The sequence below is a fragment of the Tenacibaculum sp. MAR_2009_124 genome (genome assembly GCF_900105455.1).
GTDB lineage: Bacteria > Bacteroidota > Bacteroidia > Flavobacteriales > Flavobacteriaceae > Polaribacter.
The window spans coordinates 694,216-751,886 of record NZ_FNSF01000002.1; the positions used below are offsets into that span (position 1 = coordinate 694,216).

Genomic DNA, 57,671 nt, shown 5'->3' on the forward strand with positions numbered 1-57,671 from the left:
CCGAAATTTCTGTAGTGTAATAATTAAGAACCTTCGATTTATCAATGTTATTATCTGATAAAATGTCGTTGATTTTAGTAATAGATGTTTTTGATATACCTGCGACTGATTGAGCTTTTGCCTTTCTGCTGGTAAAAGAAGACTTAGCAAGTTGTTTTGATGCAGGAAAAATCCTACTGTCCTTAAATACTACGATGTACTGATAAGGAATAATGTTTTTGTCATCAACAGCAGTTGCTGTATCAGGTTGTAGGTTGTCATTTGAAGGGTTTTCATTTTGACACGACGTACATAATAGGGCTATTAACGAAGCGCCTAAAATAATTTCTTTTAAATTTTTCATTGATTTAAAAATATAGTTATTTAATTGTTTGAGGCAAAGCTTCGATTACAGTTGGTTTTTCACATTGGTAAAATTAGGAGTTTCCATCACAAAAAAAATAATTAGTTTTTTTGTAAGTGCTTAATGTTTAATGTTTTTTGATGTTTCGAAGTGGTTAAATAGAAGGTAAAAGCAACTTTGTTGCATTGTTGTTTTTCAGTTAGTTAGCCTTAAAATATAATTGTTTTTTATAATCATAGAGAACGATGAATGGAAGTAGTTTTAGACTTGTGATTTTTGCATAAACTATCTTGTTTTACATCTAAAAAGCATCGTTGTTTCTTGTGAATTTGCAAAAAGCGCAGCTGTTTTTTTATTGATTTTATACTCTGTAGAGCTATTAGAAGCTATTTGTGGTAAATTAAAACATAGTAAGTTAAGCTCAATTATGTCATTTATTGATCTTATTTTTGACTAGTGATATTCGGGTTGTAATTGAAATAGTTTCCTAAGAAAATGATATCATTTCAAATTTAAAAAATCTGATTTGGATGTTAATAAATCCTTATGATTATAATACCTTTGAATCAAAACTATTATTATGATTACTACTTCTAAAAAAATACCAGTAACTATTATTACTGGGTTTCTTGGGTCTGGTAAAACAACCTTAATTCATCAGCTTGCTAAAAACGCTAATGGTAGACGATTAGCTATTATTGTAAATGAGTTCGGAGAACTAGGAATGGATGGAGAAATATTAAAAGGAAATGATTGTGGATGCGATGAAGAGAATATTTTGGAGTTGAGTAATGGATGTCTGTGCTGCACGGTTCAAGAAGAATTTTTACCAACAATGCTTCAATTAATGGAGCGTAAAGATCAAATTGATCATATAATTATTGAAACTTCAGGCTTGGCTTTACCAAAACCATTAGTAAGAGCTTTTAATTGGCCAGATTTGAAGCCTCAGATTACTGTAGACGCGGTTGTAACAGCAGTGGATTGTGTAGGGCAAGCGACTGGCGAAATATGCGATAGAGAGAAAGTTCAAGCACAGCGATTAGCGGATGATAGTTTAGATCATGAGTCGTCGATAGAAGAATTGTTCGAAGACCAATTATCATGTGCCGACCTTATTATCATGACAAAATCAGACTTAGTTGATAAAGTTAAATATGAGGAAGTTAGTGGTGTTATTCAGAAAAAGGTTGGATCAAATATTAAATTAATTTCAGCAGTAAAAGGTGATATTCCAGTTGATGTATTGTTAGGTTTAGATTCGAAATCAGAAGATTTTATCGAAAAAAAACACTCACATCATGAAGCCCACCATCACCACCATGACCATGACCACGACCATGATCACCACGATCACGATCATGACGAGACGATAAACTCATTAGTAATAGAGGTGAAAGTTCCGCATGAACCAAAACAATTGGTAAAGGTATTAGAAGAATTGGTAGGCGAGTTTGAAATCTATAGAATTAAAGGAATTATTAATGTACCAAATAAGCCTATGCGTATGATTGTGCAAGGCGTGGCTTCTCGATTTGAGAATTATTTTGATAGACCCTGGAAAGAAGGAGAGTTTAGAGCGACCCGTTTGGTGATTATAGGGGAAGAACTAGAAGAGAAATCAATATTAGAGGCAATAGAAAGTAGATTGTCAGTTACAGCTTAACCAAGGGGTTTTAACCCCTCGTAATAGGAGGAGGGTTAAATAGTCAACATAATCTTCGTAAAAGACACAACGAACAAATGAAAATATATACAAGAAAAGGAGACACTGGAAAAACAGGAGTTTTCGGAGGAAAGCGTGAGTATAAGAATTCAGCCCGAATTGAGTGTATTGGAACTTTAGATGAAGTAAATTCTACAATTGGTTTGTTAAGAGCCAAACTTGGTCCTGATCACGAGTGGCAAACAAACTTGCATCGCATTCAAAAAGATATGATGGATATGATGTCGCATTTAGCACGACCTTCTGATTCGAAAAAAATAAACCCCAATCCCAAACCAATTGACGGAGCCTCTTTTTGTGAAGAATGGTTAGATGAATTAGAGGCAGGCATAAGCTCACCTTCTGATTATTTTATATTACCAGGTGGAAATGAAATTTCGGCTTTATGTCACGTTTGTCGAACTCAAATAAGAAGAGGAGAACGTAGTTTAGTTACTTTGATGTTAGAAGATTTAGAAAGTGTCGATGAATATATAATGGCCTATGTAAATAGATTGTCTGATTTGTTTTTTACTATGTCAAGAGCCGAAATGGATAAAGAAGGAGTAGCAGAAGAAAAGTGGCAGTTGTTTTTATACAAACGTAAAAAGAAGAAGGCAGAATAGTATGGTATATGGAGTGGCTTTAGGTCCTGGAGATCCTGAATTACTAACTATAAAAGCATTGAGAGTTTTACAAGAAAGTGACGTCATTTTTTATCCTGGATCATCTTTTCAAGGAAAAAAAAAGAGTTATTTGTTCCCATTGTTATCATATCATAATCTAGAAAATAAAGACCTGAGAGGGTTTTATCTAGATATGTCTGACGACAGAACTCGAGCAAAAGAAGTTTACCATATAGTAGCTACAGAAATTAAAGAACTTGTAAATGCAGGTAAAAAAGTTAGTGTGGTTTGTGAAGGAGACATAAGCTTATATGCTTCATTTTCTTATATTCTTAATCATTTAAAAAAAATAGATGTATCTGTTGAGCTAATTCCAGGCATAAATTCGTTCAGCTTAGGAGCGGCGAAACACCAAATACCTTTAAGCTTATTAAATGATAAAATATTAATTGTACCGAGAATAAAATCAATGGAAGAAATTACAAAGTATTTTCGTCAGGTTGATACTTTGGTGTTAATGAAAGTGAAGACTAGCTGGAAATACTTTTACAAGGAATTATCAGAACAAAATTGGAACTTTTATTATTGTGAACGTTTAGGGACGAATGAAGAATATATCACTACTGATTTAGAAAAAATATCATCTAGAGAAATTCCTTATTTCTCTTTATTAATAATAAAAAAGAATCATATACATGATTAAAGTTGTGGGGTTAGGACCCGGACATGAAAAATATATTATTCCGATGGCATCGGAAGCAGTATCAAAAGCAACTGTGATTATTGGGTATCACTATTACTTTCAATTCATTGAACATTTAATAGATCCGAATGCTGTTTGCATTGGAAAAGAGTTAAGTGAAGAGGAAAAGAGAGCTGATATTGCTATTGAATATGCCTTAAAAGGAGAAAATGTAGTAGTTATTGGTTCTGGAGATGCCAGTATTTATGCTATGGCGTCAATTGTTTACCAAAAAGTGGCAGAACAAGAGTTATCTATTGAAGTCGAAACAGCTCCAGGGATTTCAGCTTTTATAACTGCTGGAAGTAAATTGGGAGCAATTTTAGGACATGATTTTTGCTGCATTTCCTTATCCGATTTAATGACTCCATGGACAACTATTGAGAAAAGGATTATTGCCGCAGCGAAAGGAGATTTCGTTACAGGGCTTTACAACCCAAAAAGTAAAAAGCGCTATTGGCAGTTGCAAGCACTAAAGAACATATATTTAGAATATCGTCCAGAGAATACACCGGTAGCTATTTGCAAGCAGCTAGGTAGAAAAGAGGAGGCTATTACCTTAACAACATTGTCTGAATTAGATGTTGAAGAAGTAGATATGTTTAGTGTTGTATTGATTGGAAACAGTCAAACCTTTAGATATAGAAATCACTTGATTACACCAAGAGGTTATTTAAATAGAAAGCCCGAAACTGGACAAGAAATTCAGGATGCTAGCTTTAAGGAAATAGTTGAAAACCTTCCTGAAAACAGCTTTGAAAAAGATCATTTGTGGGCAGCGATTCGTTGTATTCATACGTCTGGAGATTTTGAATATTTAAACTATTTAGAAACTTCTGACTTCGCAATTGCTAAATGGAGTGATTACTTAAAAAATGGAGGTGTTATTGTTACTGATGTTACTATGGTAAAGGCAGGTATTACTCGTGCTTTTACGGGAAAATATAATAATGAGGTTGTTTGCATGTTAAATGACAAGGAAACATTAGAATTAGCAGCAAAAGAAGGGTTGACTCGTTCTCAAGCGGGAATTAAGCTCGCCGCGCAAAAATATCCAGAAGCCTTGTTTGTAATTGGAAATGCTCCAACAGCTTTAATTGAGATTGTAGATCAAATCCATGCAGGAAAAATTAGTCCAGCTGGCGTAGTAGGTGCGCCTGTAGGATTTATTAATGTAATTGAATCTAAAGAGCGTTTAAAAATGGTTAAAAACACACCTTATGCGCTAATTACCGAACGTAGGGGAGGAAGTAATTTTGCTGCAGCAATTGTGAATGCGGCTTTTACATTTGATGAACTTTCAAAATTAGAATTAGCGTAAGATGGCGCAAGAATCACAACGTTTCTTTAATGAAAATGAGCAGGATGTTTTAGAAGAAATTTTACTGCACAGAAGGGACGTCCGAGGGAATCATTTTAAGAAAGATAGTATTTCAAAAGAAGATATTGATCGAATTTTACAAGCGGGTTTGTCCGCTCCTTCAGTTGGTTTTTCTCAACCATGGGAGTTTGTGTTAATTCATGATCAAAAAACAAAGCAAGCTGTAAAGGCTTCTTTTCAACAGGAAAATGAAAAGGCTGTACATGAATTTACAGATGTAAAAAAGCAGGAATATATAAAGTTGAAGTTAGAAGGAGTTACAGAAGCTCCTTTGAATATGGCAGTTTTTTACAAACCTAAAAACGAACCAGTTTTAGGACAAACGAGTATGCCGAATATGGGGAAGTACAGTGTTGTTTGTGCTATTCAAAACATGTGGTTGATGGCACGAAGCCTAAATATAGGTATGGGCTGGGTGAGTATTTTAGATCCTGAACAAGTGAAAAAAATATTAAATGCTCCAAGTGAAAACCAGCTTATTGGCTATCTGTGCTTTGGATACACTAATATGTTTTATAACAAGCCAGAATTGGAAATAAAAAAATGGGATTATAAAAAACTTCAAGAAGAAGTTGTAATTCAAGAAAAATATTCATGATTTTTAGAGTACTAGGCATAGGAAATAAAAGACCTGTTTTTACAAAGGAACAATTAGAGGTAATTAAAAACACTACTGTTTTTAGTGGAGGCAAGCGTCATTTAGAATTGGTTAAAGAGTTTCTTCCTGAAAATTATCAATGGATTTTTATAAAAAGCCCTATGGAAGATCTTTTCAATCAGTATGAAAAAGTGCATAGTGAAATTATTGTATTTGCTTCAGGAAATCCATTGTTTTATGGTTTTTCAAATACTCTCAGAAATAAGTACCCCAAAGCTGAAATTTATACAGAACCGTATTTTAGTTCCATTCAATTACTAGCAAATAAAACAAATACAAATAGTAATAAGTTAGTTGCAGTAAGTGTGCATGGGAGAAGTTGGAAGGAATTGGATATAGCCATAATGAATCAGAAGTCCTTAATTGGAGTGTTGACTGATAACTCTAAGAATCCAAAATCTATTGCTGAACGATTGCTAGACTTCGGATATGATAATTATGAAGTAAGTATTGGTGAGGATTTAGAAGGAAATCAGGAAAGGGTTCAAACTCTTAGTTTACATGAAGTATTGCAGAATGAATATCATCCTTTAAATTGTTTGTTGCTACATAGAAAAGAAAAGAGAACTGATCATTTTGGAATTAAAGATACTGAGTTTATAGGATTGCCAGGCCGACCCAAAATGATAACAAAAATGCCTATTCGTTTAACGAGTCTGCACTTTCTAGATATTATGAATGCAACGGTTTTTTGGGACATTGGTTTTTGCACAGGATCTGTTTCCATAGAGGCAAAACTTAAAAATCCGAATTTGGAGGTTATTGCTTTTGAAAAGCGTTTGGAATGTGAAGAAATCATGTTGAAAAATCAACAAAAATATGGAGTACCAGGTATTGAAGTAGTAATGGGGGATTTCTTTGAACAAGATTTAGAAAAATATAAAACCCCGGATATTGTGTTTGTAGGCGGACATGGAGGCAAACTCTTTGATTTATTGGATAAACTGGATTCTGTAATTTCGTTAGGAACGAAAATAGTAATGAATACAGTGCAAGAATCAAGTCTGGTAACATTTAAAGAATCTTGTAAAAAAGTAAATTGGGAATTGCTTGAAGAAATGAATATAATCTTGGATTCGAACAATCCGATTACGTTGTTAAAAGCAATTAAAAAGTAAAAAAAAATTGAATAAGTACTTATATTGATAGAATAAATTAGTGCTTCAATTTATACAAAGGAGATTCATTTGCTTGAATCAAAAAAAATAGTAATATATAGAATCGAGCTTAGCAGGCAGATAAAAAATATACCTGATGAAGGAACAAATACTGAACATAGCAATTGTAAGTTTTACAGATAGTGGATTGAACATAGCAAGAGTATTACAAAATGAATTTTATAGAAGTAAGGTTTTTACAAGTAGAGAGGTCGAAGAGACAAAAGACATAAAGAAAATTAGTTCTGTAACGGATCTAATGACTTCTTCTTTTGAAAAATATGATGCTTGGATTTTTATCGGAGCTCTAGGAATTTGTGTTAGGAGCATTGCTCCTCATATTATCGATAAGAAAACCGATCCAGCCGTTGTTAATATTGATGATCAAGGAAATCATGTGCAATCTGTATTAAGTGGGCATATCGGTAAAGCAAATGAATTAACTACTCAAATAAGCAGAATATTGCGTGCTACTCCAGTAATATCAACCTCGAGTGATTTACAAAACTTATGGAGCTTAGATACGTTAGCCGAACAATATGGTTGGAAAGCCAAAAGTTCAACAGAACTTAATGATATTATCTCATTATTTGTAAATAAAAAGTCGACCGCATTAGTATTAAAAATAAAAGATCAAGGTACCGAGTATTTCGAAAAAACATGTCCAGATTTTGTAACCATTTATTATGCTGTTGAAGATGTAGATCTATCAAAGTATGAATTATTATTGTACGTTGGTTATGAGACTCAAGAGATTGAAATTCCTAATTTGGCCTTTTATCCTAAATGTATCTCTTTTGGAAGTGGATGTTCTAAAGATATAGAACCAGAATTGTTTGAAAGTGTTTTATTACAAGAATTGAAAAAGCAGCGAATAGCTATCGAAAGTATATATGCTTTGGGATCTGCTGATATTAAAGCAAGAGAGCAAGCGTATTTAGATTTTGTATCAAAATATGACATTCCTTTCGTTACCTATAACGGAGACGAATTAAACTCAGTAGAAGTCGCAAATCCTTCTGAAGTAGTGATGAAAAAAGTAGGAGTTTATGGAGTTTCAGAAGCTTCAGCTAGTTTAATTGCTAATTCAAATGAGTGGTTGGTTGAAAAAACCAAGGTAACTACTGAATCTGGTAAAAAGTTTACCTATGCACTTTCTTTGGTATCTAATTTTGAGAGAAAACCGAGTATCGCTATCGTTGGAGCAGGTTCTGGTGATCCAGAGTTATTGACTTTAAAGGGAAGAGCTATTTTAGAAGATGCTGATTGTATTTTATATGCAGGAAGTTTGGTGCCTGAAGAACTTACTCATATGGCAAAAGATGGTGCTTTAGTGAGAAACTCAGCTTCAATGACACTCGAAGAACAAATAAAAATTATAGATGATTATTATTCTCAAGGTAAGAAAATTGTTCGTTTACACTCTGGAGACCCATCTATCTATGGAGCCATTCAAGAACAAATGACAATTTTCGATGCAAAGGGGTACGATTATTATATTGTTCCTGGAATATCTTCATTTCAAGCCGCCGCCGCATATTTAAAATCGGAATTTACAATTCCAGAAGTAGCACAAACAATCATTTTAACAAGAGGTGAAGGAAATACTCCAACACCGGAACACGAAAGGATTGTAGATATGGCAAAACTTAGAGCTACCATGTGCATTTTTCTAAGTGCTGGTATTGCCAAGAAAATACAGGGTGAATTGTTAGAACATTATCCAGAAGATACACCTTTAGCAGTTCTATATAGAGTGAGTTGGAAGGATGAACAAGTATGGACAGGGAAGTTAAATGAGTTAACTTCTATCATTAAAGAAAATAAGTTAACACGTACGGTACTTATTGTAGTGGGAGAAGCGGTTGGTGCTCGCAAGAATCGTTCTTGGTTATATGATGATAAATGGTATCACATTTTTAGAAAGAAAGGGAAAGTATTAAGCGAAGGAAAATCATAACATGTCATTACGAATGTAGTGAAACGAAATGAGGTAATCTCTTTGGAAATAAAGAGATTATTTCGTCCTGTCGTTCTTGCAATGACGAATAGTTAATGAGTTTGATTTTTTTATTTTGAATTCAATAAACCTACGAGAATTCATTTGCTTGTTATTAAATGAATAAAAAATGATATTAGTATTTGGAGGGACAACAGAAGGGAAAAATGTAGCGGCTGTTTTAGAGGAGTTAAATATTACTTATTACTACTCTACGAAAACGGAAGTGCCATTTTCAGGAAAAGGAATCCCTATTTATGGTGCATTGACAAAAAATAAAATAGAAGAATTTTGTCAAGAGAATAAGGTGAAAATAATAATAAATGCCTCACATCCTTTTGCCGAACAACTTCATGAAACAATAGCAAGTATTGATACTCAAATTCCTTTAATTCGATTTGAGCGTGAGTTTACTAAAAGAAAGGATCATAAACTCGTGCATTATGTGAACTCATTTAATGAAGCTATTTCATTTTTTAAAGAACATAAACTACAATCATTGTTAGCGCTTTCAGGTGTTCAAACGATTCAAAGACTTACTAATTATTGGAAAAGATATACTACTTGGTTTCGAATTTTGGATAGAGATTCTTCCCGTGAAATAGCGAAACAAGTGGGTTTTCAACTTTCAAATATTATTTATGGATATCCTCAAAATACAGAGGAAGAAGTAGCATTGTTCATTCGGTTAAATCCTTCAGTAATTTTTACTAAAGAAAGTGGTGTTAATGGTAAATTAGAACAAAAAATCCAAGCAGCTATTCGGGTAAAAAGACCGATAGTTATCTTGAAGAAACCTTTGTTGTCAAATAGGTATCTTTGCGTAAACTCTAAGGAGGAACTGATTGCAATTTTGAAGAATACTATTGAGTGAATTACAAAAAATACCTGATAAACCATTAAGAAAAGGATATACTACAGGAGCCTGTGCAACAGCTTGTGTAAAATCCGCGATGCTGGGTTTAGTTACCCAGAAAGAACAATGTAAAGTAACGATTGTACTTCCGATTGGAGAGGAAGCAACTTTTTATTTGAAGAACATTCAGATCACAAAAAATAGTAGCTCAAGCACTACCATAAAAGATGCAGGAGATGACCCTGATGTAACTCATTTAGCTGAAATTACGGCAACGGTGGAGTTGAATAAAAGTAAAGAGGTAAAGTTTATTAGAGGAGAAGGTGTTGGTCTTGTAACCTTACCAGGTTTAGAAATTGAAGTAGGAGAACCTGCGATTAACCCCGTTCCTAGAAAGATGATGAAAACTGTAATTCATAAAGTTTTGGCAGATCATAATCTCGAAGAATGCGGTGTAGCAATTACCATTTCAGTAAAAGATGGGGAAAAACTTGCAAAAAGAACTTTAAATAGTCGCCTTGGGATTTTACATGGAATTTCCATTTTAGGAACCTCAGGAATTGTAACGCCATTTTCGGCTGCCTCTTATATTGCAAGTATTCGGCAAGGGGTTGATGTGGCTATAGCAAACAATCAAGAGGAATTGTTGATTAACTCTGGAGCGAGAAGTGAAAAAATGCTGAGAAACCTTTTTCCAGAAATAAAAGAAACCGCATGTATTCATTATGGTAATTGGATTCGGGAAACTTTTGAAAGAATTGCAGAATCTCCTGAAATACACACCGTGAATATGGGGATTATGTTAGGGAAGGCGGCAAAACTAGCGGAAGGAAATTTAAACACTCATAGTGGAAAGACAACTTGGAATAAAGAATTTATAGCACAATTGGCTAAAGAATCAGGATATTCAGATGAAGTTTCGGATAAGATTTTATCGTTAAATATGGCAGGACGTTTACGTGAAATATTTATTTTTGCTCAGCAAGAAAAGTTCTATCAAACCTTGTTAAAATATTGCTATAAACATTGTCACAGAATTGCTCCGAAAATAGAACTCAATTTGTATTTGATTAATAATGATCAAACCCATATAAAGTATAATAAATGAACTTAATGAACTTAACCAGACCTTTAATAGCTGGTGTATTACATTCCTTTGAACCAGACCATATGTCTGCAGTATCTGTATTAGCATCTGAAAATGCAATAAACAAGAAAAAAGTAAGTTTTAAAACAGTTTTTAAAGCTTCGCAATGGGCCTTAGGACATTCTGTAACGTTGTTGTTATTTGGAGGAATTGCTTTGTTATTTAGAACCGCATTATCTGCTTTTGTTCATAATATTTCTTTTTGGGCTGAAATGAGTATAGGACCGATAATGATTTGGTTAGGTATTGTTGCCATTAAAAGAAATCATAAGATTAATGAAATGATGGCGGATCATAAAAAAATTGAAGAGCATGAGCATGCAGGTAATAATCCCATTCATTTACATGGAAAAATGGGAGAGGAAATTGCGATGAATCCTATAAATAAATCTTTTTGGATTGGAATGTTGCATGGGCTCGCTGGAACAGGTGGAGCATTAACTTCAGCGTTAATAATTAGTGCAACTACAATGTCAGAAGCTATTTTAATTTTAGTAGTGGAATCTATAGGTGTTATTTTATCGATGGCAGTATATAGTTATGTGTTAATATATGCTATGAGTCGATTTATAGAAAGAAACATGTCTATTTTTAAATGGATGAATGGAATCGTAGGAATCATTTCTATTATTGTAGGAATCTACATGATTTATAAAACAGCTTTCGCTTAATTTTAAACTACTTATGAATATCAATCATAGCTTTTCTTTTAGTGCTATTTTGGCTCAAGATGATTTTAAACTTTGTTTATTATTAAACTTAATTGATCCCACGATTGGAGGTGTTTTAGCAACTGGTGATAAAGGAACAGGAAAAACAACCACGGTGCGTGCATTAAGTGAATTGATGGGGAAAGATTTCCCTTTTGTTAATTTACCAATTGGAGCCACAGAAGATAGAGTGCTGGGGAGTGTAAATATAGAAGCATTGATTAATCAAAAGAAAACGGTTGTAGACATTGGTTTATTAGCGAAGTCCAATAACGGATTTTTATATATAGATGAGATCAATTTACTAAATGATTATTTGATGGATGTGTTATTAGATGCATCCTCATCGGGAGGATATCATTTAGAAAGAGAAGGGATTTCAAAATGGTTGGAAAGTAGATTTTGTTTAGTTGGAACAATGAACCCTGAAGAAGGAGAGTTACGTCCTCAATTGAAAGATAGGTTCGGATTAAGTGTTAAAATTACCACACCGCAAGAAATTGATACCCGAAAAAAAATTGCTTCTCGCCGTTTAGATTTCGACACAAATCCGAAAGGGTTTAATGTGAATTTTCAAAAAGAAAATGAAAAAACAAAGGCAAACATTACTAAGGCTAGAGCATTTATAGTTAGTGTCGAAATACCTGAGGAAGTGAAGCAAGCGGCTGCAAAACTAACACTGGAATCAAATGTTGAAGGAATGCGTGCGGATATTCTTTTATTAAAAACAGCTCGGGCATATGCTGCTTTATTAGGAGAGAAAGAGGTGTCTAAAGTAATGTTGTATAAAATTTCACCTTTTGTTTTGGATCATAGAACTGATGATTTTACGCCTCCTTCAGAATCAGATAATGACGAAAACCAAGAAAATAATAAGGAAGAAGAAAATAATAAAGAACAAGAACTACAAGGAAATTCTTCATTTCAACTTCCAGAAGAGGTTCGCAAAGGATTAAAGTTTTCAATAAATGAGCAAAATAAAAAATCTGAACTTCGATTTCAATTGACTGAAGACTTGATAAAGGTTCCTTATTTGTCTATACAAGATTCGAAAATTGATTTGTTAAAAACAGTAAAGAATTATATGATTACCGAAAAGTTTAAAACATTTTTGAATCGGGTACATCAAAAATCAAGTTTGAATGTTGTGTTTTTAATAGATACCAGTGCTTCTATGGCAATAGATAAACAGTTAGGTTTTGCTAAGGGAATCATTAAAAAGACTATGGAGTCCTACCCTTCAAAAAGAATAAAATATGCTATTGTTGCATTAGAAAATTCTTCAGCAAGAATTATTCAATGTTTTACGAATAATAAAAACGCTTTAAGCAACATAAGTAAAGAACTTAGGGCGGGCGGAAAGACGAATTTGGCAAATGCATTTTTTAAAGTTTTTGAGTTATTGAAATCCGTTAACGAAAAAACAGTACAGTTATTTATAATGACAGATGGGAAGATAAATTCGGGAGGAGAGAAACCATTTGAATATGCAGTTAAAAGTTATAAAACATACCTTTCCAAGTTAAAAAACACAACCGTGGTTGATACGGAAAGTGGGTTCGTGAAGTTAGGAAAAGCAAAACTTTTAGCCGATACCTTGAGAACGTCTTATGTACCAATGGCGTTTAATTCTTAATATGACGAAAGCATTTTTAATAGCGGCTCCTTGGAGTAATTCAGGAAAAACAACCATAACATTAGGATTGACCCGTTATCTTTATAACAAAGGTTTAGATGTTCAAACTTTTAAATGCGGACCTGATTATATCGATACGATACATCATAGCACGGCAGCGGGTAAACCAAGTGTAAACTTAGATAGTGTTATGATGACCGATGATCATATTAAAAATATTTTCAGCGAGTATACCGCAACTGCAGATATAAGTATTGTTGAAGGTGTAATGGGGCTTTTTGACGGAGCAGTAAAGGATAAAGGAAGTTCTGCCGAATTGGCGAAAAAATTAAATATTCCCGTAATTTTAGTCGTTAATGCAAAAGCAATGGCATATACTATTGCACCGATTTTATATGGACTAAAAACCTTTGATCCAGAAGTGAAAATTGCTGGAGTTTTGTTCAATTTTGTAAGGACTGAATCGCATTACGCTTTTTTAAAAGAGGCTTGTGAAACTGTCGGAATCCATTCTTTGGGTTATATCCCTCCAAATGATGATATAGCCATTCCATCAAGGCATTTAGGACTACATATTGAAGATTCTTTTGAGAATTTAATTGAAACGGCAGCAGATCATATTGGAAAGTCGCTCAATGTGGTCAAGGGGTTGAAACCCCTTGGGTTTGATTTGGAACAAATGATAGAAAACAAATCAACCCACTTAATCAAGGGGGTTCAAGCCCTTGAATTAAACCTTCGTGAAGAAGATGATCTAACCAAGGGGTTTCAACCTCTTGTTACAATAGCAGTAGCCAAAGATGAAGCTTTTCGATTCACTTATATCGAAAATTTGAAGTATCTGGAGAAGCTCGGTAATGTGGTGTTTTTTAGCCCAATTCATGATGATAAGATTCCTGATGCAGATATGATTTATCTGGCGGGAGGCTACCCTGAGTTGTATTTGGAGTCGTTGTCAAGCAACTCTAAAATGAAAGAAGCAATTAGAACTGCAGCGAATAAAGGAATTAAAATATTGGCAGAATGTGGCGGGATGATGTATTTGGGAAATCAGATTATTAATGAAAAAGGAGTTTCTTATTCAATGGTTGGAATATTTGATTTTTCGACGTCTATGGAAAATAAAAAACTTCACTTAGGTTACAGAAGAGTGGTAATTGAAAAAGAAGAAATTTGGGGGCATGAATTCCACTACTCAACTATTCATAACGATCATTATGACTCAATTGCTGAAGTTTATACAGCTAGGAAAAAAGAAATCAAAACAAAAGTATATTCATATAAAAACGTTTGGGCAAGTTACATTCACCTCTATTGGGGAGCAGGGAACTTTAGTTGGATAAATAAATTATTAACTAAGGAACTTAAATCTTTTGAAATAAAAGAATCAAGAAATACCCAATCCCTTGAACACTTAGAAATGAATTTTTCGAGTGATAACAATGAATCATTAAACAAGGGGTTGAAACCCCTTGGAGAATTGAGAGAAAAAGAATATTATTTTGTCACTTTTGCTACTGCTAAATCAAGAATTTCGGATAGAATGGTGAAGTATAATTCGTCAAATTTTATAAGGAATTTGGATGGTTTAATTTTTTCAAAAGAAGATTTAAGAGTTTTAAAAGTCTTATTTGATGAAGCAGTTGAGCTATATCAATTGGATGTTTCTTGTTTTAATATATTACCAGATCATGTTCATTTTTTATTAAAGGTAGAAGATGAAAAAGAATTGAATGAACAGATAAGAAAGTTAAAGGGATATACTTCTTTTAAATTTCAAAGACATAAAGAATGGGAAAGAGGAGAACAAAAAGTTTGGGTTCAGAAGTTTCATAGAAAAAAATTGTCAAAATTGGATAATTCGATAGAAAAGGTTACCAATTATATCAAAAACAACCATTATAAACACAAAGAACGTTGGGGAGAAGAAATGACTTTATTTATTGAATCTCTCCATAATTCAGAAAATTAACCAAGGGGGGGGCAACCCCTTGTATTAGAGTAAAGAATTGAATCAGAATGGAGTTTTCGACCATATTAACCAAAGGGTTTTAACCCTTTGAAAAAAGAATAAAATATTATGCACTTAATAGCAACAATACCAGGAGGATGGAATCCCGATGATGACGGAGTTTTTTATATAGAACAAAAACCAGGAGATATTGTTTTTTTAAGTGCTGGTGATACTGAAATACACACCATGAATGAGGCGTATAAATCGCTTCATAAAAATGAAAAGGAACTTCCGAGTTTACGAATGACTAACTTGATGTATTTGAAGCAGGAGTTAACTATTGATAATTACATCGAAGATGTTCTTGAAAAGGCAAAAGTGATTGTCTGTAGCTTATTAGGAGGTATTAGTTATTATAAATATTTGGTAGAATCATTAGTAGAACTTCAAGAAAATACGGAGTGTGTATTACTATTCATCCCAGCGCATGAACCAGATTATGAGTTGATGAATTTATCCTCAGTAGATATTCAAATTGTTCATCAATGTAGACAATATTTACAGCAAGGAGGAAATAAGAATGCGATTTCTTTTTTAAACTTTCTCCGACAGCGTTTTTTTAATCATACAGTCGGTATCACTGCTTTGGAAGAAGTGAGTGATTTATTTTTGTATTCGTTTGAAAAAGGAATGATTTCACAGGAAAGTCTAGATGATACTTTAGATACTACAAAAGGAAACGCGGTGCTTCTTTCCTATAGAACTCACTATCTAGCAAATAATTTAGAGCCTTTGGAGGTAATGAGTAAAGAGTTAAAAAAGCAAGGATTGAATTCTTTCGTGGTTTTTGCTCATAATTTACGCGATACGAACATACTTTCGAACTTAGAAAAACTAATCACCAATTCAGGAAATAGAAAAATACATTGTATCGTAAACACTACTGGTTTTACCATTAAACCTTCCAATAATTCTGAGTTTATTTTTGATAGATTAGGAATTCCTGTTTTACAAGCGATTTTTTCAACAACTAATAAAAATGTATGGAAAGAAGGGCTTTTCGGTCTACCACCAACTGATATTGCAATGAATATAGCATTACCAGAAATTGATGGACGAATTATTGGTAGGGCCGTATCCTTCAAAAAAGAAATAAAGAAAGACTCGTTAACAGATAGTACTATTGTAAAATATGAGGCGCATCAACCTGCTTGCGAGTTCATGGCACGGTTGACTAAAAATTGGATTGGTTTACAACAAAAAAATAACGAAGATAAAAGAGTCGCGGTAATCCTACCAAACTATCCAAATAAAGATAGTCGTTTAGCAAATGGAGTGGGACTTGATACTCCTGAAAGCTGTATTGTATTGTTAGACGCTTTGAAAAAGTCGGGTTATACTTTAGGAAAACAGTTACCCACCTCAGGGACTGAGTTAATGCATTGGGTTACTCAGGTGACGACAAATGATGTAAGTACAACTCAAACCAGACCACATGCCATTATTTATAGACTTGAAGATTTTCAAAAACGGTTTGATTCCATTTCGTCAGAATTAAAAGAAAAGATTACGGAGCAGTGGGGAAACCAAGAAAATGATCCCTATTTTACTAAAGAAGGTTTTATTGTTTCAGGGTTTTTATTAGGGAATGTTTTTATAAGTATTCAACCTTCAAGAGGATATAATCAAGATCCTCAAGCTATTTATCATTCTCCTGATTTAGCACCAACATATCAATACCTGGCATATTACTTTTGGCTTCAGGATACATATCAAGCGGATGCTGTAATTCATTTAGGGAAGCATGGGAATCTGGAATGGCTTCCAGGGAAAAGTGTTTCATTAGATCCAGAATCATGTTTTCCAGCCTTACTGTTTGATGCATTACCTCATTTTTATCCTTTTATTATTAATGATCCAGGGGAAGGGACGCAAGCTAAAAGAAGAAATCAGGCAGTGATTATTGATCATTTAATACCACCAATGACACGTGCTGAAACTTATGGAAGTTTGATGAAGTTAGAACATTTAGTAGATGAGTATTATGAAGCTTCTAATTTAGATCCAAAACGTTCCAAAGTATTAGAGCAAGAGATTGCAAATTTGGTTAAAGAAACCCAATTAAATGTAGATTTAGGGATTACATCGGAAGATGTTGATGAGCTTTTAGTCAAACTTGATGGTTATTTATGTGAGTTAAAGGAAGCGCAAATTCGCGATGGACTTCATATTTTTGGAAAGGCTCCTAAAAATGAACAACTAATTGACTTACTAATTGCTTTACATAGGATGCCAAGTTATAATCAGAAAGGAATTACGCAAATATTAGCAGAAGATTTAAATATTGAAACCAATGTTTTAAGTCAGGAATATGCTGAAAAAGTAGATATAACAATTTTAGAAAAAGACTGTAAAACTATCGGTCAAGTAGTTGAACAACTCGAACTGATTGCTAAAGAAGAACTCATAAAATATTTAGAAGAAGGAGGTTCATCAATAGAGGAGTATCCTAAGTTAAATGCTTTATTATCTACAATTCAAAAAGAAACATTAATAGCCGTTGAAAAAACTTCAGAAGAAATATCAAATCTTTTGGAAGGATTGAATGGGAGCTATGTTCCTTCTGGTCCTTCCGGAGCACCGACACGCGGAAGACTTGACTTATTGCCTACTGGAAGAAATTTTTTCTCAGTAGATGTGCGCACCATTCCGACAGAAACGGCCTATCGATTAGGAGAAAAAAGTGCGCAGCTTATCATTGATCGTTATATTCAGGAACACGGTGAGTATCCTAAAACGATTGGAATTTCTGTTTGGGGTACATCCACAATGAGAACAGGGGGTGATGATATTGCACAAGCATTTGCTTTAATGGGAGTAAAACCAATTTGGAAAAATGCCAACAGAAGAGTGAGCGATTTCGAAGTGATTCCCTTATTGAAATTAAAACGTCCTAGAGTAGATGTCACTATACGTATCTCTGGATTTTTTAGAGATGCTTTCCCAGATGTTATTAATCTGTTTAATACAGCGGTAACCCGAGTAGCTCAGTTAGAAGAATCGTTGGAAGAGAATCCAATTCGAAAACGATATTTAGAAGAAAGCAATCAATGGAAATCAAAAGGACTATCAAATGAAGAAGCAGAACAACGAGCTTTATATCGAGTATTTGGGTCAAAGCCTGGAGCTTATGGTGCAGGACTTCAAGCAGTAATCGATGAGAAAAATTGGAATACTCAAGAAGATTTAGCAAAAGTGTATATTAATTGGAGTGGCTATGCTTATGGCAACTCTAAAAAAGGTGTTTCGGCCCATGAATCCTTTACAAATCGATTAGAAGCAATGCAAATTGTAATGCACAATCAAGATAATCGAGAGCATGATATTTTAGATAGCGATGATTACTATCAGTTTCAAGGAGGTTTGGCCAATGCCGTAAAAACAGTTAAAGGTGAAGATGCTGCCATTTATTTCGGCGATCATTCTCGACCTGAAACCCCAAGAATAAAAACATTAAAAGAAGAACTTCTAAAAGTTTATCGTTCAAGAGTTGTGAACCCAAAATGGATTGCAGGTGTGCAACGCCATGGGTATAAAGGAGCTTTTGAAATGGCAGCTACATTAGATTATTTATTTGCCTATGACGCTACTACGAATTTGATAGATGATTTTATGTATGAAGGAATTACAGAAAGTTATCTGTTAAATAAAGAAAATAAGACCTTTATTAAAGAAAACAATCCTTGGGCATTGAAAGATATGAGTGAACGTTTATTAGAAGCTATTCAAAGAGGTATGTGGCAAAACCCTTCAGAAGAGATGAAGCAACAACTAGAAGATCTATACATGGAGGGAGAAGGAATTGTTGAGTGATAACATAAAAAAATCGACGCTTTTACGCCGATTTTTTATAACATATTCTCTGGTGATTATCTTTCTATATATGCAACCCCAAAAGGGTTAATACCTGAATCTAACGTGCTGTTGAGTGATAGGTTATTATTAGAAATATCAAATAATTGAATTTTATTTTGTGTCATACCAGAATAGGTAACGATAAGTTTGTTACCGTCTGTGTTAATAGCTAAATTATGTGTGGCATCAAATTCGGTTTCAAAAGTAGAAATGACGGTATCTTGATTGTCTAAAACACCAATCTTTCCACCAGGTAAGTCAGCAACAAATAATTTATTATTTGTACTTGTTACGCCATGAGCTCCAGAAAAAAGAGTATTGTTTAAAATAGCCAAATTGGATGGGTTGTGCTTTTTGACTTCTCCATTGTTTTGAGATAAAGAATATAAATTATTATCTCTGTATCCTACATGACCATCTCCACCTATTTCAAGTGTGTTTTCTATAGAGAAATCGGTTGTATTATATTGAATTAGATAGCTTTTGTCGCTTCCATCTAGGATGGTTACATAGGCAAACGTACCTTCTGGATTTATAATGACGTCGTGTTGTACCGCTGCATCGCTCAAATTGAGATCCATAGGTAAATTGATAGTTTTTTTGACAGTGAAAGCATTTAAATCTACGACAGTTGTTGTTTTAACGTTACCATTGATATTGTTTACCCACAATTGATTGGTTGAATCATTTAGCCACAAATGAAAAGCCCCTAATCCGACTTCTAGTGTACGTTCTACTTCGAAAGTACCTGGATTTATTTCATACAACATTCCATTTTCGAGTCCGCCTGTGTAAATTTTATCCTTTTCGGATGAATAGGCAACATATGTTGGCTGCGTACCGTCTGGTAAATTGGTTGTTCCCATCAGAGATAAATCATTAACATTATGATATGTTATTGTATTATTTCCTCTATTGGCAACAGCGAATAGCATGCTTTTGGGAGTGGGTTCATTTGAATCATCTTTACAAGAAAATACAAATACCATTAAAAATACCCAAGAGAGTATTTTTACATTCTTCTTAAATTTCATAAATGTTTAGTTTTTGATTAGTTTTTCGAATACCTGAATAAATTATGTAGGTAGTCTTAATTTTTTTAGTCGAAATATAGATTCTAAAAAAATAAAAAATAGTTTAACAACCGACAATAATTATCATCAATTACAGCTATCTATAATTGTTCTTTGTATTGTCGTTAGTCGATTTAAATCAAAAACCTTACAAAGTAGCTGATTATTAGTTGTTTGAAAGGGTGTGTTTGGTGTTTTACCAATAAACATACTCTCTTTTTGAAATACTTTCTAACTTCGAATCTTCGGTAAAATATTCTTGATATAAAAAGTTCCCATATCGATCTAGCTTTTCATTTTTAATCAATAATGTCTTCGTTGTTTTCTCTTTTCCATTATTAACAATAACCTTTGAAACTCTATTGTTATTATATACGAATTTTTTTGAAGTTTGATAGTTTATTTCGTTGGTTTCAGTATTCGTGTTTGTATTGATCCACTCTAAAATTCTTTGCTTCTTATCCAGTTTTTTTGTTGACGTAATCAATAATGGAAAGTTATTAGTTTTGTATTCAGAGTGAATCGTATTCTCAATGAATGTATCATTACCAATAGCTGAAAGGTTTTCATAATAGCCGTCGTAAGAGGTCAATTTAAAAGCACTATTGTCAACTCTTTTATAAAATGTAAGTGATCCAAGCTCATATTCGTCGTTATCAATAGACATATAAGTCTCACTTTTCTGAATATATCCGTTTTTGTCAAAATAGTAAACGTATTTATAACTATAGCTTTCAGGAAGTTTTACTTCGATGAATTCTGTCATTTTTTTAGGTTTTCCATTAATCCCTTCAAGTTTCGAATGTTGGGGGAATTTCTTTTGCGAATATGAATTCGTTAAAAAAATGAGAGTTATTATGGTTATAAGTTTTTTCATGATAAAAGGTCAAAATGTGGTAAGTAGGTTTGTTATAATGAATTTTTTGAGCGAATGTAGTAATTATTTCAGTTTAAACATCTAAAATTAGATTCCAAGAATAAGTTTATGAGGGAATTTGATAATAATTAAGATTATACCTAAAATCAGAATAATACCAGAGACAAAGCCCAAAACTTTTATTAATCGATTTGGTTTGTAGGGAATGTTCTTTTGTTTCTTTTTAGTCAACAAACCAATAACTACCCCACCTAATAATCCGCCGAAATGAGCTGCATTATCAATAATATCAAAAGCAAAAACACCAACCATACCAACTAAGGCAATTGTGGTTAACATGGATTTGATGATATTTCTTGGTATGTCATTTTTGAATTTAAGAGCAATTATTAAAACAAAACCTATTAGCCCCATAATTCCCCCTGATGACCCTACCGAGGTTTCATCAAGTAAAATTAGACTAAATAGACTTCCTATAATGCCAGAGGCGAGGAACACAATTAGAAAGTAGGAAACGCCTGAAATTCTAATAACCATTTTTCCAATAGAATACATAGCACTAGCGTTAAACATTATGTGAAGGAACCCTCCATGCACTAGTATGCAGGTTAACAATCGCCAGTATTCTCCACTCTTAGTGATCTCTTTAACGAGTCCCATAGATTCAATTGAATTGTTTAGTCCAACGATGAATTGAAATATAGAAATCAATATTATAATTCCTGAGAAAAAATAAATGGAAATTATTGTTTTTTGTTGAACCCAAAATTCGAACTTTATTTCAGCGGATTCTTTTATGCAATTGACTTTGTTAATTTTTTTCAGAATACTTAGTTCGTATATTGAACTTAATAATGGTATTATTCCAAAGATTATAAAATATAAATAGATAGTATTACTTGAATGAAAACTTTCTTCAGAAAATAGGCTCGATAGGACAAAAAAACCAAAGAGTATAGTCCAAAATATAGTGAACTTTAAATTTGCTTTTATATTTGTTCTTCTTTTTATTAGAATGGGTTCAAGTGTTATGAAATCAGATCCAGGAATAATGAAAGTATCATGTTCCGGAGTCGCTACGTACATGATATTGTCGAAATTTTTAAGTGTATTATACAGTTCTTCTTCACTGCATTCTGTTGGTGATGTTTTTGTATCTAACCAATAAGCATACTCTATCCAAGGGGCTTTTTTAGGCAGTATGATTTCGTCTTCCCAATTTTTCATAGCATTCTTTATTTACGTCAAATATATTATTATTTTAATATCTAAATTTTGTTAAAACTCGTATTTTTATCTTCATTGAAAAACAACCAAATGTCATGAACAATACAAACTATTTTAAAGCAATTGTTTTTACTTTTCTACTATCCGTACTATTTATTTCATGTAATGAAAAAGAAGACAATTTCTTAAAAGAAATGGAGCGTGATTGGTTCGCTAAGGGAAACGCCGATTGGAATTTTTCAAATGATGTTCTTGCAGGTGTCATTAAGGAAGGTGATGGCTTTATACACTCAAAAAAGAGTTATAAAAATTTCATTTTAGAACTAGAGTTTAAACCGGGTAACACTATTAACTCAGGTGTTTTTATTCGTTGCAAGAACGATAGTATTAATCCGATAAATTGTTATGAATTCAATATTTGGGATAACCACCCTAATCAAAAATATAGAACGGGAGCAGTTGTGTTGAAGTCGTCACCTTTAGCCAAAGTAACTACAATTGGAAAATGGAATACTTATAAAATTAGATGCCATCAAAATAGCTTGCAAGCTTGGATTAATGGCATATTAGTAACTGATATTATTGATAGGAACCATATTGAAGGTCTTATCGGGGTACAAGCTTCCGGGAGTGGTACTGTTCAATTTAGAAAATTTGATTTAATTTTAAGGTAGCCGATTTTGCAATACTCTTTTTAATAAAATAAAGTTAATCGTTATAAATAGTAGAGGAATTAGGAAGAAAAGGAATATGATCAGTAAGCTAACGTCATCTCCATATTTGAAATTTAAATTATGATAAAATGCAATACAAGCTAAAGTCAAAGTGACTATAAGACTTAATAATAAAAAAATATTATTGATTACTCTGATTATTCTAACGTTAATATTTTTCTTATTAACGAGAACAGAAATAATGGCGGTTATAGCTGAAATATAACCAATTTTTGTATTTAGGTTAAAATGAAATCCATGGCCAGATGCACTCATCAATAATAAAAAGAAGAGCATAAAGAAAACCAAGAGAAATATATAAATTTCGGCAGTATACTTTAAGGTGAATTCTACTATGGATTTAAAAGAGTTTTTTAAATAGTGCATGCAAAACATTTAGTCGATTAATACATAGATATGTTATAAAGAAAATTTATTAAATCCCTAAAATCTTTTTGATTGTATTTCCAATACCACTCTTTTGCTCACCAGGCTTTTCATCTTCTTCAAACAAAATTCCCTTTACATTTAAATGATGACCAATTTGCTCTTGTCCTAAATATTCTTCAAAACCAACCACTTGTTTACGGTATTTACACATCTGACAATTCATGTTAGCAATACCATTTTTGGCTTCTTCCAAACGTTCGTCGAAAGCTTTTAAAATTAATTCATCTGTTCCAAAAGGATCGGTGAATACATAATTGTTAATTGAAGACTCGTCCATAATTTTTACAGCATCATAAATTCTTTCTAACAATACGCCTGTAAAAAAGAAAAAAGGAATTACAATCGTTCTTTTAAAACCTAATTTATCAACCATTGCAAGGCTCTCTTTTATGCTAGGATAAGCTGTACCACTATATCCAACTGTGGCGAATCCAAAACCAAGACCTTCCCACAGCATATTGGTTAGCTTGGCAACATCACTATTCGCATCTGGATCGGTAGTACCTCTTCCTACAACCACTAAGCATGTTTCCTTTCTATCAATAGAAGGGAGTTTAGCCTCTGTTTCTTCAATACGCTTTACTGCTAAGTCTAACAAAAAAGAACTAACACCAATGTGTTTTGCCATAGAAATGGTTAAGTCATTATGATAGGTCTGAAGAGTATTGAGTTCAAATGGTATATCATTCTTAGCATGAGATCCTGCGAATAAGATCACTGGAAGCGCGTAGATTTTGCGAATACCGTTTAGGTACATACGTTCTACCGCGGCCTCGTATGTAGGATGATTAAACTCTAAAAAGCCATAATCGACTTCATAATCTTTTTCATAACGTTCTTTTAAGATAGTTACTAATCTCTTAAACGATGCTACCGCCGCCGGTCTTCTTGATCCGTGTCCACACAATAAAATTCCTTCTTTCATTTGTTAGTTTTTATAAGTTGTATTATGAGTGTCGTTCGACAAATATTTGGTCTTTATTTAATTCATTTGACTGAATAGGAGTAGCCCCAATAATAAAAACAACTGGCATTTCTAGAGAAGCGGAAGCTACAATTTTTTCAATGGTACCTAATGTCCCTGTTACGATTTTTTGGTTGGTTCTTGAAACATTAGAAATGGCATTTACAGGAATGTTTTCATCTTGGCATACGTCCAATAATTTAGGAATAATGCGATGTAAACTTTTTAATCCCATATAAATAGATATTGTATTCCCTGCTTTTAGCATATGTGCAATTCCATTCAATTGTTCAAATGAATAATCGGCGGTATGAGCCGTACAAATAAGCATGGCATTGGAGTGGTTTCTTTCCGTAATAGGAATATTCAAATTATTTGCCGCTGCAATAGCGGCTGTAATTCCAGGAACAACTTCAAACGGAACCTTATGTTTTGTTAGGTAGCGCGCTTCTTCAGCAGCTCTTCCATAAATATAAGGATCTCCAGATTTTAATCGAACTACTCTTTCGCCTTTGTTATGGTGTTTATGTAGCAATACATTTATAGCTTCCTGTCGATCTATCTGATTCGATTGATCTCCGAATTTTCTTCCTACATAAATTTTTGTTCCATGTGTATTTAGTTTCAAGATTTCATCAGAAACCAAGTTGTCATGTAAAATAATATCAGCTTCCTTAATAAGCCTGGAAGCTTTAACAGTTAGTAAGTCAGGGTCTCCAGGACCGGCACCTAGGATGGCTATTTTATGCATTTAACGAACAAGAATTAGTGGATCTGGATACTTATATTTATAATCTAAGAGTGTTTTACTCTTTGTGTTTGAAATCTTTTTAAACTGAATTGATTCGGTTTCTTTGAATTCAGGCGGAGTTAAATTCGCTTTTGTTGCGGCCAGGGTATAAAACTCTTTCCTTAAAGGATGTTCATCGGCACAGCCGTTAATAGTTTCTCCCCAACTGTTATGTTCAATAATAGCGTCAATTAGTCCGATACAATCATCTTGGTGTATAACATTAATAGGAGCTTTACCATTTGCAACCTCTTTTTTATTGGCTAGGAATCGACCAGGAACTCTGTCGTAACCAATAAGACCTGCCAGCCTTAACACGGTAAGATTTTCTTTTGAATAAGATTTTAAAACATTTTCAACGGCCAATACGGCTCTACCAGATTCTTTTTCTGGTTTGTTCTCGACAGATTCGGTTACCCAGTCGTTTGTGTTTTGATATACAGAGGTAGAACTAACAAAAATAACCTTTTGAGAATCATTTATATATGGAAGAATACTACGAATTTGTTCTTGGTAAATGTTAATAATATCTGGAATTCTCCTTGGAGGAAAATTAATAATAATAATATCACTACCTGAAAGGAAATCTCTGTAAATATCTTGATTGTTGTTTTCTCCTAGTTTAAAAATATAAGGCTGAATTCCAGCTTCAGTTAGTATTGATTTTTTACTTATAGAAGTACTAGAACCTTTAATTACATAATTTTTTGAAATTAAATGTTTTGCTAAAGGGAGGCCTAACCAGCCGCAACCAAGAATACTAATTTGTTTTTTATTCATTAGAATACATTTATATTGAATTCCGAACCTATAATAAACCTTAGATTTCGCTATTAAATAGTGCTAATTGAAAAGACAATCATTAGAGATTTAAAACTCTAAATTCATAACTTTATTAATGTCCATATTTAGATAAATACTAAGAAAATAATTCCAAGCGTCATTATTACTTTTAGGAATACTAATTGTCATTAAAAACTTACCTTTTCTATTTTTCAGGCGAAGATAACCAATATACTCCGAATTTTCTCGATCCCAAATAACTTCTGCAACTCCAACTTTACGGTCTTTTATTTCCTGAGCAACATCTTTTTCCATAACTTTTGTAATTGGACCGATTGCTAGTTTGAAATTAGTTTCTTCTCCACTAACAATCATATCGAAGACATCGGTGTATTCTACTTGATGTTTTTTCGAAATCATTATTTCAACATTGTTAGGGAATGTAATCCTAAAACCAGTAAAATGCTCAAATAGCTTTTTGAATAAGGGGTATAAATATTGATCCGAAGCGGAAGACCTTGATACTAAAACGTTACCATATTCTGAATCTGTTTTTCGATTAAATACAACAGGTTTCAATGACCTTTCATTATCCGAAACCATATTTTTCCAACCATCTTGAAACAACAAATATTCTGGAATTGATTGGTTGTTTTTTGTATGTCCATCAACTATTTCAATAGCCTTTTCTGGAGTTAAATTTTTATACCAAAAATTACCTGGTTCAACTATCCAAGTTGGGGCATCTTCACATCGTCCATTGCATCGAGTTCTAATGGTATGTGTATCGTCCCAAAGTTCTTCGTTTCTGAGATGAGCTCTGGCTTCTCTAACCGCCATTTCACCATTAGCTTTTTTACAAGAACCTCCATCACAAAAAAGGAAAGTTGTTTTTGCTTTTGCTACATTTTTTCCCATGAGTTTATATGTTTTAGTTTGGTTTGTTTTTTTCTATTTCTTTTTTCATGTTTCTTCTTTCGTTGTTTTCTTTTTAAAAACTTAACTCCCATTACAGTTCCAGTAAAACAAACAACGGTTCCACCTATTAAAAGAACAATGAGTAAGATATCCCACAGAGGTCTATTCCAGGCAAGAAATGGAAAGTCTAAGCTGTGAAGGCCGTGATATATCCAACGTTGAATTCTGTTTTTAGTAGAACATTTGTAAATGATTTTTGTGGTTTCTAGATCAATATAATAGCTTGTCTCAGTATTGGTGTCAATTCTAAGTACAGGTAATTTTTTAGTATTATGTCTGCTGTAATAATAGTTGTCGTAGGTTTCAAGTAAAGTGATTTTGGTAATGCTATTATTTCTGGGAAATGATTCGATTATTTCAATATAATCTTCAGTTTCAGGAATCACTTCAGGTTCTGAAAGGTTAAATAAAATTTCCTGTTTATGATTGTAAGCAGTTGAGAAAACACTTCCTTTAAAATAAGAGAAATTAACTTCTTGAAATTCTGAATTACTTATTTGATGAAGGAAGTTGTTCCATTCTTCTTGATGGATGTTTTTTAAGGTAAAGCTTCCTTTTTGCCAACATTTCAGTTCTGTTTTAGAAAGGCTAGTACTAGGTGTCCAGCTAAAAGGAGTCATACTCATCCAACCACTGAATATCCAAGTACATATGAATGTCCCAAAGAATAATCCGAAGTAATAATGGAAATTATACCATTTGTTTTTAAAACGCTTGAAGTTTGCTTTCGGTTTCTTTTTGTAGCGAACAATTCCTGTAAAAACGCCCGTAAGTACCATAAAAAATCCCAAAGCAGATATCCATACGATAAGCTGATACCAAAGGGCATTATGGATTCTTATGTCTTTGAAATAAATCCAGTGAGGAATTGCTCCGAGCCAAGACCAAAACCTTTCTGTTGAGGTATTGATTGCTAAAACTTTTCCTGTTAGAGAAGAAATATAAACATAAGTTCGGTCATCATTTTCAAAATTGACCTTATAGATTGGCATATGACTTAAAAAGCGTGTTCTTGGAATCCACTGATCTAATTCTGTTAAGATATGTACAGTTCCTTTTTCTGTAATTTTTGAATTTTCCTTTGCTATGGAAATCGCTTTTTCTTTGTTTATGTTTATTGACTCACCATTATCGGCGTATTTCGAAATAACTTTTCCTCTATGAGATGTTAAGTGATAAACAGGGTGTTTTAATTGATGACTCAAAGAGAGACTATAGATAGTATCTGAAGCCTGTTCTTTAAATATTGTGGTTGGCGAAAGTAAGTTTGTAATATGGTAAGCAGGAAGCATGCTTTTTTGTTCACTTTTACTTAAAAAAGGAAATGATTGGTACATCATAACAATCCCTGAAAGAAACCAAATAAGAAATAAAGCACTGAAAAATGTTCCGAGCCAATGATGGAGGGAAATTATTGTTTTTTGAAGTTTTTGGGTGGTTAGTTTTTGCACGATAGAAGGTTCTATACAAATAGAGCTGCCTATTTAAAATAGACAGCTCTTGATCATTAAAATTTGTAAGTAAGGTTTAACCTAAAGTTTCTTCCTTGACCTACGAAAAATTGATTGTCGTATATAGCATCCGTAAAATAAAGTTCGTCAGTAAGGTTGTTTACATTCAGTCCTATTCTCACTTTATTAGTTTCGTAATAAATAGTCCCATCTAAAGTAGTATAAGATGGAAGTTTGAAGGTGTTTTCTGAATTGGTGTAGTTTTCACCGACATAATTACCACCAAATCCAAAACCGAGTCCTTTTAATTTTGATCGTTGAATCTCGTAAGTAGCCCATAAATTACCAGAGTTTTTAGGAGCGAAACGTAGTACATTTCCAGATTTGATGCTTTGAAAAGCTTCGTCATACGATCGAACTCTAGCATCAACATAAGCATATCCTGCTTTAATATATAACCCTTTCAAAGGTTGAGATTCAATATCAAGTTCGAAACCTTTTGAATCTGCTTCACCAATTTGTTTTAAATCGTTATGATTTGATCCGTCAACAATATTATTCTTAAGTAAATAATAAACAGAGAAGGTTGTGGTAATAAAGTTTTTCTTTTGAAACTTTAAACCAGCTTCAACTTGGTATCCTGTTTCTGGATCAAATACTCTTCCATCAACAGTAATTCTTCTTGAAGGTTTGAAGAAATTAGAGTAAGAACCGAATAGACTCATGTTTTTTAATGGTTGATATACCAAACCACTTCTGTATGTAAAAGCTGTTTTCGGAATATCTGTTCTAGCACCACTCTCTGTAACAACTCTGTTGTTATTTAGCTGATCTCGGTAATATGTTCCATTAAAAATATCATAACGAATTCCGATTAATGCTTTTAATTGATCAGAAAAACGGATCCAATCTTGAATGTAAAAACCACTAACAAACTCTTCCTTAATATCAACTCGCTCGTCAAGAGGTTCAATATGACCTTGATTTAAAATTGGATTTTGTACAGCTATAGTAGCACCAACTCCTGGTCCAATAACACTTCCTCTGAAAGTTTTACGATCTAAAAAACTCAAAGAATTACCAAACAATAGTTTATGTTGAATATTTCCAGTAGTTGTATTATAACTAAAATCTAATAGGTTTTGTAGCGTTTTTGTTTGGTGATTAAAATAGAAAGGGAAATCTCTTGTGATAGCATCTTTTGCATCATTTAAAACTAAAAACTCAGTAGATAAATAGTCAATATCATCACTTGAATAAGAAACTTGATTGGTAAGTTCTATATTCGAGTTGAATTTATGAGAATACTTTAATTGAAAATCGTAACGTTTATGATTTAAATAATCTTGAGGATCATTATATCTAGTTTCAGGGTTTAAGCCTGGAACTAAAGAACCATCTGCATCCATTGGAATACCAGTATCGGTATCATACTTATCACTATTTATTTGAACATAGAATTCTAATTTGTCTTTATCAGAAGGTGTGTATTCCAACATAAATGATCCGTTGTTTGTTTCAACCCCATAATCTCTCCATCCATTAGAGCGTGTCATTCCAAAATCTGTTCTATAACGAAGTTTATCGGAGATAGCACCACCATATCCAGCCGACATATTGTAGGTGTCAAAACTTCCGTAAGAAGCACTAAAACTACCTTGGTTTTGATAGGTAGGTCTTTTTCTCACGATATTAATAATTCCTCCGAGAGCAGAGTGCCCGTACAATGCACTAGCTGGCCCTTTTAAAACCTCGATTCTCTCAACATTGGCTAGGTTTGTAGTTGGTGCACTTGTAGAAAGACTATGGCGTTCATCTCTGACTCCGTCAATTAATAAAACAAAGTTGTTAAAACCACGAATTCTGAACGTTTGAAAACCACCATATCTATTAATAGGTCTTACCCCAGTAGCACTTTTCATAGCACCTCCAAGGTCGGTTACATTGCGTTGTTCAATAATTTTAGAACTTACGCTGTTTGTAGTAACAGGAACATCGATATCTTTTACATTAAGCCTACCAATGTTTAAAACTTCTTTTCTTAATTGGTTTTGATTAGAGTTTACAGTTACTTCTTGTAATGGAATTGATTTTTTTTGTAGTTGGACGTTTACCGTTTGGTTGGTACTTGAGCTATGTACTCTCTTTCTTCTTGTAGCATAACCTACTTTTGAAAAAAGAAGAGCTCCAGACTGGTTTGAAACAGTAATGGTGAAGTTACCGTTTTTGTCAGTAGTTGTTCCTTTTTCAAGGCTTTTAATTGTAATAGAAACATCAGGGATTCCTTTGCCTGATTTAGAATCTTTAACGATTCCTGTAATTGTAGTGTTGGATTGTGCATTGGCAAAAATAGCCAACAGCATAAACACACTGCATAACACTAGTTTTTTCATTAATTGAAAACAGTTTTAAGCAGGTAATATGTAGAAAATACTACATTGAAGTAGTATACTATTTAGTTTGAGGTTTAACCAATATTTTAATGGGTTTAAAATAAAACACCTTTATTTTTCTTTTGGATAAATTCAACAAATAGTACGTTGTATTTCCTAACCCTTTACCCGAGAGTTACTAAAAAATTTTATGATTTAGGGCAGGTCTCCTGACTTGGTCTCAAAATATCGCCTTCCCACTTAAGTTAAAGCAGTGACTTTATCTCATAATGCAATTCTAATCTTGAGATATATTGATACTTTGTTTTATAATACCATACATAATTTTAATTTTTAAATGGTATTCAAACCTTACAGTTGCGGGAACAGTTTTGGATTTTAACCAAATTCCCTTTTAATTTTTACTTACATAAAAAACCGTAAATCGATGGCAAATGTAGCTCTTTTTGTTGGGCGTTTATAATTTTTTCTTAGAGAAGTATCAGCCTTTTATGTTAAAGTTAGAGACCTAGGATTTTACGATACCGTTAAAAAAAGGAAGACTTGTTTAAAGGGGAGATTCTTGGAATAATATATGGTGTATTTGAGTTTTTATGCTTTTGGTAAAAAAATCAAAAGGTTGGGTTATCAGGTGAAATAAACTTGATAAAGATTATATTTGTCGAGATATAACCAGTTGTAAAACATAAAGGAAACTGAATGCAAAAAATAGATTTTGGAGATATTAACAAATTTTTGGTTTCGATTGGACTTGTACTAATCGCACTTGCCATTATGACTCCTTATTTTTATCTCAAGGAAGACTTTGGTCTTTACATAGACAAAGAAGAAGTATTAAAATTCGAAGAGCCTATCAAAGAGATTATTACAAATAAGCAATATCAGGTTTCTAAAATTCAAAAAATAATCCCCTGGACTTCACTTATCTTATTATTATTAGGACTAATCTCAAGTTACATAGGGCTTAAACGTTGGTTCAAACGACAATCCAAAATTGATGAGAAGTTTGATAAAGAAATCAAGAAACTAGACTTAGAAATTGAGACTTTATCACCAGAAGAAAAAATCGAAAAAGCGAAAAAAGAAGTTCAAGAAATAGAGTTAGCCGAACAATTAGAATCTGATTCAAAAACAACCTCTCAGACTACTACGACTACAACTACTAGGTCAGAAAGTTATTTGAATTATATGAGAATTGAGCAAAGCATTTATAAATTGTTCAAGAATCTAAAAAGCCCAAATTTTGATATTCACTCCGAACAAAAACTTGGAAATAGATTTTATATTGATTTATTATTAAAAGCTAAAAACAAAAAATTCTCAGACAGAATTATTGAGATAAAATACTTTAGAAATCAATTGCCAATATCAAGTATCCAAAAATCTATATACCAACTGAACACTTATATATCGTACTATAAAGAGAATACAAATAAACAGGTCATTCCAATTTTACTGATAGTTTATAAAAAAGACAATATAAATAGTGAACGATTATTGCGTTCTCAAAACAGAGTGTCAGAGTTTTCTGCAGATTTACCAAATTTGGAAAGGTTAAAAGTAGAATTTATAGAAGAAAATGAATTAAATAATTTTGATGCGAGTAAACTATTGAAAAAATAACGTTTTACAACAACATGTATAATTAATTGCTTGGGCAATTGCCTACTTGGAAATTCCTTCGGAATTTCCTCTGGTTCGTTTTCTTTTGCTAAATTAGTTACTTACACACGCAACTAACCATACACGAACACGTTGGGCAACATGCAAATCGAACTAGGTAAAAATAAACTTAAAAATTTGAAAATGAAAAAAAATCTACTGATTCTATTATACACTATTTTGTGTTTTAACAAAATGCAATCTCAAACAAATTGGGAATTACTAAATCCAAAGCCAACAGCGAATACTGGAAAAGATGTTGAGTTTGTTACAAATAATATTGGATATATAATAACATCTAATGAGCTATTAGAAACAATAGATGCTGGAAGCACTTGGTTAAAGAAACAGAATATCTCTAGTGGAAATGATATGAGTTTCTACAATGCAACTGGTTATATTGTTGGAAACTATGGATACGTCTTAAAATCTATTGACAATGGAATATCATGGAGTCAAATATCTACAGGATTTAATATCAGCTTTAATACTGTTAATATAATTGATGATAACAATATTATATTATCGACTTCAAATAGTATTGTAAAGACTGATGATGGAGGAACTACATGGGAAAGTTTGAGTATTCCAAACTCTGCAGTAAATAAAACGTCTTTTACCAATTCTTTAGTTGGGCATGCAGTTTGTAACAATGGAATAATCCTAAAAACCATAGATGGTGGAGAAAATTGGTATACAACAAAAGACGACAGTAACACTTTCCCTTCAGATTATTTTACGGTTTATTTTATAAATGAGAATATTGGTTTTGCAACAAGAGAACATGATGATATGTATAAAACTACAGATGCTGGAGAAACTTGGGTAGAAATTTCAGGACCAGGGGAAGCTATTTACGATTTTCATTTTTTAGACGAGAATAATGGTTTTATAACTGGAGACCATGGAGCAACATATAAAACAATTGATGGAGGTAATACATGGAGCCAAATCTTTTTTCAAAATGGTTTTGTTTACAATACCTCTATGTATGGCATTTATTTTCAGGACAGTAATATTGGTTATGCAACTGGTGCGCGTGGACGTATAATTAAAACTACAGATGGTGGTAATACTTGGGTTTCTCATTCTGAAAATTATAATGATTTTAATGATTTAAAAATATTTGATACTGGAACAGGTTTTGCTAGATCTGGAAGTAATTACTATAAGACAACTGATTTTGGGGACAATTGGACATCCTTAAGTTCAGTAGATCACTACTCTTGGGCAGTAGATAGTCATTTTATAGATGAAAATATTGGTTTTTCGATAGGAGGTGGTTCAGTTGAAGATTTATTTAAAACTACCGATGGAGGAGAAACGTGGACTGAAATAGACATATATGGACTTGACCCAGCCTATACAGTTTATTTCATAAACGAAAATATTGGTTTTATCTCAGGAGGTGCAGGTTCAAATATTTATAATAGAAGAGTTTACAAAACTGTTAACGGGGGTAATAATTGGACACAAGTTTTAAGTCAAATATCATTTGGACAAATCCAATTTGTAAATGATTTGGTTGGTTACGGAAATAGAATAGGATATTCCAATGGTAGAATGTATAAGACTATTGATGGTGGGGAAACATGGAGTGTAAACATAGAGGTCGATGAAGAAATTAATGCATTTCATTTTGTAGATGAAAACAATGGGTATTTTGTCGGTGACCAAGGCTTAATTTATAAGACTAATGATGGTGGAAGTAATTGGGAAGAATTAGAGATTCCTTATGAGTGGTATACTCAAGTTAAATTTTATTCTAAAAATGTTGGTTATGTAGCTGATGAAGATGGTAAACTATATAAAACAGAAAATGGCGGAGTGAGTTGGGAATATCTTACACAACAATATATAATCAATTCAATAGAACTTATTGATGACAAAATCTATACAGCTGGTACTAATGGTAAAATTTACAGAAGCGATATAGAATATGAAACCATAATTCTACATGTCAACTCTGCTGAGAATGTATCTAATTCTATTGCTAATTTAACTGGTAATGTCACATCCAATGGTGAATCTATTTCGAACATTCAATTTGAATACAGTCTAGATTACTCTTTCAGTAATAGTATTTCAACAACACCAAATACAATTAATTCAGACGAGTCTTTAAATGTTTCTGTTGATTTAGCTAGTTTAGAGCCAAACACTACATACTATTTTAGATTATCTGGAATACAGAGTTCAAATACAAGTTATAGTGAGGTTCTAAGTTTTACAACACTTCCTGATTATGAAATAGCAACAAATTTTACATATAACTACACAGCAACTACAGCAGAGATATCAGGTAATATTGTATCCAATCAGCATGATATTATAAATGTCGAATTTGAATACGGACTAAGTTCCGATAATCTAAATAATAATATAATTGGCACACCAGTAACGGTCAATGGCAATACGACTGAAAATATTACGGCAAGTTTAGATAATCTACAGCCTGAAACACAATATTTTTACAGAATTAAGGCAACACATCAAGGGGAAGATATTTATGGTAATATACAATCTTTTACTACACGCCCTGAATACAATATAAATCTTTACAGTCCTAATATCAATGGCACTGATGTTACGTTATCAGCATATTTAACTTCTTATCATCAAGATATAACTGATATTATGTTTGAATATGGAAGTATTGATTACGAAAACAGTAGTGTAACTAACCCATCAATAGTTAACGCTAATAGTTCGTCATTTGTTAGTACTACCATAACCGGCTTAGATACTAGTTTAAATTACTATTATAGATTAAAAGCCATTCATAATGGAGAAACTATTTATAGTGACGAGGGTGTTTTTAATCTTTCAGGAAATATTATTATTGTAAGTGGAACTATAGAAGAAACTCAAAACAATTCCCTGGAAATTAAAGGTTTAATCAATCCTTATGGTGCTTTTTTAACAGATGTTCATTTTGAATACGGGCTTACAGACAGTTTTGGTTCATCAGTGACTGGAACACCAAATTATGCTTTCGGTTATAATACTAATTTAATAAATGGTTCAATCAATAATCCAATAGCTAATACAACTTATTATTACCGGTTAGCTGCCACTAATAGTGGTAATGTAATCTATTCCGATACTTATCAATTTACAACAACAGGCACACTTAGTTTAACAGAATTTGGTTTAGAAAACACAATATCAATATTCCCAAATCCGACAACTGATTTTCTAAATATTAAATCCAATGTTTCTGAGAAAATTAAATCTATTGAATTATATAATGCTTTAGGCCAAAGTATTTATTATGAGGTTACTGATAATAAAATTGACATAAAAATTGATTTATCAAGTTTCAGAAAAGGAATTTACTTTGTTAAAATAAGGTTTGAAAACACCAAAATAGTATCGTCAAAATTAATTTTAAAATAAAAGCACGATTGCCCAACATTGTATAAAAATAATAGCGGTTTAATTTCTAAAACGTAAGTGAACTATATAAAACAAACAACAGTAATAAACCGAAAAGTAAGTGCATAAAATCCGCTACTATTCTTATACGAGACCGTTAGGCAATATTAAAACTAAGATGACTCGAACAGATTTAAAAATTCATTTATCAACTATGAATAAAGTCAAAACATTTTTTTTATTAATTCCAATAGTTATTTTATCTTCTTGTAAACGGTCAAATAAACAAATAGAAAAGATTAAAATAAATAATATTAAATCATATTATACAGAAACTTATAGGCAAGACCAAGTTGAAAACAATAATGATGGAAAATTAAAATTTGAAGTCTCTATAAAGACTGATTTTAATGAAAATGGTAACATAATCAAAGAAACTTATAACAGAGAAAATTATGATGGAAAAATTGAAACGAGGGTAATTCAATATTACTATGACAAAAATCAAAATTTAATAAAAAAAGAAAGTGGTTCACCTCTAAAAGTATATAAATATGATATATATACTTTTCATAAAAAAGATAAGCCTGATGAATTTATTAGGATTAATAAAGATAAAGATACTATTGAGGTAATAAAATATATGTACAGTAATAATGATAATCCAATAGGTAGAAAATATAGAGTAAAGTATAGTGATAAATGGGAAATCATTGAGAAGTATAAATACGATGAAAAAAACAGGATGATTGAATCACAATATTTAGGTTCTTTAGAAAGTAAGTATATATTTTTCTATGATAGATTTGATAACATTATTAAAGAATGTCTTTACAATAAACAAAATAGAATAGAAACTTCTTGGCATCGTAAATATGATGATTATGGAAATAAAACGGAAGAAAAGCGCTTTTTTCATCCAGGAAATACTTTATCATATATAGAGAAATATACATACGATAATTACCACAACTTAATTAGTGAATCTGGAAGTGGTCCAGATAGAAGCCAAAAAATGACTTATTCTTATAAATATGATGAAAATAAAAATTGGATAGAAAAGAAGACATACAACACAAATGGTACTTTGTATGAAAAAACAAAAAGAATAATTAAATATAGAACATTGCCTAACAAAAGCTATAATTAATACGGGATTTGGTGCTTAAACGGAAATTAATTGCTTTTTAATTCCCGTACTAACCATAGCCGAGACGTTGTGTGTAACCCAAGACTAAAATGAAACAAATACAAATCTTTTTAATTGTACTAATCTTATGGAGTTGCAAAACCGATAAAAAAGAAAATAGAATTAATAACAGTAGAAGTATTTTAGAAATTAAAAAGATTGAAAATAATTCAGCCGAACTTAAAAATATAAACAGTATCAACAAGCATGAATATAAAGATACAATATTAATAGATTATCCAGCCAATAGAAAGTTACTTGAAATACTAAAAGTCTTACCAAAAGAAGCAATGGCTAGTTGGGAATGGACAGCAGAAGAACGACTTAAAACTGTACAATTTATTGAGAAAAACAATTTTCTAATTGACTCAACAGAAATGTACAATAATATTAAATATATTAAGCCAAATACTTTAGGAATTCAAGTTGTGGATGGCTTCTGGACGTTGTCAGTATTGGAACTTAATTCGGGAAAGAATATTGTCATTACAAACGATATTGTGGGAGACGGGAATGACATAAACACCTTTATATATGATGGAAATAATTTAGACAAAATTGAGTTTGAAAAATTATTTGGAAAAGGAATAGACTATTTGTTAAAAAAGCAATCTGAAGAATGTTTATTGGAAATGGAAGATTATTTTTTGACTTTTGATTATGACTTTAGTGATTCGAATGTTGTTAAAATCACCTCTTGGGGAATAGATAAGACCGAATCGATTAATTGTTTTAAAGGTAATACAATTGAATTCAAACTGAATAAATCTAAAGAGATATATGAATTGAAAAAAATATATTGGCACGAAAATTAAAAGGCTACACACAACAAGAGGGTATATTTTATTGCGGCTAAAGTGGTAATTTAGAAAAACAAACGCATAAACAAAATTTGGTTTTTATTTACTAATTTAGAGCCAAAACATCACAACAAACCATACCCCAAACGTTAGGGTGCATTTGAAAAAAATCTCAGTCAAGCATTAAAAACATAAGGAAATCAACAAAAAACTTTTCCTTATTTTATTTCTCACAGAAAATATTTCACTCTTTTTTAAATATTTTATTGCTCACAGAAATATTTTGTGTATATTTGCATTGTAGTTCTTTGAAATGTTTGTGTAGTGAACCCAAGAGTTTTTATTTTAAAACTATTGAAGAGGGTTTTTTCCCTCCACCCGTAAAGGGTCTTTGTAAAGGCAACAAGAGACTTAACGACTGAACTGATGTACAACTCGAAAGAGAAGATGAACAGAAGACAGCTTTTAAGGTTATTCAACCCCTTACAAAATTGCTTAAAGAGGAATCAAATCAGTATTAGAGGTTTTATTTTTTTTTATTTAAGCAGGAAATCGAGAAGTGTCGTAGGACTGTATCCTATATGGGTTCACGCAGCTAATTAAGCAGGAAGCATAGTGCTCCCATTTTTAATTAATAAATACGATACAGTATGAAACACAAACACAGAATTGACCAACTCCAAAGTGGAGTGAAGTCATTACTCGCTAAGAGCGGGTACGCGTTCTCGGAAGAGGATAAAACTTTATTAAATGCAATTTTAGTAGAGTTGGAAGAGATGTCAAACAACGAAACGGACAATAGTCCAGACGAACTTTTGAAAGTTCTCTCCCTACTTCTTAGATTTTTGAAATTCTTCGGAATTGATGATATCACTAAGTTATTCTAATTCCCACTTCTCATTTTTTTTTTAAAACAAATATCACTATGAATATAGGTACTGCCATAAAAGATTTAAGACAGCAAAAAGGTTTAAAACAGACCGATTTTGCTGTTAAATGTGGCTTGTCTCAATCTTACCTTTCATCAATTGAAAAAGGTAGAAAAGAGCCTACATTAAGCATTTTAAAACAGATTGCTAATGCTCTTTCTATTCCTATGCCTGTTTTAGTTTTCTTTTCACTCGACAAGGAAGATATTGCTGATTCTAAACAAGATGCATACGCTATGTTAGAGCCTTCAATCAAAGGATTGATAAGTGATGTATTCATTTCATAACTATTTGAAATGAAAAAAAGGGTAAAAGATTTAGCGTATACTTTAAAAATCGATAAAGATATTTTACTCAAATTATCTTCTTCTATAGATTCAACTGAAAGCAAATTTTATAGAAATTGGGACGAACCAAAAACAGATGATAACAAACAACCGAGATTTGAAAATGGTGTTGCACTAACAAGACCGATAAATGCTCCAATTAAGAAATTAAAAGATTTACAATCCAACCTTTTAGTCAACGTTTTATATAAGATAAAATTACCAGAATATTTTTTTGGTGGGTTAAAAAATAAAGATGCCGTTCTAAATGCACGTATTCATCAAGGAAATAAATATTTTTTTCTTACCGATTTAAAAAATTTCTACCCTTCAGTTCACTTTAAAAGTGTTGAAAATGCACTTAGAAAAGAGGGGTTTTACCCAGATGTTGCAAGATTGATAACTCGAATTTGCACAAAAGAAGGAGCGATTCCTCAAGGTTGCCCTACTTCTTCATTTTTGGCATCATTAGTTGTATATCATAGCTGTGACGACCTTTTTGAAAAGTATCAACTAGAGGGACTCAAAGTTTCAATATACGTTGATGATATTACCTTTTCGAGTCCATCGGATTTTAAACCAAAAACAAACAGAATTTTAGAAGAACTGCGGAATCGTGGACTAAAAATAAATTTTGACAAGACACATTATTGTACCAAAAATCCAAGAGTTACAGGTATTCAGGTTAAAAATAACGGAATTTGTCCTCTACCGCATACGTTTGAACACTCGGTTGACTTGACAATTAAAGAAACTTCAAGAAATGGGCATATTCAACGAATTAAATACGTTAAAAAAATAGCAAAGACGAATAAAAACGCACCCTAATAACTAAGCATATGGCGTGCCGATAGGCTAACGCTATATGCCTTGTTGACTGATCCGTATTCCATAAGGGGGAAAACGATCAATTCAGTTTAATTTTAGTAATTTATTTAGTGGTTTTTCAGTGATTATTCTCTTGGTTTTCGGATTTCATAGCCTTGGTTTTTATTTTCAGCACTTATTATTCTTCTTGTAATCGCTTTTTTAGGTAAAAATCTCAGATCTAAGCATTAGTGGTCCAGTCCTCTTTTTTGAAGATAATTTTATAATATGTGTTTTTTAATTTTACTAATAACCAGTTCTTTATATTTTTTAGGAGGACCTCTACTATCAAAAATTATTAATGTGACTAGACCTGGCTTTTTACAAATCGGGCAACAGCGATGTACACTTTTCTCTTTCGTAATAATAACATCAATACAGTCTTTCTCTTTATCTGCTAATAGCATTTGTAAACGAGGTAATTTTTCTTTTTTCCAACTACTACTTAAAATACCATAATGTCTAATTCTAGTAAATCCTTTAGGTAAAATATGTTGTTGAAAACGACGTATAAACTCTTTGGTTTTTAAAGTTAAATTACTTACTTGACCACCTTTCTTGTAGTTCTTAACACGAAAAGTAACGGTGCCTTTTTGTTTATCAATAGCCTGTATTCGATGATTACTAATAGCTATCTTATGTGTGTATCTTCCTAGATATTCTAGCACGTTTTTTGGGTTACCAAAAGGAGGTTTTGCATAGATAACCCATTTGTGTTTAAATAATTTGTCATAGAGTGATTGTGGTAAGTTTGGAATTGTTTTTCTTAATTCAGCAACAAAAACACCTCTAAACTTTACACTTAAAGCCTTTATACTGAATAAGAAATCATCCTTGTTTTTTCCTTTTTTCCAATTCCCTGCCTTTGTTATTCCTCCTTTAGGAACAATACAATGTAAATGAGGATGTAAGCTTAAATTTTGTCCCCAAGTATGTAACACAGCAATCATTCCAATTTTAGCGCCTAGATCCTTGGGATTATTTCCAAAAGCAACCAAGGTTTTCCAAGCACTATCAAACAGTATTTTATATAGCTCTTTCGGATATTGAAGTGCCACTGAGTTTAAATTATCGGGCAAGGTAAAAACGACATGAAAATAAGGAACTGGTAATAACTCTCTAGATCTACCTTCAATCCATTGCTGTTGTTTATGACCTTGACAAGTAGGGCAATGTCTATTGCGACAAGAATTGAATTGTAGATGCAGTTTATCACATGATTTACACCAATCTAAATGTCCTCCTAGCGCTTTGGTACGGCATTTTCTTATCGCATGCAGCGTTCTTTCATGCCAACTACTTCTAGATAGTTCTTTTAAATGATTTTCTTCTAAATTCAACACTCCTGCTAACGTATGTTTTACTAGCATTACTCTGTGTATAAGGTATCTAGTGGACTGTACTTTTTTGAACTCCCTGAGTTGGCAACATGTAAATAGATCATGGTGGTTTCTATATGAGCATGCCCTAGAAGTTCTTTTAAGCTAATAATATTAACACCATCTTCTAGTAAGTGTGTTGCATAAGAATGACGTAGTGTATGCGCTGTAAATTTCTTTTTTGTATTCACTTTAGCCCGATTCTCTTTGAGTATCCATTGAATGGCTCTGACTGTTATTGGCTGAGCAGCTCCGTCTTTAGTAACCTGACTGTTAAATAGATATTTTACAGGGTTTTCTGTTTTCAAATAACATCTTAAACCTCTTATTAAAAGAGTACTTAAAGGAACATAACGATCTGTCTTACCTTTTTTTTTCTAATAAATACAGTTTTCCGATTAAAATCAACATCAGATTGAAGCAACCCACATAGCTCATAACTCCGTAAACCACAACCGTACAACATACCTAAAATAAGGCGATGTTTAAGATACTTAGGTGCTTTTAACAATTCTCGAACTTCTTGTTTGTTAAGTACAATAGGTAAATCTTTTTGCCTTTTTATTTGAGGAAGCGCTATGCGCTTTTGCTCCATTCCCAGTACCTTATAAATGGCACGGAGTCCGAAAACGGTATGCTTAAAAAAACTTTCAGAGGGGGTTTTGTGAAGGTTTTGACAATGAAAAAGATAATCATTGATTTGTTCATTATCTAAAGTTTCTGGGCTAACCTTAAAATGTAAGGTTATGTGGGCTAAACAGCGTAGATAATTATTTAATGTACTTGATGATTTACCGTTAATTGAAAAGCTTTTGGTTAATTTTTTAACGACAATAGAAAAATCAGGAACCTGCTCTAAAGAGGTTTCTAAAATTGTTTTACTTTTTTTTATACATCTTATTTAATTTTGAATCATAAATTTAACTATTTTTAAAACATTTCAAAAAAAGCTTCCGAGGTAACGAGGATTAGTTCAACAGTGTATAAAAAACATAGGGCATTTGTGATAAAACGAAAAGTCTGTGCATATTAACAAAGTCCGCTAAATATAAAATTTGGCGTTTATAGAAGAAAAGATAAAAACAAAATATTTATATTTAGCTAAGTAATAAACCGAAACGTGTCGCTTATCACCTGCCCTACGCTTCTTATACTAAACGTTACAAGCAAGCCGATAAAAACATTATGGAAGGAACATTATTTCACGAAATATTAGCTAAATCTAAAGCAGAAAAAGAAATTATTGGAATTTGGCAATATGGAGACGACAACGGTTTTTTATCTGGTTATGTTGTTGATTTCAATGAGGATTTAGTTGTTTTTCAACACTTCACCAAATACGGAAAAACAGACGGAATCATTACTTTACAAATTGCGGGAATACAAAGTATCGATGTAAAGGATGATTATGCAAAAGCAATGGAATATCTAATAGAATACTCTGCAATTTTAGAAAAAGAACCTGAATTTAAACCACAACTGAACTCGACAGAAGAATGGCAGTCCGAATTAATAAATCAATTAGCAAAAAATAGCGAAACACTCGTGAGTTTGGAAATTAATGGTGGATATTTTTCAGGATTCATAAAAAAAGCAACTAAGACTGACTTTGAAATTAACTGTGTAGGGAAAATGGGGGAAGACGAAGGGAACGTCATTTATCGTATCGAAGATGTGACTGAATTTAGATTACACGATTGGGACGATAGAAAGAAAGATTTACTATTCAAATGGAGAAAGGCCAGCTTGTAACAAAGAACTGAGGTAAAAACCAAATAAAACTTCCTTAATTATTAACCAAAGTACTCTTGTACTGATTGTTGTATGGAACACCATTTTTGACAATAGAAAATGCTTGTTTTAGTAATTTGTTGCATACTGCTATTAAAGCTAGTTTTTTACTTTTTCCTTTCGCTACAATTCTATCGTAAAGCGCTTTGCACCCTTGGTTGTATTTACAAGCATTGAAACTGCACATAAATAGTAAATTCCTCAGTTTTGGATTGCCCATTTTACTAATCCTTGGTCTTCCTTTAATACTACTTCCACTCTGTCTTGTTATAGGTGTTAACCCAGTGTAACTACATAGTTCTTTCGAGCTTTCAAAACGATGAAAACCATCTGTAAAAACTAATAATATTAAAGCTGTTTTATCTCCTATTCCTGGAATGCTTTTTAATAAAGTTAGTGATTCTTGGTATTCTTTTTTTACATTATCATTTAAAGCTTTTTCTAGAACTTCCATTTCTTTTTTGAGTTTTTTCAAACTCCTATTTAAAGAGTTAATAACAACTTTTGATGGATACCCTAAAACTTCTTCTCCATGTATTTTGTTTTTTAATTGAGTACTTTGTTTACTATAAATACTGAGCATACGTAATAACTGGAGACATTCTTGTTGAGTATCTGATTGACCAATCCACAACTTAGGTCTACGATCTTTTCCGTAAAGTTGAATCATTTTTGCATCACTCTTATCAGTCTTTATTTTCGATAAGTCCATTTGGATATAACGTTTTATTTTTAATGGATTAACCACACTAACTCCAAAACCTAACTCCAACAAAAAATAAGCTAATCGAGTATGATAATATCCTGTAGCTTCCATAACGCAAATGGTATTTGAATCCAGTAATTTAACTAACTTTCTGAAACCAGAAAGATTGTTCTTAAATTGATAATACACTAAGTTATTATCACATACATCAAAGAAATCTTTACTAATGTCAATTCCTAAATATTTTATATCTTTATTCATAAGAAAAAAGGATTGTAAAGAACCTATCTATAGTGAATTCAACAACTTGAAATCGAAGTCTAAAGCTTCATAGAACTGAACGAATTTAACATAGAAAAGAGCAGGGATTATCAATGTTGACGAGATCAAAGTCTCTGCGTATATCATAACCTTATTCCGCTCTTTGGTTCTGTATGATTAAGTTTCTAATTTAATAAAATGCTAACTTAAGACGTATATAGCTCATAGCTAATCAGTTGCTTAAACGAAGTTAAGGCATATTTGGAAAGTCGCCAAATTTTTAAATTTGACGATTTCCAATAAAAAAGATAAATAGTAAAATTTAAAAATCTGGCTTGTGCTCAACCAAAAAATAATCGCTAATTTACACGCTACAAGCCATATACACAACCGTTGTAGCACATTTAAGAAAACTATGAGAAAGTATTTAGCATTTTTTATTTTATCAATATTCGTTGCTTTTTCTTACGGACAAACTGCCAACGAATTGAATGAACAATCAAAAGAATTTTTAAAAGCTCAAAACTTTGAAAAATCTTATCCTTTGATAAAAAAATCCGCTGAATTAGGAAACGCTGAAGCACAATATAATCTTGGAGTGTCTTTAGAATATGGATACGGAGTTGAGAAAAACGAAAGTCAAGCATTTGATTGGTATTTAAAATCCGCTAAACAAGGATGGAATGATGGACTTTATAAAATGATGATGGCTCACGCTACAGGAAAAAATGCCGAATTGAATTATGAAAAAGCCTTTCAGTACGCATTAGAATGTAGTGAGAATGATGACCCAACTTGTATGCTAAATGTAGTAAGTTGCTACAAAGACGGTATGGGAACTGAAAAAAATCTTGAAAAAATGCTCGAATGGGCAATAAGATTAGGGAAATTAGAAAATCCTGAAAATTTAGCACGAAGTGGAAAAATCACATCAGCTCGATTGAATTTAGCTTATATGTATCGAGATGGAACTGATGTCAAAAAAGATTTAGCCAAAAGTTATGCTTGGTTCTTAATATTTAATGAATTTAAAAAGGACTTTTCATATTTTCAACAACAATCAATTGTTAAAGAAATACAAGAATTGGAAGACGAATTGAGTTCTGATGAAAAAGCAAACGGAAAAGACAATGCAGAAAATATTTTAGGGCGAAAATTAAAGAATATGGATAATCTTTACAAGGCAGAAATGTGATAAAAAACGTGCTACAACAAAGAACTGAGGTAAAAACCAAATAAAACTTCCTTAATTATTAACCAAAGTACTCTTGTACTGATTGTTGTATGGAACACCATTTTTGACAATAGAAAATGCTTGTTTTAGTAATTTGTTGCATACTGCTATTAAAGCTAGTTTTTTACTTTTTCCTTTCGCTACAATTCTATCGTAAAGCGCTTTGCACCCTTGGTTGTATTTACAAGCATTGAAACTGCACATAAATAGTAAATTCCTCAGTTTTGGATTGCCCATTTTACTAATCCTTGGTCTTCCTTTAACACTACTTCCACTCTGTCTTATTATTGGTGTTAACCCAGCGTAACTACATAGTTCTTTCGAGCTTTCAAAACGATGAAAACCATCTGTAAAAACCAATAACATTAAAGCTGTTTTATCTCCTATTCCTGGAATGCTTTTTAATAAAGTTAGTGATTCTTGGTATTCTTTTTTCACATTATCATTTAATGCTTTTTCTAAAACCTCCATTTCTTTTTTGAGTTTTTTCAAACTTCTATTCAAAGAGTTAACAACAACTTTTGATGGATACCCTAAAACTTCTTCTCCATGTATTTTGTTTTTTAACTGAGTACTTTGTTTACTATAAATACTGAGCATACGCAATAACTGGAGACTTTCTTGTTGAGTATCCGATTGACCAATCCACAACTTAGGTCTACGATCTTTTCCGTAAAGTTGAATCATTTTTGCATCACTCTTATCAGTCTTTATTTTCGATAAGTCCATTTGGATATAACGTTTTATTTTTAATGGATTAACCACACTAACTCCAAAACCTAACTCCAACAAAAAATAAGCTAATCGAGTATGATAATATCCTGTGGCTTCCATAACGCAAATGGTATTTGAATCCAGTAATTTAACTAACTTTCTGAAACCAGAAAGATTGTTCTTAAATTGATAATACGCTAAGTTATTATCACATACATCAAAGAAATCTTTACTAATGTCAATTCCTAAATATTTTATATCTTTATTCATAAGAAAAAAGGATTGTAAAGAACCTATCTATTGTGAATTCAACAACTTGAAATCGAAGTCTAAAGCTTCATAGAACTGAACGAATTTAACATAGAAAAGAGCAGGGATTATCAATGTTGACGAGATCAAAGTCTCTGCGTATATCATAACCTTATTCCGCTCTTTGGTTCTGTATGATTAAGTTTCTAATTTAATAAAATGCTAACTTAAGCCGTGTATAATTCATTGCTAGTGCAGGCTTACTTACGAAAATCCTCGCGGATTTTCTATTCGGTTTGTATTTACTAAATTAGTTACTGAAACACGCAACGAAATCATACACAAACACGTTGTAGCTCATTTTACATGACAAAAGTTGAACATAAATATTTAAAGATTTACGATGGTGTAATGACGGGCTCATCCGTAGAGTTAGAGATTTCACCCAATAACTTGAAAACGAATAGAATTATAATTGATTCTGAGAAAATTCCATTCAGATCTCAAGGTTTAATTGAAGGTGGGCACGAAAATTGGAATAAATCTGCGAAGCAAGCGTTAGATATAGGCTTAGAAAAGCTGAATATTTCAGACAAATTAGATATAACTGTTAAAAAGCTTGAAGGGAGAATTTTTATTGACACAAATAATGCTTCTGTTGGAATTGCTTGTATTCTGGCTCTATGGAAATATCATGATTTCCAACCTGAATACCAAGTAATGGGAAGAATTGATGAATTCGTAAAAGAAGACTGGAAAAATGATGTGGATATAATTCCCGACTTTAAAATGATATTTGAAAATTAAAAACAATCTACAATAACACCTAAACTGCATTAAAAGGCAGCTTAGCTAAACGATTGTCGGTCATTACACCATATTCATAAACTGGAATTACTTTAGGAAGTAAATATTAAAATATTGTAGATTGATTATGAGTGTGTTATAAGTGTTTTCGAAATTACGAGAACAAAATATTCAACAATGATAAAATTAATAGGTATACCTTTTGATGCAAATTCTTCTTTTCTTAAAGGCCCTTCTTTTGCTCCTGAGCGAATTAGATTGATGGATAGAGAAGGCTCTGCGAATTCGTTTTCAGAAACTGGGTTAGAAGTAAAAGAAAACGTAAATTATCTAGATTGTGGTGATATGCATTTTGAGTATACAAATGCAAAAGCAGCTTTTAATAACATTGAAAGTAAAATAAAGCATTTAATAAGTGATAAAAGTAAGGTTATTTCCTTTGGCGGAGATCACTCTATAAGTTACCCTATTATTAGTGCTTTTACAGAGAAAAATGCTAACTTGAATATCTTACATTTAGATGCCCACGCAGACTTGTATGATGCGTTTGATAATAATCCATTCTCCCATGCTTCACCTTTTGCAAGATTAATGGAAAGTAACAGAATCAATTCGTTAACACAAGTTGGTATAAGAACACTGAATACGCATCAAAGAGAACAAGCCATCAAATTTGGAGTTAATATTATAGAAATGAAAGATTTTGATTTTAATTTTATTCAAAATTTGCCTTCGCCTCTTTATGTTTCTATTGATTTAGATGTTTTAGATCCTGCATTTGCACCTGGAGTGTCACATCATGAGCTAGGAGGAATGACTAGTAGACAAATAATCAACATTATTCAAAATATACCTAGCGAAATTATTGGAGCAGATATAGTGGAGTATAATCCAATAAGAGATTTGCATAATATGACTGCAATGGTAGCCTATAAAATATTTAAGGAATTAGTTGCAAAAATGAATGTTTAGTATAAGATATTATTAAGTCAAAAGTATAAAAAATCGGTTTGTTTTTTTTATCGAAAAGCAATATCGAAGATTAAAAAGGAAAAGACATATAAAAAAATAAAAGATGAATATCCAACCATTCAAACTCGAAAGGTATTATACCTTACATGAACATACTGCTAAATATTCGTTGTGTAATTCTGATTGTGAAGCAATGACAATTGCCGATTTACTCTCTTTAGAAAGGGAAGCAAAAGAAGCATTTGAAAACATGTGGTTGGGTTACACACATACCCAAGGTAGTCCAGAACTAAGGCGAGATATTTCTAAAATTTACAGTAAAATAACTCCTGATGATTTAGCAGTATGTACAGGGGCACAAGAACCAATTTTCTTGTTTTCTCATGCTGTTCTAAATTCAGACGATGAAGTTATAGTCCAAATACCTTGTTACCAATCTTTACAATCTGTACCAGAAAGTATAGGTTGCAAGGTTTTGAGTTGGAGTGTACAATACGAAAAAAACATACCTTGTTTTGATATAGAAGCTTTAAAAAAAATGATTACTAACAAAACCAAAGTTATTTATTTAAATGCACCTCATAATCCTACTGGGTTTTTATTTACAAAAGAAGAACAACAAGCAATTATAGAACTTGCAAGAATCAACAATATCATAATTTTTTGCGATGAAGTTTACAGAGAATTAGAACATAAACCTTCATTTGCAATTCCTGCTTTTGCTGATGCTTATGAAAATGGTGTTTCAATAGGTGTAATGTCCAAAGCTTATAGTTTACCAGGATTAAGAATAGGTTGGTTAGCAACACAAAACCGAACCATTTTAGAAAAAGTTACCATGCTTAAAGAATATACAACCATTTGTAATGCTGGACCAAGCGAATTTTTAGCAGGTATTGCATTAAGAAATAGGCATGCTATTTTAAATAAAAATCTAAAAATAATACAACATAATCTGCCGCTTTATGATACATTTTTCACAAAATACGCAGACTTTTTTTCTTGGTATAAACCTAATGCTGGACCGATAGCTTTTGTAAAAATGCACTTTGAGATTAATGACATGGCTTTTGCTGAACAAGCTATCAAAAAAAAGGGGGTTTTAATACTTCCGGGTGGTGTTTATGATTTTAATGGCTATTTTAGAATAGGTTTTGGTAGACAAAAAATACCTGAGGCATTAGAACAGTTTGAATCTTTTGTTTTAGAAAATTTGGTCGAGAAATGATAGATATAACCTACGAACAAATAAAGGAGTTATTAAAAATAGAAGATTTATTTGAACCAGTAAAACGTGCATTTATTGATTATAATTCGTCATCCCTTATTGGGGTTCCAGTAAGTTTACTTCACTTTCCTAATAACGCGGATACACACATAAAGACAGCCGCTATTAAAGGGTATGACTACTTTTCTATAAAGGTAGTTTCTATGTTTCCTGATAATGCTAAGCAAAACCTATCACCTTATAGTGGCGCTATTTTTCTTTTTGATGGTAAAACAGGGTTTCCTGCTGCTATTTTAAATGATAAAGGCTTTATTACAGATTTAAGAACTGCAGCAGCAGGAGCTATTATTACTGATTTTGTGGCCTCTAAATCTTCAACATCAGTTGCTGTTATTGGTACTGGCATACAAGCATATTATCAAGTATTTGCTTTAGCAAAACTAAGACAGATTAATAAACTTGCCATTTATGGTCGAAGCAAGGAAAAAGCACTTTCATTAAAAAAAAAACTTACTCATTCTTATCCTGGCTTGAATGTAAATTTAGTTGATAGCGCAGAAAATGCAGTAAAAGAATCTGAGATAATTATTACCACTACGTCAAGTAAAAGACCTCTTGTAAAGGGTAAATGGCTTCAAAAAGGCCAACATGTAACTGCAGTTGGTTCTGATGATGTTTATAAAAATGAAATAGATAGCGATTGTTTTAATTTCGCTGATAATATTTTTATTGATAGTTTTGAACTAAATAAAAAATATGGGGAACTTTCGCATGCAATTGAATCTAAACCAAATCTAATTGATAAAACGATAGAGTTTGGTGCTGCTTTTCAGAATAAAGCATTTCAAAACTCTGAGAATAAAATAACAGTGGCAAAACTTGTTGGTGTAGGAATTCAAGATTTGGCAGCTTCAGTTGTTGTAATGAATAAATTAAAAAAGTTTCATTGATTCTTGAATAAAAACGAATCGACAACAACCTTATACTTAATTGATCTATGATAAGTGAATTCAAATTGATATGGAAGAAACTAAATTTGGATATTTTTCCAAATGGGTCTCATTTGGAGTATCTCATTGATGGAGTAAATTTAAAGGATATTATTGATGTTAAATTTGGGTATAATTCATTTGTTGAAGAGAATGAATATGTTGGGTGGATTAATGATAAAATGGATTTGAAAAACCTGGAACTTTCTGTGCAAATTCTAAAAGGAGAAAAAATTAATAATCTTTTGTTAAAGGAAAATAGTCAATTATTAAACTACGATTTTGGTTCTAAAATTCCGCTATATACATGTTCATGTGGACATATAGGCTGTGGTGGTCTAATGGTAGATGTTTTTATTTCGGGAAATAAAATAACTTGGGACTTTGATGATAAATTAATGCCTATTATTGTATTCAACCTTGAGCAATATCGAGAAGAAATCGATTTAAAAATGAAGGAATTTAAGATAAATAGGTTTAACAACGCCTAAGCTATGAAAAAATGCAATTTGACTAAAATGTTGTAGCCAATTAACAAAGAAATTCATCTTGTTTATAATCAATCAAATATATTTTGATCATAAAAAAAGTTAAATTATTTTTTATTTCTAACTGATTGTTTATTTTTATGAAATAATCAGAACTTTTGGCAAGAAAAAAAAAGTATAACGAAGACCTAGTATTAGAAAAAGCAATGCTTCTTTTCTGGAGAAATGGTTATGAAACAACAACGATGCAAATGCTAGAGCAAGAAATGGGCATTAACAAATTTTCAATCTATGCTAGTTTTGGGAGTAAGTACGGTCTCTTTCGAGAAAGCTTAAAAAAATATAAAAAAACAAATAAAGCCATTTTTGAAGAATTAAAAAATTCTACGAATGGTTTAGCGGCTATTAAAACCTTTTTTTATAATTCCGTTAATTTACGTATCAGAAAAGAAAAAGGATGTTTGGTAACAAACACTTATTATGAATTTGCCAACCAAGAAGATCAACTGATCAAAGAGGAAATGACTGAATTTATGAATAACCTTAAAGCATTATTCATTGAAAAATTAAGCATTAACACTATCAAAGATAAAGACGAAATTTTAAAACAAGCTAATTTTCTATTATTGGCAAAACATGGTTTGGCTAAAGCTTCTAAAGTAAATAGCCCGCAAGAAATAGAAGACTATATTGAAATGACATTCAAAAACCTATAAACTTTTTTTAATAAATAACTAAATGATTGTTTAGTTATTAGATACCCGTAAAGATGAATATTACACACTTAACAGAAAAACATGCAATAATGCTTACAAGTACCACCAGTTTCAAGGTACAAAATTTGAGTAAAAAGGCATTAAAAACAGATCAAATATTACCGAGCTTTAGTTTGAAAAATATTGATAATTCATATGCTACATCATTAGAGTTGGTTTTTAAATTACAAATGGCGACAACTTCCATCGTAAACAAAGATCGGGGCTTAATTTACAGCTTTGTACCTGAGGATTATACTGAGCGTTTAGGCCAAGAAACTAATTTGGAAGTCTTAAAGACTAAGCATTAATTTAAAAAAAAAAGAAAATGAATTTAAAAACATTTACAATAACACTTAGCTTTCTTCTAATATTTGTTAGTTGTAAAAATACATCTGAAAAGGAAGAAAAAGTTGCAACTGTTCAAAAAGAGACTATGATCAACTTTAAAAATAAGGGGCACGAACTAGTGTACAATCTTGCCCAAAAAGTAGGTGATTATAAAAAATTACGCGCCAAAAAAGATGTAGTTTATACCTATACTTATATCACACCAGATGGAAAAGCAGATATTTCTACCGAAAAATATATTTTTAATGGTGAGCTATCGTATGGAAATTATAAACAACATCAACGCACCTTACCAAAACTAAAAGGAACCTTAGAGCAAGGATATGATGGTAAGGAATATTGGTTAAAAGTAAACGGAAAACTGGTTAACGATACTACAGCATTAAATCGTGTAAAGTTTAACAGACCAACTAATTTTTATTGGTTTACTATGTTTCAAAAACTATTGGATCCGGGTTTAAAATATGACTATTTGGGCGAAAAAGAACTAGCAAACGCTACTTTTGATATTGTAAAGGTTTCTTTTGAATCTAAAAATGAGAAACCAACAGATATTTATCAATTATACATCAATAAAGAAACAGGATTAGTTGACCAGTTTTTATTCACTGTTGTCGATTTTGGAGTTATTGAAACCCCATTACTTATGCAAATGGAATACGAAAAAATAGATGGTTTTTTAATACCTACAAAACGCAAATACAAAAAATCTACTTGGGAAGCAGAAGTAACCGAAGCACCTTGGATAATGGTAAATTGGACAGATATTAAGTTTGATACTCATTTAAAAAGAGAAGTATTTAAAAAATAATAGGGTACAACAACGATGGCCGTTGCAGAACTAGTATTTCTTAGTAATATTCTAGTTTTACAGGTGGAAATAAAGCAAATTACATTTGGTAATTAAGTGGTTATGTTTTTATGAAAAAGTAGAAATCTTATATTCAACCAATGTTATTAGTTGTGTAACTGGTACACAATGTATAATTAATTGCTAATTCTAGTTTGCTTTATAAAGCCTTCGTTAAAAACAAAAACCAATAATTTTAGTTACATTTGGTAAAAAAATCGCAACTAATTACGTACAAATACGTTGGCTACAATTAAAAGAAAATCATAAAATAAAAATGAACTTTTTAAAAAAACTTTTTGGAATCAAAGATAAAACTTCGAAAAACGAGGAAAAAGAAATAATAGTAACGCCTAAAGAAAAAGTTAAGGAGACTTTAAATGATAAAAATTTAGTAGAAGATTCTAATGAAATAGAATCAATCCTTCAAAAGGAGAATAAACCCGAAATATTGTATGAATCTAAAGTTACAGTAGCTATTGGTGGAGGTAAAGAACTAAGTGATGAAAATGCCTTTAATACAATGGGAGTCTCAGATGAAAACCTTAAAGATGAAATTTTGAAATACTATGTCTGGCAAAGTTTCGGAGAGGATTTTGATGTCATCTCTGGTAAATGTACAATGAAACTTATTCGATTAGATGTTAAAGAAAAGTACAGACCAAAAGTTGATATAGAAACGGTTGTTTCTGCATTTTTTAAAATGCTTGATGAAGAAGATCTAGAAGAAAAAACGAACGAAGGGGAAATTAAACCTCATCCGGACTTGGAGAAATTTAAGCAAGTACCTTGGATGACAGACCTGAGACTAAATAACGTTTCTATTTGCCTTAATGCAGGTTTTAGACCATCCAATTCTCTTCCAACTGAATTTGAACGAAAATTACGACCATCAATTGAAATTGCTCAAAGATTGAATGCCATCAAAGCGTTAGTACTCTGGTTAATGGTTCCTCAAGAAAATCTAGAAAGCGATATAATTATTAATTTCATTGAAAAAAATGATCTTAAGGGTTTTATGAGTGAAGAGGAAAAAGAAATTCTCAATGGGTCAAGAGATGACGAGCAAGCGAGAAACGCTATTGGTTGGAAATTTGAGAATGCTTGGTCATTAGCTTGGTATTTTGGATATACCGAACCCGAAATTACAGGGCAAATGATGTCTGGTGAGCAAATGCAGGAGATTATGCAAGACTTTAGTTGTCCACTGGATGAAAACATTGTAAACTGGACAAAAAATAAACAGACTCTTTCAGAGAGTGAATTACTACGGAAAGAGGATTTGTTTTATTGTTTACATAATGCAGTAAGAAGTGCTCAATTGGGTAGAAAAACTGTACCTAAAGGTTTTGACCCAATGGGGAATGGTGGAGTAATTCACGAGCGAAGACATTCTTTAACTTGGATGTTGTCTAAAGGATTAAATTGGGAGGAAACAGATTTAAGTACATAAAATAACAGTAGCCAACGCAATATAAAATTAATTACTGGTTATAGTTTACTTATGAAAGTTTTTGAGAACTTTCTATTTGTTATTTATTTGCTGATTTTAGTGCTTAGAATATGTAATTAATCTTATACAAATATGTTAGGCACGATGTAAACCGAAATTACGGAAAATGAAAAATCTTCTTCCTTTTATAATTTCTTTTTTTTTACCTGGAGTTGGACAATTTGTTTTGAAAGCCTACAGAAAAGGAGGAATTATTTTATTTACATATTTAGTTTCAACTTATCTCATTTTAAATTTAGATTTCCTGAATTTAATTCCTTTTTGGTTTCCACACATAATTATCATGATTTGGGCTATTTTTGATATTTACGATAGAATTGAAGAATGTGATGGGAAAAAAATCGCAAACAGGTATCTTGCTTTTAGTTTATTAATTGTAATGATATTATTTCCTTTAACTCTAAGCCTTTTCATAACTGGACTTTTTAGAGGAGCAGAATTTGTAGCGTATGAGTATCTTAATGAAGACAGAACTAAAACAGAAATGAATGAAATTTCAACTGAGTTAAGTCTGTATAAAAATTATTATGGAGTTTTTCCTAAAAATTATGAAGCTTTTATTAGTCAAAAACCAATTTGGGGAAGTTGGAAAGCTGATAGCTGGAAAAACCTGTACAAATATGAATTAATTGATTCTGTGAATTATAAATTAACTTCTGCTGGAAAAGATGGGATATACTTGAATGAAGACGATATAATTAGAAAAAATAAAAAAACAAAGTACTCAAAAACACCTACACTAAATTAAAAGGCATCTAGATCAGCAGTTTAACCAAAAACTTGTGATGTATTCGGAAAATGGAGAAAGTAATAGAAAAAACGGCTAAACAAATAAAAGAACGACTTGAATTTTGGTTCTTTAACTACTTTAATAAAAACAAAATAGATTTTAATGGGAGTGAACTTTTCACTCTGTTTGAATTGTTAAAAATGGAATTGCAAATTGAATTAAAATCACAATTAAATTTAGAACATAATGAAATTCTTGTATTAATATTAAAAATATCGGAAACAGAATATATAGTTAATTCTACTAAAAGATTTATCCGAATTAACTCAAACAAAATTGAAAGCATAAATTACACTGAATTTGACTGGCATAAGGGATACAAATCTTTTGTCGTAAATAAAGAAAAAAAGATTGTAACAAAACACGATGGATATCTATCTGAATTTGGATTGAGAAAACGAAATGGAGAAATCATCTATTGGAATATTCCAACTGGTTTTGCTGGTTACGGATTTTGGAATGTTACGAAAAAGTGTGAATTGATTGGAAGGAAATTTAAACAAGTAGATTAAAATAACACCACAATAAAGTGTGTAATTAGTTGTGGTTGAGTTTTTTTTAGAGGAAATTCAACTGCAATTACTTATCTTTCCTTAACGACGTAAAAGAATTCGAGTTATTTTCCAATAAAAAAACATATAGTAAAAGTTGGAGAAATTAATCGAATGGATATCCTTCAGAATAAACTTTATCGAGTCAAGCTCGTTTTATCTTACAATATCACTTTAAAATTCGATTGAACTTAATAAATGATGAGCAATATTCTTGGTGAATTTCGATGGAGAAATTATTCTTTACTTTTGAATTAAAAAAAAAGAGTTTCTAATTCATGAGTACTAACCAACCAACTAAGAATACAGTAAAAACAGTTTGGCATACGCGTATCAGTAGTTCTGTATGGCGTTGGTCTCGGAAAGTAATTATATTGATCATTTTTTCTTTAGTAGCGAATCATTTAGCTGCTAAAGATAATTTTTTGGATAATGAATCGTATAGGTTCCCTATAGTAGGTTTTCTCTCAACTATTGTTTTATCTATTCTTGTTGCAATCATTGCAGACCTTAATTTTAAATTTTATAAGAAAAAATATTTTTCTAAGAAGGTAGAAATTACTGCTATTGTATGGTTTATGGTTTCTACTTTAGGATATATAACAATCATGTATATTCCTATAAATATTATTATCGATAAAGTTGCGGATGGACAGACAGTGTTTTATTATTTATTAATTGGTTTACTAATTACTTTATTATTATGCTTTATTCTCGTTGGTTTATTGTATGCTCAAGATATATACAATTTGTATAAGTTATCTATAAGAGATGCTGAAATTACTATTGATAACGGTGCGAAAATGACGAAACTTACCTATGATAATATAGCGTGCTTCTACAGCGAAAACAAAATTGTGTACACTGTTCAAAATAACGGCAGAATACTTAATACCGATTTTACATTAAACGAGCTCGAAGAAAAAATAAACGATCAATTGTTTTTTAGAGCCAATCGACAAATTATCATTCACAAAGATTCGGTAGATCTAATTGAAAAAATTGAAAATGGCAAGTTGTGTATTCAATTAAAAGCTTTCATTAAAAAGGATACGGTTGCTAAAATCAATATAAGTCGTTACAAACGAAAAGCATTTATGGATTGGTATCAATAACAGATACCAAAAACTACCGACTATTCAGTTATAAATTCCAACCATTCAGTAAAAACATGAGTATTTAAGGGGCGTTTTAGAGGTTTTGTTCATTATTTCGTTTAGAATTTAAAATCAAAAAACAATGAATAAAATCACCTTACGACAAATATTAATTCCCTCAATTACCTTTGTAATCATCTGCTTTTTATGGTTTGGCCCAATTAATTTAAGTTTCTTTCCAAATATGATAGCATCAATAGTAATTATTATAGCGAATTATATAGAATACAAAGGAAAAGCAATTTCAGAACTTGGATTTCAACGTGAAAAGTTTACAATCAAAAACATTTTGATACTTGCTCCGTTAGTTGCATTAGGGCTCTTTGTTTTTTATTTCTTTGTATTGGTTCCTGTAATAACAAAATTAACTGGAGTTCCTATAGATTATTCAAGTTTTGACGAACTAAAAGGAAATCTTCCAAAGTTATTACTTACTTTGTTGATAGTATGGGCTACTTCGGGATTTGGAGAAGAAATAATCTTTCGTGGTTATTTTATGCGACAATTTGTAAAATTCTTTGGAGAAGGCAAAATCAGTATAGTCCTTAATATTGTTCTAGTTACTGGTTTTTTTGGCTTTATGCATTGGCAACAAGGCATTACGGGACAACTTGTTACTTGGTTCACTGGAGCACTTATAGCTCTGATATTCTATTTACGTAAATACGATTTGTGGTTTGTTATTGCTGTGCATGGTTTTTTTAATACCATTGCTTTTATATGTATTTACTTTGGTTTGGCGTAGCGTTGCTATGTAATAAGACATATTGCCCGAAGGAACCTAATAGAATACATCTTTTTTAAGCACTATGTTTTTATTATAACTATAAAATAGAACTATGAATATACCTGATAATTTTTTTTGGATTTAGACGAAGTTGCTAATTTTAATATGAGTCGAAAAAATAATTAAAATTACAACAGTTGGTGTGTTTCATAGTTTATGCAACAAACAACTTAGATAAACGCAAAACAAGATAAATCCTAGTTAAGGCTAATTAAGAAAATAACAAGGATTTACGTAGTTTTCGTTCCTGCTGATTTATTACTAAATTTACGTAACTTACCGTAAGCAAAAAAGTGACTTGACATATGATCAAAATTGATAATTTGAACTAACAATTTGAAAAAGTATATAAAATATTTGATTTCCTTCCTTCTGATTTTCGGTCTGACGGTTAACGATTGTGGTATATATTTAGGAGCA

Annotated in this window: 51 protein-coding genes and 1 riboswitch (1 of these 52 running past the window's edge); of the genes, 36 read left to right on the plus strand and 15 right to left on the minus strand. The window is 31.8% G+C overall.

Annotated features, from left to right (window positions below; genetic code table 11):
• On the minus strand, positions 1-343 hold the 5' portion of the coding sequence (locus BLW23_RS09645; RefSeq protein ID WP_093669212.1) for a S8 family serine peptidase. 926 nt of this gene lie to the left of the window's left edge; only the first 343 of its 1,269 coding nucleotides appear in the window; the start codon lies at positions 341-343; the stop codon falls past the left edge of the window.
• A gap of 580 nt (positions 344-923) precedes the next feature.
• Between BLW23_RS09645 and cobW the strand changes: the two genes are divergently transcribed.
• The 13 genes from cobW (at position 924) to cobN (ending at position 18,787) form a co-directional block, all read left to right on the plus strand.
• Positions 924-2,009 carry a cobalamin biosynthesis protein CobW gene (gene cobW / locus BLW23_RS09650; RefSeq protein WP_093669214.1) on the plus strand — a complete coding sequence of 362 codons (1,086 nt, stop codon included), beginning with the start codon at positions 924-926 and terminating at the stop codon, positions 2,007-2,009.
• Positions 2,010-2,086: 77 nt separating this feature from the next.
• Positions 2,087-2,674, plus strand: coding sequence for a cob(I)yrinic acid a,c-diamide adenosyltransferase (locus BLW23_RS09655; protein ID WP_093669216.1), 588 nt, complete (start codon positions 2,087-2,089; stop codon positions 2,672-2,674).
• Position 2,675: 1 nt separating this feature from the next.
• Positions 2,676-3,377, plus strand: coding sequence for a precorrin-2 C(20)-methyltransferase (cobI, locus tag BLW23_RS09660; RefSeq protein WP_093669218.1), 702 nt, complete (start codon positions 2,676-2,678; stop codon positions 3,375-3,377).
• Entirely contained in the window at positions 3,370-4,737 is a 1,368-nt protein-coding gene (gene cobJ / locus BLW23_RS09665; RefSeq protein WP_093669220.1) for a precorrin-3B C(17)-methyltransferase, read from the plus strand. Before cobI ends, cobJ begins: the two co-directional genes overlap by 8 nt.
• Before the next feature lies 1 nt (position 4,738).
• A complete protein-coding gene (gene bluB, locus BLW23_RS09670; RefSeq protein ID WP_093669222.1) occupies positions 4,739-5,395 on the plus strand; it encodes a 5,6-dimethylbenzimidazole synthase in 657 nt (218 codons plus the stop codon).
• On the plus strand, positions 5,392-6,573 hold the full coding sequence (cbiE, locus tag BLW23_RS09675; protein ID WP_093669224.1) for a precorrin-6y C5,15-methyltransferase (decarboxylating) subunit CbiE: 1,182 nt from the start codon (positions 5,392-5,394) through the stop codon (positions 6,571-6,573). Before bluB ends, cbiE begins: the two co-directional genes overlap by 4 nt.
• 136 nt (positions 6,574-6,709) lie before the next feature.
• A complete protein-coding gene (gene cobM, locus BLW23_RS09680; protein ID WP_093669226.1) occupies positions 6,710-8,572 on the plus strand; it encodes a precorrin-4 C(11)-methyltransferase in 1,863 nt (620 codons plus the stop codon).
• A gap of 169 nt (positions 8,573-8,741) precedes the next feature.
• Entirely contained in the window at positions 8,742-9,485 is a 744-nt protein-coding gene (locus BLW23_RS09685; protein ID WP_093669228.1) for a precorrin-6A/cobalt-precorrin-6A reductase, read from the plus strand.
• Complete coding sequence (locus BLW23_RS09690; RefSeq protein ID WP_093669230.1) at positions 9,478-10,575, plus strand: cobalt-precorrin-5B (C(1))-methyltransferase; 1,098 nt, start codon at positions 9,478-9,480, stop codon at positions 10,573-10,575. Before BLW23_RS09685 ends, BLW23_RS09690 begins: the two co-directional genes overlap by 8 nt.
• A gap of 5 nt (positions 10,576-10,580) precedes the next feature.
• Positions 10,581-11,285 (plus strand): cytochrome c biogenesis protein CcdA, encoded by a 705-nt coding sequence (locus BLW23_RS09695; RefSeq protein WP_255362772.1) that lies wholly within the window; start codon positions 10,581-10,583, stop codon positions 11,283-11,285.
• 13 nt (positions 11,286-11,298) lie between these two features.
• On the plus strand, positions 11,299-12,960 hold the full coding sequence (locus BLW23_RS09700; protein WP_093669234.1) for an AAA family ATPase: 1,662 nt from the start codon (positions 11,299-11,301) through the stop codon (positions 12,958-12,960).
• Between the two features lies 1 nt (position 12,961).
• Positions 12,962-14,932 carry a cobyrinate a,c-diamide synthase gene (locus BLW23_RS09705; RefSeq protein WP_143032136.1) on the plus strand — a complete coding sequence of 657 codons (1,971 nt, stop codon included), beginning with the start codon at positions 12,962-12,964 and terminating at the stop codon, positions 14,930-14,932.
• A 108-nt stretch (positions 14,933-15,040) separates the two neighbouring features.
• A complete protein-coding gene (gene cobN, locus BLW23_RS09710; protein WP_093669238.1) occupies positions 15,041-18,787 on the plus strand; it encodes a cobaltochelatase subunit CobN in 3,747 nt (1,248 codons plus the stop codon).
• A gap of 56 nt (positions 18,788-18,843) precedes the next feature.
• On the opposite strand, the gene BLW23_RS09715 is transcribed toward cobN, so the two are convergent.
• The 3 genes from BLW23_RS09715 to BLW23_RS09725 all read right to left on the minus strand — a co-directional run bounded on the left by BLW23_RS09715 (position 18,844) and on the right by BLW23_RS09725 (position 22,006).
• Positions 18,844-19,863, minus strand: a complete 1,020-nt coding sequence (locus BLW23_RS09715) for a YncE family protein (protein ID WP_093669240.1) — start codon at positions 19,861-19,863, stop codon at positions 18,844-18,846.
• A 235-nt stretch (positions 19,864-20,098) separates the two neighbouring features.
• Complete coding sequence (locus BLW23_RS09720) at positions 20,099-20,668, minus strand: hypothetical protein (protein WP_143032137.1); 570 nt, start codon at positions 20,666-20,668, stop codon at positions 20,099-20,101.
• 198 nt (positions 20,669-20,866) lie between these two features.
• Positions 20,867-22,006 (minus strand): rhomboid family intramembrane serine protease, encoded by a 1,140-nt coding sequence (locus BLW23_RS09725; protein WP_093669244.1) that lies wholly within the window; start codon positions 22,004-22,006, stop codon positions 20,867-20,869.
• Between the two features lie 95 nt (positions 22,007-22,101).
• Between BLW23_RS09725 and BLW23_RS09730 the strand changes: the two genes are divergently transcribed.
• Entirely contained in the window at positions 22,102-22,680 is a 579-nt protein-coding gene (locus tag BLW23_RS09730; protein WP_093669246.1) for a 3-keto-disaccharide hydrolase, read from the plus strand.
• 475 nt (positions 22,681-23,155) lie between these two features.
• On the opposite strand, the gene BLW23_RS09740 is transcribed toward BLW23_RS09730, so the two are convergent.
• The 6 genes from BLW23_RS09740 to BLW23_RS09765 form a co-directional block, all read right to left on the minus strand.
• On the minus strand, positions 23,156-24,094 hold the full coding sequence (locus tag BLW23_RS09740) for a sirohydrochlorin chelatase (protein ID WP_093669250.1): 939 nt from the start codon (positions 24,092-24,094) through the stop codon (positions 23,156-23,158).
• A gap of 22 nt (positions 24,095-24,116) precedes the next feature.
• Positions 24,117-24,884, minus strand: coding sequence for a uroporphyrinogen-III C-methyltransferase (gene cobA, locus BLW23_RS09745; protein WP_093669252.1), 768 nt, complete (start codon positions 24,882-24,884; stop codon positions 24,117-24,119).
• Positions 24,885-25,703 carry a Rossmann-fold NAD(P)-binding domain-containing protein gene (locus tag BLW23_RS09750; protein WP_093669254.1) on the minus strand — a complete coding sequence of 273 codons (819 nt, stop codon included), beginning with the start codon at positions 25,701-25,703 and terminating at the stop codon, positions 24,885-24,887.
• Between the two features lie 90 nt (positions 25,704-25,793).
• A complete protein-coding gene (locus BLW23_RS09755; protein WP_093669256.1) occupies positions 25,794-26,624 on the minus strand; it encodes a (2Fe-2S) ferredoxin domain-containing protein in 831 nt (276 codons plus the stop codon).
• Positions 26,609-28,135 carry a PepSY domain-containing protein gene (locus BLW23_RS09760; protein ID WP_176829785.1) on the minus strand — a complete coding sequence of 509 codons (1,527 nt, stop codon included), beginning with the start codon at positions 28,133-28,135 and terminating at the stop codon, positions 26,609-26,611. The genes BLW23_RS09755 and BLW23_RS09760 overlap by 16 nt, the downstream gene beginning before the upstream one ends.
• Before the next feature lie 56 nt (positions 28,136-28,191).
• Entirely contained in the window at positions 28,192-30,528 is a 2,337-nt protein-coding gene (locus tag BLW23_RS09765) for a TonB-dependent receptor (protein WP_218134038.1), read from the minus strand.
• A gap of 181 nt (positions 30,529-30,709) precedes the next feature.
• Positions 30,710-30,965: riboswitch (cobalamin riboswitch) on the minus strand.
• Between the two features lie 262 nt (positions 30,966-31,227).
• Here BLW23_RS09765 and BLW23_RS09770 point away from each other — a divergent pair.
• The 7 genes from BLW23_RS09770 to BLW23_RS09800 all read left to right on the plus strand — a co-directional run bounded on the left by BLW23_RS09770 (position 31,228) and on the right by BLW23_RS09800 (position 39,640).
• Positions 31,228-32,151: a hypothetical protein gene (locus BLW23_RS09770; protein ID WP_093669260.1), complete on the plus strand. Its 924-nt coding sequence runs from the start codon at positions 31,228-31,230 to the stop codon at positions 32,149-32,151.
• A 183-nt stretch (positions 32,152-32,334) separates the two neighbouring features.
• On the plus strand, positions 32,335-35,589 hold the full coding sequence (locus BLW23_RS09775) for a YCF48-related protein (protein WP_176829786.1): 3,255 nt from the start codon (positions 32,335-32,337) through the stop codon (positions 35,587-35,589).
• 193 nt (positions 35,590-35,782) lie between these two features.
• Positions 35,783-36,718: an RHS repeat domain-containing protein gene (locus BLW23_RS09780; RefSeq protein ID WP_143032138.1), complete on the plus strand. Its 936-nt coding sequence runs from the start codon at positions 35,783-35,785 to the stop codon at positions 36,716-36,718.
• An 89-nt stretch (positions 36,719-36,807) separates the two neighbouring features.
• On the plus strand, positions 36,808-37,572 hold the full coding sequence (locus tag BLW23_RS09785; protein WP_093669266.1) for a hypothetical protein: 765 nt from the start codon (positions 36,808-36,810) through the stop codon (positions 37,570-37,572).
• Positions 37,573-38,207: 635 nt separating this feature from the next.
• Positions 38,208-38,444 carry a hypothetical protein gene (locus BLW23_RS09790; RefSeq protein WP_093669268.1) on the plus strand — a complete coding sequence of 79 codons (237 nt, stop codon included), beginning with the start codon at positions 38,208-38,210 and terminating at the stop codon, positions 38,442-38,444.
• A 38-nt stretch (positions 38,445-38,482) separates the two neighbouring features.
• Positions 38,483-38,773: a helix-turn-helix domain-containing protein gene (locus tag BLW23_RS09795; protein ID WP_093669270.1), complete on the plus strand. Its 291-nt coding sequence runs from the start codon at positions 38,483-38,485 to the stop codon at positions 38,771-38,773.
• Between the two features lie 9 nt (positions 38,774-38,782).
• The gene (locus BLW23_RS09800) at positions 38,783-39,640 is read left to right on the plus strand and encodes a reverse transcriptase family protein (RefSeq protein ID WP_093669272.1); all 858 of its coding nucleotides are present in this window, start codon (positions 38,783-38,785) and stop codon (positions 39,638-39,640) included.
• A 260-nt stretch (positions 39,641-39,900) separates the two neighbouring features.
• On the opposite strand, the gene BLW23_RS09805 is transcribed toward BLW23_RS09800, so the two are convergent.
• Genes BLW23_RS09805 through BLW23_RS23665 form a run of 3 tightly spaced genes read right to left on the minus strand, consistent with a single transcriptional unit; the run spans position 39,901 to position 41,653 of the window.
• Positions 39,901-41,049, minus strand: coding sequence for an IS91 family transposase (locus BLW23_RS09805; RefSeq protein WP_093669274.1), 1,149 nt, complete (start codon positions 41,047-41,049; stop codon positions 39,901-39,903).
• Positions 41,049-41,366, minus strand: coding sequence for a tyrosine-type recombinase/integrase (locus BLW23_RS23660; protein WP_410529751.1), 318 nt, complete (start codon positions 41,364-41,366; stop codon positions 41,049-41,051). The genes BLW23_RS09805 and BLW23_RS23660 overlap by 1 nt, the downstream gene beginning before the upstream one ends.
• 32 nt (positions 41,367-41,398) lie before the next feature.
• Positions 41,399-41,653, minus strand: coding sequence for a tyrosine-type recombinase/integrase (locus BLW23_RS23665; protein ID WP_255362773.1), 255 nt, complete (start codon positions 41,651-41,653; stop codon positions 41,399-41,401).
• Positions 41,654-42,243: 590 nt separating this feature from the next.
• On the opposite strand from BLW23_RS23665, the gene BLW23_RS09815 reads away from it, so the two are divergent.
• Positions 42,244-42,810, plus strand: a complete 567-nt coding sequence (locus BLW23_RS09815; protein ID WP_093669276.1) for a hypothetical protein — start codon at positions 42,244-42,246, stop codon at positions 42,808-42,810.
• Between the two features lie 34 nt (positions 42,811-42,844).
• On the opposite strand, the gene BLW23_RS09820 is transcribed toward BLW23_RS09815, so the two are convergent.
• The gene (locus BLW23_RS09820) at positions 42,845-43,816 is read right to left on the minus strand and encodes an IS110 family RNA-guided transposase (RefSeq protein ID WP_093669278.1); all 972 of its coding nucleotides are present in this window, start codon (positions 43,814-43,816) and stop codon (positions 42,845-42,847) included.
• Between the two features lie 415 nt (positions 43,817-44,231).
• On the opposite strand from BLW23_RS09820, the gene BLW23_RS09825 reads away from it, so the two are divergent.
• Positions 44,232-45,011 carry a tetratricopeptide repeat protein gene (locus tag BLW23_RS09825; RefSeq protein WP_093669280.1) on the plus strand — a complete coding sequence of 260 codons (780 nt, stop codon included), beginning with the start codon at positions 44,232-44,234 and terminating at the stop codon, positions 45,009-45,011.
• 51 nt (positions 45,012-45,062) lie between these two features.
• Here the strand turns inward: BLW23_RS09825 and BLW23_RS09830 are convergent, their stop codons facing one another.
• Positions 45,063-46,034, minus strand: a complete 972-nt coding sequence (locus BLW23_RS09830) for an IS110 family RNA-guided transposase (protein ID WP_093668139.1) — start codon at positions 46,032-46,034, stop codon at positions 45,063-45,065.
• A gap of 345 nt (positions 46,035-46,379) precedes the next feature.
• Between BLW23_RS09830 and BLW23_RS09835 the strand changes: the two genes are divergently transcribed.
• The 13 genes from BLW23_RS09835 to BLW23_RS09895 all read left to right on the plus strand — a co-directional run bounded on the left by BLW23_RS09835 (position 46,380) and on the right by BLW23_RS09895 (position 57,209).
• Positions 46,380-46,820: a hypothetical protein gene (locus BLW23_RS09835; RefSeq protein ID WP_093669282.1), complete on the plus strand. Its 441-nt coding sequence runs from the start codon at positions 46,380-46,382 to the stop codon at positions 46,818-46,820.
• Between the two features lie 177 nt (positions 46,821-46,997).
• On the plus strand, positions 46,998-47,792 hold the full coding sequence (gene speB, locus BLW23_RS09840; protein WP_093669284.1) for an agmatinase: 795 nt from the start codon (positions 46,998-47,000) through the stop codon (positions 47,790-47,792).
• 193 nt (positions 47,793-47,985) lie between these two features.
• Positions 47,986-49,020, plus strand: coding sequence for an aminotransferase class I/II-fold pyridoxal phosphate-dependent enzyme (locus BLW23_RS09845; protein WP_218134039.1), 1,035 nt, complete (start codon positions 47,986-47,988; stop codon positions 49,018-49,020).
• Entirely contained in the window at positions 49,017-49,970 is a 954-nt protein-coding gene (locus BLW23_RS09850) for an ornithine cyclodeaminase family protein (protein ID WP_093669289.1), read from the plus strand. The genes BLW23_RS09845 and BLW23_RS09850 overlap by 4 nt, the downstream gene beginning before the upstream one ends.
• Positions 49,971-50,017: 47 nt before the next feature.
• A complete protein-coding gene (locus BLW23_RS09855) occupies positions 50,018-50,500 on the plus strand; it encodes a hypothetical protein (RefSeq protein ID WP_093669291.1) in 483 nt (160 codons plus the stop codon).
• Between the two features lie 155 nt (positions 50,501-50,655).
• Positions 50,656-51,213 (plus strand): TetR/AcrR family transcriptional regulator, encoded by a 558-nt coding sequence (locus BLW23_RS09860; RefSeq protein WP_093669293.1) that lies wholly within the window; start codon positions 50,656-50,658, stop codon positions 51,211-51,213.
• A 53-nt stretch (positions 51,214-51,266) separates the two neighbouring features.
• On the plus strand, positions 51,267-51,563 hold the full coding sequence (locus BLW23_RS09865) for a hypothetical protein (RefSeq protein ID WP_093669295.1): 297 nt from the start codon (positions 51,267-51,269) through the stop codon (positions 51,561-51,563).
• A 17-nt stretch (positions 51,564-51,580) separates the two neighbouring features.
• A complete protein-coding gene (locus BLW23_RS09870; RefSeq protein ID WP_093669297.1) occupies positions 51,581-52,414 on the plus strand; it encodes a hypothetical protein in 834 nt (277 codons plus the stop codon).
• A gap of 316 nt (positions 52,415-52,730) precedes the next feature.
• Entirely contained in the window at positions 52,731-53,906 is a 1,176-nt protein-coding gene (locus BLW23_RS09875) for a DUF4272 domain-containing protein (protein WP_093669299.1), read from the plus strand.
• Between the two features lie 166 nt (positions 53,907-54,072).
• A complete protein-coding gene (locus tag BLW23_RS09880) occupies positions 54,073-54,714 on the plus strand; it encodes a hypothetical protein (RefSeq protein ID WP_093669301.1) in 642 nt (213 codons plus the stop codon).
• A gap of 50 nt (positions 54,715-54,764) precedes the next feature.
• Complete coding sequence (locus tag BLW23_RS09885) at positions 54,765-55,268, plus strand: hypothetical protein (RefSeq protein WP_093669303.1); 504 nt, start codon at positions 54,765-54,767, stop codon at positions 55,266-55,268.
• Between the two features lie 317 nt (positions 55,269-55,585).
• Positions 55,586-56,422 carry a LytR/AlgR family response regulator transcription factor gene (locus tag BLW23_RS09890; RefSeq protein WP_093669305.1) on the plus strand — a complete coding sequence of 279 codons (837 nt, stop codon included), beginning with the start codon at positions 55,586-55,588 and terminating at the stop codon, positions 56,420-56,422.
• A 226-nt stretch (positions 56,423-56,648) separates the two neighbouring features.
• Positions 56,649-57,209, plus strand: a complete 561-nt coding sequence (locus BLW23_RS09895; protein WP_255362774.1) for a CPBP family intramembrane glutamic endopeptidase — start codon at positions 56,649-56,651, stop codon at positions 57,207-57,209.
• Positions 57,210-57,671 lie beyond the last annotated feature (462 nt).

What these genes read in the sequence shown, in the direction of transcription:
- BLW23_RS09775 (WP_176829786.1), top strand. Translation starts at nt 32,335, where the DNA reads ATGAAAAAAAATCTACTGATTCTATTATACACTATTTTGTGTTTTAAC.
- BLW23_RS09770 (WP_093669260.1), top strand. Translation starts at nt 31,228, where the DNA reads ATGCAAAAAATAGATTTTGGAGATATTAACAAATTTTTGGTTTCGATT.
- cobM (WP_093669226.1), top strand. Translation starts at nt 6,710, where the DNA reads ATGAAGGAACAAATACTGAACATAGCAATTGTAAGTTTTACAGATAGT.
- cobW (WP_093669214.1), top strand. Translation starts at nt 924, where the DNA reads ATGATTACTACTTCTAAAAAAATACCAGTAACTATTATTACTGGGTTT.
- cobN (WP_093669238.1), top strand. Translation starts at nt 15,041, where the DNA reads ATGCACTTAATAGCAACAATACCAGGAGGATGGAATCCCGATGATGAC.
- BLW23_RS09870 (WP_093669297.1), top strand. Translation starts at nt 51,581, where the DNA reads ATGAATTTAAAAACATTTACAATAACACTTAGCTTTCTTCTAATATTT.
- BLW23_RS09845 (WP_218134039.1), top strand. Translation starts at nt 47,986, where the DNA reads ATGACAATTGCCGATTTACTCTCTTTAGAAAGGGAAGCAAAAGAAGCA.
- BLW23_RS09795 (WP_093669270.1), top strand. Translation starts at nt 38,483, where the DNA reads ATGAATATAGGTACTGCCATAAAAGATTTAAGACAGCAAAAAGGTTTA.
- BLW23_RS09850 (WP_093669289.1), top strand. Translation starts at nt 49,017, where the DNA reads ATGATAGATATAACCTACGAACAAATAAAGGAGTTATTAAAAATAGAA.
- BLW23_RS09655 (WP_093669216.1), top strand. Translation starts at nt 2,087, where the DNA reads ATGAAAATATATACAAGAAAAGGAGACACTGGAAAAACAGGAGTTTTC.
- BLW23_RS23665 (WP_255362773.1), bottom strand. Translation starts at nt 41,653, where the DNA reads ATGGAGCAAAAGCGCATAGCGCTTCCTCAAATAAAAAGGCAAAAAGAT.
- speB (WP_093669284.1), top strand. Translation starts at nt 46,998, where the DNA reads ATGATAAAATTAATAGGTATACCTTTTGATGCAAATTCTTCTTTTCTT.
- bluB (WP_093669222.1), top strand. Translation starts at nt 4,739, where the DNA reads ATGGCGCAAGAATCACAACGTTTCTTTAATGAAAATGAGCAGGATGTT.
- BLW23_RS09700 (WP_093669234.1), top strand. Translation starts at nt 11,299, where the DNA reads ATGAATATCAATCATAGCTTTTCTTTTAGTGCTATTTTGGCTCAAGAT.
- BLW23_RS09805 (WP_093669274.1), bottom strand. Translation starts at nt 41,049, where the DNA reads ATGCTAGTAAAACATACGTTAGCAGGAGTGTTGAATTTAGAAGAAAAT.
- BLW23_RS09790 (WP_093669268.1), top strand. Translation starts at nt 38,208, where the DNA reads ATGAAACACAAACACAGAATTGACCAACTCCAAAGTGGAGTGAAGTCA.
- BLW23_RS09855 (WP_093669291.1), top strand. Translation starts at nt 50,018, where the DNA reads ATGATAAGTGAATTCAAATTGATATGGAAGAAACTAAATTTGGATATT.
- BLW23_RS09890 (WP_093669305.1), top strand. Translation starts at nt 55,586, where the DNA reads ATGAGTACTAACCAACCAACTAAGAATACAGTAAAAACAGTTTGGCAT.
- cbiE (WP_093669224.1), top strand. Translation starts at nt 5,392, where the DNA reads ATGATTTTTAGAGTACTAGGCATAGGAAATAAAAGACCTGTTTTTACA.
- BLW23_RS09685 (WP_093669228.1), top strand. Translation starts at nt 8,742, where the DNA reads ATGATATTAGTATTTGGAGGGACAACAGAAGGGAAAAATGTAGCGGCT.
- cobJ (WP_093669220.1), top strand. Translation starts at nt 3,370, where the DNA reads ATGATTAAAGTTGTGGGGTTAGGACCCGGACATGAAAAATATATTATT.
- BLW23_RS09785 (WP_093669266.1), top strand. Translation starts at nt 36,808, where the DNA reads ATGAAACAAATACAAATCTTTTTAATTGTACTAATCTTATGGAGTTGC.
- BLW23_RS09895 (WP_255362774.1), top strand. Translation starts at nt 56,649, where the DNA reads ATGATAGCATCAATAGTAATTATTATAGCGAATTATATAGAATACAAA.
- BLW23_RS09800 (WP_093669272.1), top strand. Translation starts at nt 38,783, where the DNA reads ATGAAAAAAAGGGTAAAAGATTTAGCGTATACTTTAAAAATCGATAAA.
- BLW23_RS09725 (WP_093669244.1), bottom strand. Translation starts at nt 22,006, where the DNA reads ATGAAAAATTGGGAAGACGAAATCATACTGCCTAAAAAAGCCCCTTGG.
- BLW23_RS09830 (WP_093668139.1), bottom strand. Translation starts at nt 46,034, where the DNA reads ATGAATAAAGATATAAAATATTTAGGAATTGACATTAGTAAAGATTTC.
- BLW23_RS09880 (WP_093669301.1), top strand. Translation starts at nt 54,073, where the DNA reads ATGAAAAATCTTCTTCCTTTTATAATTTCTTTTTTTTTACCTGGAGTT.
- BLW23_RS09695 (WP_255362772.1), top strand. Translation starts at nt 10,581, where the DNA reads ATGAACTTAACCAGACCTTTAATAGCTGGTGTATTACATTCCTTTGAA.
- BLW23_RS09730 (WP_093669246.1), top strand. Translation starts at nt 22,102, where the DNA reads ATGAACAATACAAACTATTTTAAAGCAATTGTTTTTACTTTTCTACTA.
- BLW23_RS09755 (WP_093669256.1), bottom strand. Translation starts at nt 26,624, where the DNA reads ATGGGAAAAAATGTAGCAAAAGCAAAAACAACTTTCCTTTTTTGTGAT.
- BLW23_RS09865 (WP_093669295.1), top strand. Translation starts at nt 51,267, where the DNA reads ATGAATATTACACACTTAACAGAAAAACATGCAATAATGCTTACAAGT.
- BLW23_RS09750 (WP_093669254.1), bottom strand. Translation starts at nt 25,703, where the DNA reads ATGAATAAAAAACAAATTAGTATTCTTGGTTGCGGCTGGTTAGGCCTC.
- BLW23_RS09815 (WP_093669276.1), top strand. Translation starts at nt 42,244, where the DNA reads ATGGAAGGAACATTATTTCACGAAATATTAGCTAAATCTAAAGCAGAA.
- BLW23_RS09820 (WP_093669278.1), bottom strand. Translation starts at nt 43,816, where the DNA reads ATGAATAAAGATATAAAATATTTAGGAATTGACATTAGTAAAGATTTC.
- BLW23_RS09825 (WP_093669280.1), top strand. Translation starts at nt 44,232, where the DNA reads ATGAGAAAGTATTTAGCATTTTTTATTTTATCAATATTCGTTGCTTTT.
- BLW23_RS09875 (WP_093669299.1), top strand. Translation starts at nt 52,731, where the DNA reads ATGAACTTTTTAAAAAAACTTTTTGGAATCAAAGATAAAACTTCGAAA.
- BLW23_RS09765 (WP_218134038.1), bottom strand. Translation starts at nt 30,528, where the DNA reads ATGAAAAAACTAGTGTTATGCAGTGTGTTTATGCTGTTGGCTATTTTT.
- BLW23_RS09715 (WP_093669240.1), bottom strand. Translation starts at nt 19,863, where the DNA reads ATGAAATTTAAGAAGAATGTAAAAATACTCTCTTGGGTATTTTTAATG.
- BLW23_RS09720 (WP_143032137.1), bottom strand. Translation starts at nt 20,668, where the DNA reads ATGACAGAATTCATCGAAGTAAAACTTCCTGAAAGCTATAGTTATAAA.
- cobI (WP_093669218.1), top strand. Translation starts at nt 2,676, where the DNA reads ATGGTATATGGAGTGGCTTTAGGTCCTGGAGATCCTGAATTACTAACT.
- BLW23_RS09885 (WP_093669303.1), top strand. Translation starts at nt 54,765, where the DNA reads ATGGAGAAAGTAATAGAAAAAACGGCTAAACAAATAAAAGAACGACTT.
- BLW23_RS09835 (WP_093669282.1), top strand. Translation starts at nt 46,380, where the DNA reads ATGACAAAAGTTGAACATAAATATTTAAAGATTTACGATGGTGTAATG.
- BLW23_RS09780 (WP_143032138.1), top strand. Translation starts at nt 35,783, where the DNA reads ATGAATAAAGTCAAAACATTTTTTTTATTAATTCCAATAGTTATTTTA.
- BLW23_RS09705 (WP_143032136.1), top strand. Translation starts at nt 12,962, where the DNA reads ATGACGAAAGCATTTTTAATAGCGGCTCCTTGGAGTAATTCAGGAAAA.
- cobA (WP_093669252.1), bottom strand. Translation starts at nt 24,884, where the DNA reads ATGCATAAAATAGCCATCCTAGGTGCCGGTCCTGGAGACCCTGACTTA.
- BLW23_RS09740 (WP_093669250.1), bottom strand. Translation starts at nt 24,094, where the DNA reads ATGAAAGAAGGAATTTTATTGTGTGGACACGGATCAAGAAGACCGGCG.